This is a genomic window from Halanaerobium sp. DL-01 (assembly GCF_003338615.1).
Classification (GTDB): domain Bacteria; phylum Bacillota; class Halanaerobiia; order Halanaerobiales; family Halanaerobiaceae; genus QPJE01.
In genome coordinates this window covers 1-57,671 of the sequence record NZ_QPJN01000002.1, presented here as the reverse complement: position 1 = coordinate 57,671, position 57,671 = coordinate 1, and the positions used below count along the sequence as shown (strand labels likewise).

Below are 57,671 nucleotides of genomic sequence, written 5' to 3'. Positions count from 1 at the left end.
AGGAAAATAAGGGGTAATGAGATATCCATGATTTTCCAGGAGCCGATGACTTCTCTAAATCCGGTCTATACAATTGGTGATCAGATTTCTGAAGCTATAATTATTCATAAAGGCCTCAGTAAAAAAGAGGCAATGAAAGAGTCTGTTGAAATGCTTAAAAAAGTTGGAATTCCCCTTCCAGAACAAAGGATTAATGAATATCCACACCAGTTATCTGGTGGCATGAGGCAGAGAGTTATGATCGCCATGGCTTTATCCTGTGATCCAAAACTGTTAATTGCAGATGAGCCAACAACAGCTCTCGATGTTACAATTCAGGCTCAGATACTGGAACTTATGAACAGTCTTAAGGCTAGTTATGGGATGTCTATTATGATGATAACACACGACCTCGGTGTAATTGCAGAGATTTCTGATAGAGTAGCGGTTATGTATGCGGGTAAAATTGTTGAATATACAGATGTAAACACACTTTTTGCTGATCCAAAACATCCATATACCTGGGGATTGATGAATTCAATACCAAAACTGGACAGAGATGTAAACAGGCTTCAGGCAATCCCAGGTATTGTACCAAATCCACTTAATTTTCCAGATGGATGTAAGTTCAACACCCGCTGTCCTCTTGCTGAAGGAAAATGTTTTACAGATGAGCCGAAAATTGTAGATGCAGCTGAAGGACATAAAGTCCGCTGCTGGAGATACAAAGATCTTGAAGAGATGAAAAAGCAAAATGTGAAAATATATGAGGAGCAGAGGTGATCGGCATGGCAGAAAAATTACTTGAAGTAAACAATCTTAAAAAATATTTTCCTGTAAAAGCTGGAATTTTTAAAAAGACAGTTGCTTATGTTAAGGCGGTAGATGATGTTAGTTTTTTTGTTAATAAGGGAGAAACACTGGGTCTTGTAGGAGAGTCTGGCTGTGGTAAATCAACTACAGGTAGAACAATTCTCCGTCTGCTGGAAGCAACAGCAGGTGAAGTCATTTTTGAAGGAAAAGATGTGCTTTCACTTAATAAAGAAGATTTAAGAAATATCAGAAGAGATATGCAGATTATTTTTCAGGATCCATATGCTTCACTAAATCCGAGAATGACTGTTGCAGATATAGTTGGTGAGCCGATTGACATACACAATTTGGCCAAAAACAAAAAAGAACGCAACGAAAAAGTTAAAGATATACTGGAAAGAGTTGGACTTGGTTCTGAATATATGCGCCGCTATCCACACGAATTCAGCGGTGGGCAGCGCCAGAGAATAGGTGTTGCAAGAGCACTTGCAGTTGATCCAAAACTTATTATTGCAGATGAACCTGTTTCTGCTTTAGATGTTTCTATACAGGCACAGGTAATAAATCTTCTGCAGGATCTGCAGAAAGACTTTGGATTGACCTATCTCTTTATTGCTCATGACTTAAGTGTTGTAAAGCATATTAGTGATAGAATAGCAGTTATGTATCTGGGTAAGATAGTAGAAATGGCTGATAAAACTGAGCTGTTTGATGATCCGATGCATCCATATACACAGTCTCTATTATCTGCTATTCCAGAAGCAGACCCAACCAAAAAGAAGGAGCGTATAATTTTGGAAGGTGATGTGCCCAGTCCGGTAGATCCACCATCCGGCTGCAGGTTTCACCCCAGATGTCCTAAGGCATTTGACAAATGTTCTGTTGAAGAACCTGTTTTTAAAGATTATGGAGATAATCATTTTGCTGCATGTCACCTGCTGGAAGAATAAGTTTAATTAAATATCATAATCAAAAGCCCTGAGCTTTTTTCAGCCAGGGCTTTTAAACAGAAAGCAGAATTCTGTCATTATTAAACTTACTTCCATGTTTATTTTCAAACATTTTGAGCAGCTTTTCTATGGTGAGATTATCTTTATTTTTACCTGTGATATCATAAATTATCTGACCATCATCCATCATAATCAGTCGGTTGCCCATTTTTATAGCATCTTCCATATTATGTGTTACCATAAGTGTGGTAATATTATTTTCATTTATCAGTTCGGCAGTTAATTTTTTTATTTTAATTGCTGTAGCGGGATCTAAAGCTGCAGTATGTTCATCAAGCAGCAGCAGGCCCGGATCAGCAACTGTGGCCATCAGAAGAGTTAGTGCCTGTCTCTGTCCACCAGAAAGCAGTTTAACTTTTGTGGTCAATCTATCCTCAAGGCCTAAATCAATTTTTTTAAGGTGTTTTTTTATTATTTTTCTTTTATATGATGTCAATCCCCACTTCAGAGAAAGATTATTTGATTTAGAGATTGCAAGGGATAAATTCTGTTCTATTGTCATTTCCGGTGAAGTACCGGAAAGAGGGTCCTGAAATACGCGCCCTATATTTTTAGCACATTTATACTCAGTCTGACAGGTAATATCTTTTCCGTTTAAAAGTATTTTTCCCTTTTCTACAGGAAAAACTCCGGCAATGGAATTGAGAAGAGTAGATTTCCCGGCTCCATTACTTCCTACAATTGTAATAAAGTCCCCTTCATTTACAGTAAGATTTATATTATTTAAAGCTGTATTTTCATTTGAAGTACCTCTGTAAAAAATTTTTGTGAGATCTTTAATAACAAGCATTTTTTCACCTCAATATTTTTTTAAGTCTGGGTGTCGATAAGAATATAACAACAATAATAGCAGTTAATAGCTTAAGGTCTGAAGCAGCAAGACCTAAATTTAAAGCAATAGAAATACTAAAACGATAGAGTATAGAACCAACAATTACACCAAGTGTTGTTACAACAATAGAGTGTTCGCCAATTAAAACTTCTCCAATAATTACAGAAGCAAGTCCTGCTACAATTGTACCTATACCCATATTTACATCAGCAAAGCCCTGATACTGTCCCACCAGTGCTCCAGAAAGTGCTACAAAAGAATTGGAAATAATGAGTCCCAGCATTTTCATTGAGTTTGTGCTGATACCCATACTTCTTATCATTTGTGGATTGTCTCCGGTGGCTCGTAGTGCAAAACCAAGCTGTGTGTTCAAAAAAGCATCTAAAATTAGTTTAGCAGCAATAATTAGTGCGGCAAGTAGAATGATATTGTTCCATGGGTATGCCAATCCCCAATCTTCTGTAATAGAAAAAATGGTTTCTCGGCTGATTAGTGGAATATTTGGCCTTCCCATAACCCTCAAATTAATAGAATAAAGAGAAGTCATTGTTAAAATTCCTGAGAGAAGAGGAGCAATTTTTAATTTTGTGTTCAAAAAGCCGGTAATAGTTCCAGCCAATCCACCGGCAAATAAAGCTGCAGCAAGTGAAAAAAATGGGTTTACACCTGCTGTTATTAATCTGGCCGATACGGCAGCTCCTAGAGGGAGGCTGCCGTCTACTGTTAAGTCTGCAAAATCAAGTATTCTAAAAGTAATAAAAACTCCCAGAGCCATTAAAGCAAATGCCAGTCCCTGTTCAAGGGATGTCAGAGCAAAACTTAGATTCATAGTACACCTCTTTACAATATTATCAAGTTTTTAACCATAAATAAATAATATTTAATGTTTTTATAGTTGTATGTTGCTGTATATTTTATTATACATTTTTATTCGTAAATTACATCAGCTTTTTCTAGTATTTCTTCCGGTATTTCCAGTCCCAGATTACTGCAGGCAGTTTTATTTAAATAAAGTTTGGGATTTTCTGCCCCTTCAATCGACATATCTGCTGGTTTTTCGCCATTTAACACTCTGGCTGCCATTTTACCGGTCTGTCTACCCAGCATATAATAATCGATTCCCAGTGTTGCCACAGCACCCTGTTTAACCTGACCATTTTCGGAAGCAAAAACAGGTATTTTTTTAGGGTTTGTTATGTTTAATACAGCCGGAAGTGCAGACACAATAATATTATCTGTAGGTACATAAATTGCGTCTACTTTGTCCACCAGTGCAGATGCAGCAAGACTTACTTCACTGCTGTTGGTTACAGTACCTTCATGTAATTTAACACCCATTTCTTCTGCCTTTTCTTTTGCGATTTCTACCTGAACAACAGAGTTAACCTCTCCAGGATTATAGAGAATACCTATATCCTTTACATTAGGAATAAACTGTTTTACCAGATCAAGCTGTTTTGCAACAGGATTCATATCGGTTGTGCCTGTTACATTGCCGCCCGGTTTTTCCATCGAATCAACAAGTCCTGCCACAACAGGATCTGTTACTGCTGTTATGAGAATTGGAATATCTTTAATAACATTAACAGCTGTTTGGGCAGATTGTGTTGTAATAGCCAGAACCAAATCCGGCCGCTGCTGTTTAAATCTCTGAGCTATACTCTGGGCTGTAGCCATATCTGCTTGAGCATTTTGAAGGGTAATTTCAATATTTTTACCTTCTACAAAATCTTCCTCAGCAAGAGCATCGATAAATCCTTCTCGAGCAGAGTCCAGAGCTGGATGTTCAACAAATTGAGATATTCCAATTTCATATTCTGCAGCACCTGTAGAAATAGTGAAGATCAAAACAGTCATAATCATGAGAGAGATAATTTTAAAATTAAAATCTGTAAAAAAATTTTTTTTCATCGAACCTTCTCCTTTCTAACTGGTAGAAGGGATAAAAACAAAAACACCCCGTCAGGAGTGCTGTGAATACCAAAAATAACCATCCCAAAAAGGATACAGTTATCTCTATAACTCTCCTACCATATTACCATACTACCAGTTATTTTATTTTCTTTATTATATAATTCTTTGGGTGACCTTGTCAACAGATATATTTTATTATTTATGCACCAGTGATCTGTGGCTTAAGCCAACTGTTACTTCATTAAGGTTGAACATGCCTACACCAAAAAATACAGATACTACTAAATGCTCACCACTGCGCGCAATACCAACTTTACCTCCAACATTTAGGCCCATAGTTCTGTGCATAATTTGTGATAGGGCATCATGTGCAGCACCGGCCACTGTTCCCTGATCAACATGAGAAGCTGTAATGATTTTTTCCCTTTTTGCTGCGATTACAGCTCTTTCTATAATTTCTGGAACAGATTTATTAAATTCTCCACCAAAATCTACGGCGGCTGTCTCTATATTATCTTCAGCAAATAATTTTTTCAATTCTTTTTCTTCACTTCTGGTAGATATGGCCATTTTTATTGCTGCTTTAGCGGTTTCTAAACTGTTGTGTTCCACAATTTACCCTCCTGTTAATTTAATTTATATATTTATTATAACATAATTTAAAAAATAGGAAAAATCCTTCTTCCAATTAAATTATAAATTTGAGTATTTTTATGATAAAATAATAAATAACACACTTTAAACTACTGTACTGAGGTGATCACAATAAATATTTATTTAATTGCACTAGCGCTTGCTTTAGATGCATTTGGTGTTTCAATGGGAATTGGCTGTGGTTCAAATCCTTCTAAAGAAGATAGAATTAAAATAATTTTTTCTTTTGGATTTTTCCAATTTTTATTTGCATTTTCCGGTGCACTGCTTGGTCATTATATAAATCAAAATTTTTTTAGAATATCTGATTTTTTAAGCGGTAGTGTTATTTTAATTCTAGGAATTTTATTTTTTTATGAAGGTTTTAAAGATGATGAACAGTGCATATATAAAAATTTAACACTGATAACTATTGCTGTTTTAGGGATAAGTGTCAGTATTGATGCACTGGGAGCAGGATTTTCGCTTTTTTATGATTTAAGTTCAGCAGTTATGATTCATAAAACATTAATTATTGGAATAGTTGCTTCTACAATGACTGCGGCAGCTTTCAAATTAATAGAATATGTTAGGCATATTAAACTGGTGGAAAAATATGCTGATTTTATTGGAGGTACTATTTTAATCATAATGGGGCTGAATAGTATGATTATGAGATGAGTATAAATCAGTTTTAGATAAATAAAAATTGAGGTGATTTTATGGCAGAAAAACTTGATAATATTAAGCATGATATATTTGAATATTTGGATAAAAATAAAAATGTTTCTAAAGAATGGGTGGAAAAAAACTATCCAATTGATATTGCTGAAGCCTTATCAGAACTCGACAGAGAAAAAATAGAAAACTTCACTTCACTTTTGAACACAGAAGATCTGGCAGATATTTTTGAAGAATCGGAAAAAGAACTGCAGATCGATATATTAAAAAATAAAAGTTATGAAGAAATAATAGAAATTTTTTCTTATATGGCAGCAGATGATATTACAGATATACTGGGACTTCTCCCCATTCAGAGAAGGAAAGAGCTCCTCCGACATATGAAGCAGGAAGAGGCAGAAGTAGTAAAAAAACTGCTGGGTTATGATAAAGAGTCAGCCGGCGGAATAATGACAACAGAATATATTTTGCTGAACAAGAACCTCACCACTACTGAAGCTTTGAAGAAAATTAAAGGTATTGGACCTGATACAGAAATAATTGATACCATTTTTATATCTGATGACCAGAAAAAACTGGTAGGTGTTGTTGATCTGCGCGAAATTTTAAGTTCATCAGATGAAACAAAGCTATCTGAAATAATGGAAGACAATATTATTAAAGTAACTCCAGATGTTGATCAGGAGGTTGTTGCACGTCAGGTTTCTAAATATGATCTGACTGTTATGCCGGTTGTCAACAAAAGAGGTATTTTGATAGGTATTATTACTATAGATGATATTATTGATGTCATAAAAGCTGAAAACACAGAAGATATGTACAAAATGGTTGGTGTACATGAAGAGGAAAGTGTTGATTCACCGCTTTTTAAATCAGTACAGAGGAGGCTTCCCTGGCTGTTTATCAATCTGGGTACAGCTTTTCTGGCTGCATTTACAGTTGGAATATTTGAAGATGTAATTGCACAGGTTGTAGCTTTAGCAGTAGCGATGCCGATAGTAGCCGGTATGGGAGGTAATGCAGGCAGTCAGACACTGTCGGTTGTTATCAGGAGCATAGCTTTAGGAGATGTTGATTTTAAAGAAAGCTGGAAATTAATTTTTAAAGAAGGTATGCTGGGAACTATTAATGGTGCTGCAACAGGTATTTTGACAGGGGTCATATTATACTATATGTATGGAAATTATTATCTGGCAATAATTATATTTCTGGCAATGGTATTTAACCTCTTATTAGCCGGATTATTTGGATTCCTGATACCACTTGGTTTAAAATCGGCTGGAATTGATCCTGCTTTAGCTTCTGCAATATTTTTAACAACTGTTACTGATGTTTTTGGGTTCTTTATTTTCCTGGGACTAGCAAAAATGTTTTTGGTATATTTAATTTAAACTATTATAATGGAGGTTGATTTAATTATGGAAAAAAAAGATATTTTCGACAAACGCTGTAGTGTGAGAAAATTTACAGATGATGATGTCCCGGATAAGGATATCGAAGAAATGCTGAAGGCAGCAGTAAAAGCACCTTCCGGCAAAAATATTCAGAACTGGCATTTTGTAATTGTTAAAAATAGTGAAAAGATAAATGATATAGCTGAAATTATTTCAGTTAAAAATAATAAGTTAAGAGCTGCTATAAAAGATGAGGATTTAAAAAATAATTTTAAAAAATATTTAAAATTCAGTACTCATTTTAAAGAGGCACCGGTGCTTGTATTAATTTTTGCTTCAGATTATCCGGTGACAGGACTGGATATTATGGAAAAAGCAGGTTCATCTGAATCTGAAATAAAAGCTTTGTTTAAAGCAGATCCAGGGATTCAGAATATAGGGGCTGCTGCAGAAAATTTTATGTTAAAAGCAGCAGATATGGGTTATGGAACCTGCTGGATGACAAGTCAGAATTATGCAGCTTTGGAGATTCAATCATATCTGGGTATAGATAAAGATAAATATTATCTGGCCTTAATTACACCTCTTGGTGTTCCGGCTGAAGAAGTGAGTTCTCCCAAAAGAAAGAATCTATCTGAAGTTGTAACCTGGATTAAGTAAAATTATCAACTAATCTATATAATTTTTTACAACAAAAAAGTATTTGTGAGCATATCATATAATAATATTCAAGGAGTTTCCCTGCAGATATTCTGCCTTTAATGCGGCAGAGGGAAACTCCTTTATTATTTTTAATATACTTCAGCCTGTACTGAAGTATATTTAGATTATGCGAATACAGATTATCTTGTAAACCATATTATTTTAGATTATAGTTAAACAGGTTTTAGGTTATAGAGAATCATAATGTAAGATCCACTCAAATCAACTGCAGATTAAATGAAAACAAATTGCTGTTTTCTATTGAACAGTAATACAAAAATTGAAGGTGTATTGAAAGTATTTATTAAATCAATTTTATTTTTTGAGATAAACTATTGTTTCAAGATGTTTTGTATGTGGAAACATATCAACTGCTTTGAAAGATTTTATTTTATAGCCAGCAAAAATAAGTTCTGTTAAATCTCTGGCCAGACTTTTTGGATTACAGGATATATATAAAATTTCTGGAGTATTAAGAGATATGATCTTTCCCAGAGCTTTTGGGTTTATACCCGGTCTGGGAGGGTCAATAATAATCAGATCTCCTTTGATATTTATCTCTTCAACTTTTTCTAAAACATCTCCAGCAATATAGCGGCAGTTTTCTATATTATTTAGAGCTGCATTTTCTTCTGCCATTTTGACAGCCTCTTTATCAATTTCAATACCAAAGATATTGTCTGCTTCTGAAGCAATTACCTGTGAAATAGTTCCGGTTCCACAGTAAAGGTCAAAAACATTTTTCCCTTTTGAACTGCCCACATATTTTTGTGCTTCAGAATAGAGCTTTTCGGCACCAAGTGTGTTTGTCTGAAAAAAGGAAAGGGAGTTTATTTTAAACTTCAGTCCTAAAAGTTTGTCGTAAAAATAATTTTTTCCCCTGTACACTGTTTCTTTTTCTGAAACAACAGTGTCAGAAAAATTGTCATTAATTGTCTGAATAAATCCAACTATCTTTCCCTTATATTCTAAATTATAAAGCTCATCTGACAGTTCAGTAAAATAATGAGAGTTTTGTGAAGTGGTAATTAAATTAACAATTACTTCCCCGGTATTTATTCCTTTGCGGATAACTAAATTTCTCAAAAAACCTTTTCTGGTTTTAATATGATATTTTTTAAAATCATGCTCTCTGCAGTAATCCAATATAGTTTTTAGTATAATTCTAAAATCATTATCAACCAGAAGGCAGTTATCAACTGTTATGACATCAAAGCGTTTTCCTTTTGGATGCATTCCCAGCTGCAGAATTCCACCTTTTTTCAAATCTCCAAAGCTGAATTCCATGTTATTTCTATATTCAAATATCTCCGGACTTGGAATAATTTCTTCATAGTTTTCAGTGCCCAGATGATTGTCTTCAAATATTTCTAAAAGCATTTCTTCTTTCTGTTCAAGTTGAGTTTTATAATCAATATGCTGAATAGAGCATCCACCACATTTATCATAGTGAATGCATAAATTGTTTTTGTCTGTCTGCAATTTAATTCCTCCTGAAAAGTAAGTAAACTAAATTAGTGTTAGAATTACATCTGAAAAATAATATGGGTAATATAATTAATTTAAATACTGTTTATCAAACTGAGAGTAATTATGATAATTATAGCAGCAGGTACAATATATTTGATTAAAAATCTGTAGCTTTTTCCAATTTTAAAACTGCTATTTTTGTTCGCTTCTTCAACTGCATTTGTACTTCCCCAGTAGTAACCCACAAATATGGCAGTTAAGAGACCACCTGTAGGTAGAAAAATAACATTTGAAAACCAGTCATAAGTATCAAGTACATCCATACCCAAAAATCTAAAATTAGAAAAAGAACTGTAGCCGAGCAGTGGAGGTAATCCAACAAAGAAGATTAAAAAACCCATAAAATAGGAGGCTTTTTTTCTGTTCCAGCCGTATTCATCTACCAGAAATGCAACAACCACTTCCAGCATAGAAATAGAAGATGTAAGGGCAGCTATTGTCAGCAGTATAAAAAAGAGAAAAGAAAAAAGTGCCCCCAACGGCATTTTTGCAAAAACAGCCGGGAGAGTAATAAATGTAAGTCCCGGGCCAGCGGCAGGATCAAAGCCAAGTGCAAAAACAGCCGGGAAGATAGCAAAACCGGCTAAAAAAGCCACAGCTGTATCGAAAAACATAACATAGCCAGCACTTTCATTTATGTTGTCATTTTCACTCAAATAACTTCCATAAGTAATAATGGCTCCCATACCTAGGCTCAGTGTAAAGAAAGCCTGAGAAATCGCATCAACAAATGTCTGCAGATTAACAGCACTCAGATCAGGTTTAAGATAAAAAATCAGTCCTTTTAATGCTCCTTCTAAAGTAAGAGAGCGGAAAATAAGTAAAAATATAATTAAAAACAGCATAGGCATCAGTACTTTTACTACTTTCTGAATCCCGTTAACAATACCAGCACCAATAACAGCAACTGTTAGAAACATAAATGCAGCATGCCAGAAAATAGGGGAAAATGTACTGGAAATATGGCTGCCAAAAAGTGCTGCAAAATCAGTTCCATCTGCAAAACCACCAATAGATTTAACAGCATATGACATACCCCAGCCGGCAACAACAGAATAATAACTTAAAATAACAAAACCAGAAAGAACACCTAAAGCTCCTACAAGCCACCATGGTGTATCAGGGGCAAGTTTTTTAAAAGCACCAATAGGATTTCTGGCAGTTTTTCTGCCTATTGCCATTTCAGAGATTAGAACTGGATAACCGATTAATATTATTGCTGTAATATAAATTAATAAAAAAGCTGCTCCTCCATTTGTACCGGTAATATATGGGAACCGCCAGATATTCCCCAGACCGATAGCAGATCCAGAAGCTGCCAGTATAAATCCAAACTTTGACGTCCAATTTTCTCTCTCCACCATTATACCTCCCTTTAACTTTTTAATCTTTATTAAATTGTTATTATTTTACCATATTATTGTTAAATCATCAATTTCCTTTTATTAAATGGAGTTTCCCCAAAATTCTTCCTATTTTTATTCTACAATAATTTTTCTGAAAATTATTTTGATTTAAGATATGGTTCTCCCACAAAAAGGGTATTTGCGTCTCTAATTCATTTTTCGCAAATATCTTTTTTGTGGACATATCAAATATAATTTAAAAATATTTTTGAAGAATAATTATTATATATTTTTGCTAAGCCTGCAGAATATCTGTTATAATATTAAAAAGATTATTGAATAATAAAAAATTAAAAACAATTACTATAATAATGGAGGTAATAGCTGTGAAATACTGTGAAATAACAGAAAATGTTTCATTTTTATCTGATCGAGTTAATATTGGACTTATTAAAACTAAAAACCATACAATTTTAATTGACAGTGGCCTGGATAAATCTACTGCTAATAAGATTTTAAGAGTTTTAAGCAAAAACAATTTAACAGCAGATATTATAATAAATACACACGGACATGCAGATCACTATGGAGGTAATGCCCACCTGATAGAAAAAACAGATCTTCAGGTATGGGCTCCTCGTGGAGAGGCACATCTGCTTGAATTCCCTGAATATGAACCTGCATATTTTTTTGGGGGAGCATACCCACCACCAGAACTGTGCAGCAAATTTCTAAAAGCAGAACCATCCAGAGTTGACCGCAGAATTTCAGCAGGAGAAAGGATAAATATTGATGGCATAGAAATAGAATTTGTTTCACTGGCAGGACACAGTTTACATCAGATAGGTGTAGTCTGTCAAAATGTAATTTTTACAGCTGATTCCTATGTAGAAGAGGATATTATAAAAAAACACGGCATACCTTATTATGCAGATATAGCTTCAGCAGTAAAAACTTTAAATTATTTAGTTGAAAGTGATTTTGATTACTATCTGCCAGGTCATGGAGAACTGCTAAAGAATCCAGCTGAGGTATGCCGCTTAAACTTAGATTTTTTTAAAAAGATGGAAGATTTGATCTGCAATATTCTTAAAACAAAAAAAGAAGAGGCAGAACTTTTTGCAGATGTTGTTGAAGATCGGAAGATAAAAATAAATTCAATGCAGAAATACTTTCTTTTAAAAACGACTGTAAATGCTTTTGTTTCTAAATTGGCCGGTGAGGGGGAACTAGAATCAATTATAAAAGACAATAAACTTTATTGGATTAAATCATCAGTGTAATAAAAATTACTTTGCAAAAATATACAGTTATCAGAATTTTAACAAAAGAAAGAAATTATTTGTGATTTTTCTGGAAATTATTTACCTTATTTGGTATAATACTTACAACCTGAATTTTTTTAGCAGGAAGAAGAGAGCATAAATTCGGGTAATTTTTAGAAGAGATGTTAAGGAGGAGAGAGAAAATGGAAAAACAGAGAGATGAATGGGGTAGTAGGCTTGGTTTTATTTTAGCAACAATAGGTTCAGCTGTTGGTTTGGGTAATATCTGGCGTTTTTCTTATCAGGCTTACGAAAATGGTGGTGGAGCATTTTTATTTCCTTATATTTTTGCTCTTTTAACTGCCGGAATACCGCTTTTATTACTTGAAATGGGATTTGGATTTTTTACCAGAAATTCGGCACCAAGTTCTTTTCGCAAAGTAGGTGAGAAATTTGAATGGGTCGGCTGGTGGTCAGTACTGGTAGCATTTACCGTAGTAGTATATTATATTGTTATTATAGCATGGAGTTTATTATTTGTTTTAGAATCTTTTTCTTTAGGCTGGACTGCTGATCCAGAAGCATTTTTCTTTGGTGATTTTTTAGGTTTTTCAGGAAGTGCATTTACTTTTGGTGGTATGCAGTGGCATATTTTCTTTGCACTGCTTATAGTATGGTTGGTCAATTATTTAATCATTGCTGGTGGAATAGAAAAAGGTATAGAGAAGGCCAGCAAAATTTTTATGCCCTTATTAGCATTAATGATACTTATAATTGTTGCCAGAGGTGTTACATTACCTGGAGCGATGGAAGGAATTAAAGCTTTTATCACACCTGATTTTTCCAAAATAACGGATTTTAATATCTGGGTTGGTGCCTATGGTCAGATCTTCTTTACTTTAAGTTTAGGTTTTGGGATTATGATAGCTTATTCCAGTTATCTTCCCAAAAAATCAGATGTAGTTAAAAATGGTATTATTGCCGGTGTAGCAAACAGTATATTCAGTATTGTAGTAGGGTTTGGTGTTTTCGGTATTTTAGGATATATGGCCTATCAGCAGGGAGTTGCAATACAGGATGTTGCAACATCTGGAATAGGACTGGCATTTATAGCATTTCCAAAAGCGATTAATCTTTTACCAGGACTGCCGCAGCTGTTTGGATTTGCATTTTTCCTGTCACTGACAATTGCCGGACTTTCATCAAGTATTTCGCTTATTGAGTCTGTTGTGTCTTCTTTAATTGACAACTTCAGCCTCAGCCGCAAAAAAGCCATTACAATTGTTGCTATTATTGGATTTATCTTAGGAGTGCCGATGACTACACAGGGTGGACTGGCTATTTTAGATATAGTTGACCATTTTGTCAATATCTTTGGTCTGCTTACAGTAGGTTTTGTTGAAATGCTCGTATTAAGTTATGCATTTGATCTTAATGTAATTAAAGATAATATGAATGAAAGCACTGATATGCATGTCGGTAGGAGCTGGACAGCTATGATAAAGATTGTAGCACCACTATTTATCGGTTATGGTCTGATTCAGAATACTATTTCAGAATTCAGCAATGCTTATGGCGGCTACCCAACAAGTGAACTTGTTGTTTTTGGATGGGGAGTTGCAGCATTACTTGTTGTTGTTGCAGTATTTATTTCCGGTAAAAGTCAGAACGAAATTTAATTTTAAATAAGATTAGAACATTAAATTATTAAAAATTAATCAGTAGTTAAAGAGAAATTATAATAATAAATATATCAGGTCCTCGGTTTTTTTGGCCGGGGGCTTTTTTTAAAGTTAAAAATATATTATAATTATTTTTGAAGGAGGAATTAATTATGGATGAAATTTTTAAAAGGAGAAGTATAAGACAATATCTTGATAAAGAAGTAGAAGATGAGAAGGTCGAAAAACTTTTAAAGGCAGGAATGGCTGCACCATCAGCAGGTAATGAACAGCCCTGGCATTTTATAGTGATAAAAGATAGGAAACATTTGGACAGGCTGTCAGAGATTCATCCATATGCATCTATGCTGAAAGAAGCTCCACTGGCAGTTGCAGTTTGTGCAGATCTAAATGAACAGAAATACGAAGGCTTCTGGGTACAGGACTGTTCTGCAGCAGCAGAAAATATTCTGCTGGAAGCAGTTAATCTTGATCTTGGTGCTGTATGGCTGGGAGTATATCCTGCCGAAAAAAGAGTTAAGGATATTAAAGAATTTTTGGAACTTCCAGAAAATGTAGTGCCTTTATCAATAATATCAGTAGGGTATCCAGCTGGAGATAAACCTGAGTCAGATCGATTTAAGCCTGAGCGTGTTCATTACGAAAACTGGTAGAATTCACTAGCTGCAGAATTTTTTCTGCGGCTTTTCTGATATTGTCAGACTCAACTTCTGCAGCAAATTGATCTATTTTATTCTGCGAGTGTGCATAAAGAGGGTCATAATATTTCTGCAGCAGTTTTTTAATCAGCGGTTTAAAATCTCCACGTCTGAGATCTTCAAGCATGGAAGAATATACATTTTTTCCTGCTTTTTGTACTACATATTTTTCTATTGCTTTAAGAGATTCCTCAGCTCGGTGGATAAATTTATCTTTATTTTCTATGATATCATTTACATATTCTTCATAAATTATCTCTACTCTTTTTTCTATCGGTGCTTTAATGAGGATTTTAGGGCCAGCCTGCATTGCCTGCAGTACAATATCAGGTATTATAGAATAACCGATCCTTTTACTTTCTGCTTCAAGGAAAATATATCCTCCCTTTTTATCTTTCTTTTTGAGGTCTTCATATAATAAGGAATCGAACATTTTTTGATTATAGGGGCTGCCGAGACCGATGCTGCCGAACGCAGATCCCCGGTGATTGGCCAGAGCCTCCAGATCCAGTATACTTTCCCCCATTTTTTCGAGTTCCAGCAGAATTTTAGTTTTACCCACACCTGTATTGCCGTGCAGTGTAACAAACGTGTTTTTTATATCAAAAGAATCAAGTCTATCAAGTATATAGTTTCTGTAAGCTTTATAGCCTCCTTTTAACTTAAATACTTCTATACCGGCAAGTTCTGCAAATCTGGCCGGACTTTCACTTCTCAGACCACCGCGGGAACAGAATAGAATTAAGTTATCGTACTTTTCATTTAAATTATTTATTTTTTTAATCAGAGTCGGAATCTTAGGGGCAACTATCTCCACTCCCTTTAGTTTTGCTTTTTTGGGGCTCTCCTGTTTATACATGGTACCGATCAATTTACGTTCTTCAAAATTGAGCAGCGGAATATTGACAGCTGAAGGAATTGTTGCTTCTGTAAATTCTTCTTCTGTCCTGACATCTATATAAATTTTATTTTTTAAGTCAAGAGTATTTTCATATTTAATTACTTTCATAATAAACAGACCACTTTGTGATCATTCATCTCCTTTCATTGTTGAAATTATCATTTCTCTCTGTTAATTATAAAGGAGAGAGGATTTAATATCAAATAATAATACTGACTGGACTTTCCCCATTTTTTATATACTGCTGCAAAAAGGGGAGATGCAGGAATATTGAAATTTTTAGTCAATGAATCTTAACGAAATGAAGGAAGAAATAGGGTTGAACTGCAGGATGGAGTGAGCTAATCATGAGTCAGGAGGACTCATTGATTAGTGTGCCCTATTTCACACCCGAATTGAGTTTTAGATAAATCTAAAAATTTCGTTGATGACTAAAGCCCCCTTTTTGCAGCTTGAAAATAAATTTTGGGGAAACTTTTTTAAATAAAAAAAATTAGAACTTAAATTGCATAATTAAATGTACGATTTGAATTAGAAATGATATTTTCTTGCACCAGAAGGTTAAAAGTGATATAGTAAATATGAACAAATGACCATAATATATTATAGAGGTGATATATAGTGTATAAAGTAGAAAATAAAGAGATTAAGCTGGAACATGGTTCGATCAAAAAAGGAATTATAGCAGTAGCAAGTGGTAAAGGCGGAGTAGGGAAATCCACTGTAACAGTCAATCTTGCAACAGCACTTGCAGAACTGGGATATAATGTTGGAATTCTTGATGCCGATGTAAGGGGATTTAGTGTTCCCAGAATCCTGGGTGTTGAAAAAAAGCCAAAGGCTGTGGATGAAAAAGAAATTATTCCACCTGAAGCACATGGGATAAAAGTTATCTCCATGGGTTCTTTTGTTGATGAAAACAGTCCTGTAATCTGGAGAGCACCACTTTTAGGAGGAGCATTGGAACAGTTCTTTAAAGATGTTCGCTGGGGAGAACTGGATTATCTGCTGATGGATCTTCCTCCAGGAACAGGTGACATGTCTTTAAACATAATGCAGAAAGTTCCTCATTCTGATATAGCTGTTGTCACAACTCCACAGGTTACTGCAACAAAAGTGGCTGGAAGAATCGGAAAGATGGCTGAAAAGATGGACAGAAAAGTCCTCGGAGTAATAGAAAATATGTCCTATTATCAGTGTTCAGAATGCGGCCATAAAGAGTATATATTTGGAGAAAATGGTGGGAAAAATCTGGCTGATTATATGGAAACAGAACTGTTAGGTCAGCTGCCGCTGGTCTCAGATATAAGGAAAAGAAGTGATTCCGGTAATCCTATTATGTATGAAGAACCGGATTCAGAAATAAGCAGAGAATTTATTTCTATTGCTGAAAAAATAGACAAAATGGAAAATGGTTTTGACGAAGAACTGGAACCAGTCAAATTAAAAATGGAGGTTGATTAAATGAAAATTATTATTCCATCTTCATCAGATAAAGGCCTTGAAGCTGAAATAGACAGCAAATTTGGCAGAGCTTCATATTTTGCTGTTATAGATTCGGAAAATATGTCGATTGAATTTGTTAAAAATGATTCTGCCAGTCAGGCCAGTGGTGCTGGTGTTGGGGCAGCCCAGCTCTGTGCTGATAAAGGTGCTGATGTAATAATAGCCAATGATTTTGGTCCTAAAGCATTTTATGCACTGGATTCAGCAGGAATAGAAATGTATTCGATTTCGGCTGAAGATAGTTTAAATTCTGCCATCAAATCTCTGCAGAGTGGAAGTCTGACCAGAGTTACAGTTCCAACATCCAGAGGAAAGAGATAGGGGTGTAGAGATGAAAATTTCTATATTGAGTGGAAAGGGTGGTACAGGCAAAACTACTCTGGCAGTAAATATGGCCCTCTCACTAAAAAATGTGCAGCTTCTTGATGCAGATGTTGAGGAGCCTGATGATTACATTTTTATAAGTCCAGATATTTTTGACACAGAAGCTGAATCAGTACTGAGATTAATTCCAGAAGTAGATGATGACCTCTGTACTGCCTGCAAAAAATGTGTTGATTTCTGTGAATATAATACACTTGCCATGATGCTGGATCAGGTGCTGGTTTTTCCGGAAATCTGCCACAGCTGTGGTGGCTGCAAAATTGTCTGTCCGGAAAACGCAATTACAGAAATAGAAAGAGAACTCGGCAAAATTTACCATGCCGTCAGTGGAGAAATAGATTTCTGGCAGGGTGAATTAAACACCGGAGAAGAAAAATCAGTACCTGTAATAGAAAAACTAAAAACAAAAATAGACACAGACAAAAAGGTTATAATAGATTCTCCACCAGGAACAACATGTCCATCTGTTGAGGCTGTGGCTGATACAGATTATTCAATTGTTGTCACAGAACCGACTCCTTTTGGCCTGCATGATATGGATATGGTAATAGAAATGCTGCAGGAGATTCAGCAGCCATTTGGAGTAGTTATTAATCGTTCAGATGAAAATTCGGATCATTTGATAGAAAACTACTGCAGTGAAAATGATATAAATATTCTGCTGAAAATTCCTTTTTCCCGCGAAATTGCAGAACTCTACTCTGATGGAACTGCTTTTGTGAAAAAAATGGGAAGCTGGAAATCAAAATTTCAATTATTATATTACGATATAGTCAGGGAGGTAAATAATAATGAAAAAAATAACAGTAATTAGTGGTAAAGGAGGGACAGGAAAGACGACCTTTACTGCTAATCTGGTATCCCTGATGGATAAAGTAGTAATAGCTGACTGTGATGTAGATGCTCCCAATCTGCACCTGCTGCTTAAACCTGAAAACAGGAATGATGAAATATATAGAGGAGCAAAGCTGGCAGTTAAAGATGAGGAAAAGTGTATAGACTGCGGCATCTGCTATGATAACTGCCGCTTTAATGCGATCAGGAAAAGCGATTTTTCTGTAATTGATTTAAAATGTGAAGGCTGTGGAGTCTGTGCTGAAGTATGTCCAACAGATGCACTAAAAATGGAAGAGATTGTGACAGGTAATATTTACAGAGCTGAAAGCAAATATGGTCCTATGATACATGCCCGCCTTATTCCAGGAGCAGATACATCCGGTAAACTGGTATCTGAGGTCAAAAAAATTGCCGATGAAAAAGCAAAAGAAATTAATGCAGACTGGATTATAGTTGACGGCTCACCTGGTATAGGCTGTCCTGTTATTGCATCACTTAATGATGCAGATATGGCTCTTCTTGTTACAGAACCTACACTTACCGGTTTTTCCGATTTGAGAAGAGTTATAGAAGTTATAGATCATTTTAATATCGAGGCAGGACTTATTATCAATAAATTTGATATAAATGAAGCTATATCTGATAGGATAGAAGAATACTGCAGAAATGAAAATATTGAACTTTTTGCCAGAATTCCTTACAGCAAAAAAATAGTTGACTCTCTGCAGAAGGGAGAACTGTTTGCCGCTAATCCAGGAAATGAAGATTTAAAAGAGATGATGCTGCAGGTGGTATCAAAAATAAAGAATAATTTTAAGGGGGAATGATTGTGAGAAAAATAGCACTACCAAGCAGTGGAGAGACAGTTTCACAGCATTTTGGTCATGCACCACAGTTTGTAGTCTTTTCAGTAGAAAATAATCATATCAAGGATAAGAACATATTAAAAAATCCCGGACACAGACCCGGTTTTTTACCCAAATTTTTAAATGAACACGGAATAGATACAGTAATCTCTGGAGGTATGGGCCAGAAAGCTGTTGATATTTTTGAAGCAAATGGAATAAACGTAATATGTGGTGCTTCAGGGGATGTAGAAAAAATAGTTGTGGATTACCTTGCCGATAATCTGACGACAGACCAGAATGCATGTGATCACTAAGAATATGATCCCCCCAGAAAGAAAGGGGGGATTTTTTAAAATAATTGTTGACATATGCCCAAAATAGAGTTATAATAATAAATATAAAGAGCATATGTTCAAAAATATTTAAAAGAGGTGATATTTATGCCAAGAGGAGATAGAACCGGTCCAGAAGGAATGGGACCAATGACAGGTAGAGCAATGGGTTATTGTGCAGGAGCAGACAGTCCAGGTTTTGTATCTGGAACACCGGCATATGTCGGAAGAGGTTATGGAAGAGGATTCGGCAGAGGCGGCGGTTATGGTCGTGGACGCGGAGCCCGCTTTTATGGTACCGCACCAGCAGCTCCTGTAAGTCCTGTAAGTAAAGAAGAAATACAGAAAACTCAGCTTACAGAACTTAAGAATCTTGCCAATTCTCTGGAAAACGACCTGGAGATAGTTAAGAAAAAGATAGAAGATTTATCAGCTGAATAGTAAAATAAGATTTAAAGACCGCAATCTGATTTAAATATCAGGCTGTGGTCTTTTTTTATCTTTTTTAATTACAGCAAAAACTATTTTTGTACAGCAGGATTAAACGAATATTTAGAGAAATCATTAGTAAGAAGAATATGAAAGTTAAGTTTATAAGGAGGTGTACCTAAACTTTGCAAAGAGATAATTTTGATTTTGACGGCCTATTAACTCAAATAAAAAGAAGTTATACACCTTTTAGAAAAGTTATACAAAATTCATGGAAGAGGAGTTCTGATTATGGTATAAAAACAGACGAATTTTCGGCCAGCCAGCTGCTGGATCAAAATAGAGCAGCAGAAAAAATAGCAAAATATAGAGATGAGCTGGACAAATTTGATTTTATATTTGATGAATTAAATCAGATAATGGAAAATATAGCAGCAGCCTTTCTGATTGCAGATGAGGAAGGTTATATTTTATCTGTTAAAAATCATCTTGAAGATTTTTTAGATATTAGGACTGGAGATAACTGGAGTGAATTTCATAAAGGCACTTCAGCAGTCGGACTGACACTTTTTACTAAAAAACCTGCTCATGTTATTGGTAACGAGCATTTCAAAAACAATCTGACAGAACTTAATTCTGCTGCCTATCCAATATTTAATAAAGACAGTGAACTGCTTGGAGTAGTAGGGGCATTTTCTCCTGCAGAAATAAATATTGATCTACTTAAACTTATCATTCATATTATCGGTCTGGCTCTGACCGAAAAAACACCTATTGATACATTAATTTCAAAACAAAAAATAAAATCAAGTCCAAAAATCGGTTCCAGAGTGCGCTACGATTTTTCCAGTATAGTTACAGAATCCGAAAAAATGTATAAAGCAATAGAAGTGGCAAAAATAGCAGCAAGAAATGATTCTACAGTAATGCTTGTCGGCAGCAGTGGTACAGGTAAGGAAATGTTTGCCCAGGCAATACACAATTATAATTATCGGCGCAATAGACCTTTTGTAGCCATAAATGTTGGTGCAGTTCCTAAAGATCTTGTGGAAAGCGAATTTTTTGGTTATGAAGATGGGGCATTTACAGGTGCCATAAAAGGTGGAAAACCTGGCAAATTTGAGCTGGCCAATGGGGGCACAATTTTTCTGGATGAAATAGGAGAGATGTCTCTTTCAGCACAGCAGAACTTGCTGAGGGTGATACAGGAAAAAGAAGTAACACGTATTGGTGGAACAAGAGCTCTGCCGATAGATGTAAGAATAATAACAGCAACCAAAAAAAATCTCCTCAAAGAAGTGGAAAAGGGAAATTTTCGTGAAGACCTTTATTACCGCCTAAATGTAATTACAATACCACTACCAGAGCTGAAGGAGAGAAAAGAAGATATAAAATTATTAACGGAAAATTTTATTAAAAAACACTGCCACAAATTTGGGATTCCCAGCAAAAAGCTTCACAGTAATACATTAGAATATTTAATCAATTATGACTGGCCGGGAAATGTAAGAGAATTGGAAAATATGCTGGAAGGTGTAATTACATTTGCCATGGATGAAGAAATTATAAAACCAAAACATCTGCCAAAAGAAATTCGCAAAAAATCGACAAAAAAAACAGATGAAGCTGGACCTATGTCTCTGGAAGAAATGGAAAAAAAGGCGGTAATAAATGCACTAAAAAAATCAGGACAAAACTTAACAAAGGCAGCAGAAATTCTCGGTATAACAAGGGCTACCCTTTACAATAAAATAGACAAATATCAGATAAAAATAGGAGAGTGATTATGTGGAAGCTATCGGTGTTATAGATATTAAAGATGGTTTAGCAGTACAGGGTAAAGCAGGTGAAAGGCAAAAATATCAGCCGGTAAAAAGCCGGCTTACTGATGAATTTACAGCTTCTCCAGAAAAAATTGCAGAAGCTTTTCGGAAAAAGCTGGGTCTAAAAAAACTCTATATTGCCGACTTAGATGCAATAACAGGAAACGACAGAAACTTAAAATCAGCTTTGAAAATAAAAAAAGAATTTCCGGATTACAATATATTGTTGGACGGTGGTTTTAAAAACAGTAAAGATGTGATAGAAATTTTAAAAAAAGGTATAGATTATGCCATAATAGCGACAGAATCCCTCAGCGATCTGAGCATGTTAGAAGAATTAAAAGAATACAGAGAAAGAATATATATCAGCATAGATCTCAAAAATAGCAGATTGATCCACAAAATTAAAAAATGGGAGCAGATGGAGGCACAGCAGATAGTAAAAGAAATAAAATTATACGGCTATCAAAAGTTTATTATGCTGGATCTTGCTCATGTGGGAACCGGGATGGGACTGGCCGAATATCTGCTGGATATAAAAGCGTCATTTCCCGATCTGGAGTTTATCACAGGGGGAGGAATTAAGGATTACAGAGATGTAAAAATAGTGAAAAAAGCCGGGTTTTCTGGGCTCCTCATAGCTTCAGCCTTCCACAGTGGATCACTGGGTAGAGCAGAAATAAAGCTGATAGAAGATGACAGTTTGAAAGGGAAAATAGCCTGGTGTATAACCGGAGCCGGCCATCTATTGGAGGAAACTCTGGCAGAAATAAAATATTTAAAAACAAAATATCCTGGGTGGAAGATCGATATATATTTAAGTGATGCCGGATCTGAAGTGCTGAGAATATACAGCCTTTACGAAAAATTGAAACAGCTAAACTGTGAGATTCATAAAGACACCAGTCCCAGTGCGGCTGTAATAGGAAGATTATATAAGGGCCATTACGATTTTGTTGTATCTTCACCGACAACATCAAATACAGCTGCAAAATATTTATATGGGATTTCGGATACACTGGTTACAAATATGATGGCACATGCCGGTAAAGCAAAGGTTCCGGTTCTGGTTTTGCCGACAGACATAGAGGAAAATTTAGTATCTCCGGCACCAGACAAAATGGTAGATGTTTTTCCCCGCAAAATTGATCTTGATAATGCAGAAAAGTTAAAATCAGTAGAAAGAGTAAAGGTAATTACACATCCTAATGAGGTGGAGTTATGGCTGAAAAACTATTTATAACTGGGAAACTTGCTTTTTCTTCTCTGCAGAAAAAACTGAGACAGATAAATTTTGAAGAAAAATACAGCATACTAAAAATACCGATTACAGTTGCTGCGCTTTTAGACAGCAGTTTTATTATCAGACAGCTCAAAGAAAGTCATCTGCTGAAAAACTATACTGAAGATAAACTAATAGTATATCTGCCCGGACGCTCCAGAGCAGAAGAAGATAAAATTGAAACAGAAATTAACAAAATATTTGACTATCAGGTTGAGGTAGTACGGGGACCTGATGAAATAATTGATCTGCCGGAATTTTTTGGAGAAAAACCTGCCGCAGTTGATTTCGAAAAAAAAGAACGTAAGATAAAAATTATTGCCGAAATTAACGAAGCAGCCCTTACTTCACTTCCAGAAATTATCACTAAAGCTGAGTATTATCACCGGAGTGGGGCTGATATAGTGGATCTAGGTTGTGTCAATGGGAGAGAATTTCCCCATCTGGAAAAAACAATATATGAGCTAAAAAAGCGGGGTTTCAAGCTGAGTCTGGACAGTTTAAATGCAGAAGAAATAAAAAGAGCTGACCGAGAAAATATAGACTATGTTCTAAGTATTAACAGCAGCAACTATAGTGCTGTTGAAGGAGCAGGCTTTATTCCTGTTATAATTCCCGATCCAGAGGTTGGATTAAATTCACTTTACAAAAATATTGAGGAAGTTAAAAAAAGAGGCTGCAGAAATTATATTGCCGATCCCATACTGGATCCTATTAACTTTGGCTTTAAAAAATCACTTTCCAGATATATAGAATACTGCACAGACAGCAGCAGAAATAGTGCAGTTATGATGGGGGTTGGAAATCTGATAGAACTTACAGATGCCGACAGTACGGGGCTCAATTTTATTTCGGCCGGACTAGCAGCAGAGCTGGGAATAGACTATGTTCTGACAACAGAAGCATCTGCTAAAACCTCAGGTTCTGTAAAAGAGCTGGATCTGGCACTGAAGATCAATGAATATGCTAAAGAAGAAAATATGCTGCCCAATAAACTGTCTGAACTTCTGATAACTTTAAAAGACAGAAAAAACAAGAATTACAGCAGTAAAGAAATAGAGGAGATTAGGGCCTCTGTCAGAGATACAAATTACAGAATCCTCAGTGATGGAAAGGAAATTCATATTTTTAATGGAAAAGAATACTACCACGGACAGGATATAAAAGAGCTGTTTGACAGGTTGAATTATGTGGGCAGTTTATCTCATGCATTTTACCTGGGTAAAGAACTAAAAAAAGCAGAGACAGCACTAAAATTGAAGAAAAATTATCGACAGGAAGATGAACTCAGCTGGGGTTATTTAGATCATTTTGATTTAGAGTAATCTTTTGATATTGTCGCTAAAAGAGTATTAAATATCTAAACGAAATTTAAAGTGTTGAATACTATATAACGAGGTAAAAAATATATAACGGGGTAAACGCTATTTAACGAGATGAAAATTATTTAAAGATGTAAATGCTATTTAACGAGGAAGGAGAAGGCAGTGATTATAGAAACTGTAATGACAACTATAAATAAAAATAAAACTCCTCATTTTGCAGCTGCAGGTGTAGAACTTTTTTCAGATAAATCAGATAGAGTGGAATTTTACTTTTATAAAGATTCAATTACAGCAGAAAATTTACTCAAGACAAAAAAGGGAGTAATAAATATAACTGATAGTGCACTGCATCTTGTTAAATCTGCCCTTATAGAACCTGATTTTCAAGTAAAAAAAACCCCTGATAAAGATGGATTTTATCTAAGCCGAGCCTGCAGTTATCTGCAATTTAACGTAAACAACACCGCAGAAAAAAAAGAGAAATACAGTATTGAAGCAGAAATAGTTTCCAGAGTCATACTCAGAGAATACAGAGGGTTCAATCGGGCCAGTAATCTGCTTGTAGAGGCAGCAGTGAGAGCATCACGGATCGGCATCAGCACCAGCCGAAAAGAAGTTAAGGAGTTTCTGCAGAAAAACAAAAGAATTATAATAAAAACTGCAGGCAGCAGAGAAATCGAATGCTATCATTTTCTGAAAGATTATTTAAATTAATCTTCCACTGTGCTTTAGAACTTTTAACCTGTTAACTGAGCATTAAAAAATATATTTTCCAATGAGGCTGCTTAAAAAGCTGGACTTTCCCCATTTTTTATATACTGCTGCAAAAAGGGGAGATGCAGGAATATTGAAATTTTTAGTCAATGAATCTTAACGAAATGAAGGAAGAAATAGGGTTGAACTACAGGATGGAGTGAGCTAATCATGAGTCAGGAGGACTCATTGATTAGTGTGCCCTATTTCACACCCGAATTGAGTTTTAGATAAATCTAAAAATTTCGTTGATGACTAAAGCCCCCTTTTTGCAGCTTGAAAATAAATTTTGGGGAAACTCCTGTTAAAAAACTATTGACAATTATACGCTATACTATTAAATTATTCTGAGAGGTGATATATTGATAAAGATAAAAAGTCCGGCCAGAATACATTTCGGGCAGATCGATTTAGATGGAAGTAGAGGCAGAATTTATGGAGGAGCAGGGATAGGAGTAGAAAATCCTGCCTGTATTATGAAATTCAAAAAATCTGATAACATTTCTGTTACAGGAAAATATTCAGAAAAAACTGCAGAAATTCTGGAAAAATTTATAAAAAAGCTCCACAGTAAAAATATGCTGGGCCAGAATCAGGGTGCTGTGGTAGAGATAGAAGAAATTCTGCCATTTCATCAGGGACTTGGTTCCGGAACTCAGATTGGACTTACCATTGGGGAAGGTCTGAACAATCTCTACCAGCTGAATTTAAAACCTGAACAGGTAGCTGCATATGTAGACAGAAAGCACAGCAGATCGGGAATAGGTTTTGGAGTATTTTATACCGGTGGATTTATTGTAGATGGTGGACGTCCTGTGGCTGAAAAAGAAAATGACAGTTATCTACCACCTGTTATTTTCCAAAAAAAAGTGCCCGAAAAATGGAGGTTAGTTATTGTTTTTCCACAGGTAGATAAAACAGGCCTTTCTGGAAGAAAAGAAATTAAAACTTTCAGAAATTTAAAATCTATGTCAAGAGATACTGCTGCAGAAAATGCTCATCATATTCTCCTGGGTATGCTTCCTGCACTGGTGGAAAAAGATATTAAAAGTTTCGGCAGAGCTTTAACACAGCTGGAAATAAATGTGGGAGATTATTTTAAACAGGTACAGGGAGGGAGGTACAGTACAAAAATATCTGCAGAAATAGTAAAATTTATGCTTCAAAATGGGTCATATGGAGCAGGGCAGAGCTCCTGGGGTCCCTCGCTTTACGGAATTTGTGCAGATAAAAAAACAGCAGAAATGTTAAAAATCAGTTTGCTGAATAAATTTAAAGGTGATGTTACAGATATAATCACCACAAAAGCAGCCGCTGAGGGGGTAAAAATTGAAAAGTGCGTTTAATTTTTAAACATTGTTTAATTTTTAAGCGTATTATATCTGAAAATTCAAACTTGGAAAACATTTTATGCCATTTATCTGTACTGAAAGTGCTGACAGATAGGGAAAGATAAAATAATTCTTCAGATATAAATTAATGGAACGATATATGCATATTAATATATAATGGATATAGTAAATCTAAAAATTATCAATATAGAAAGGGGGGGGAATCTGGAGAGTTGTTAATACTGAGTAGGGATAAGCAGGTGTAGTTGTAATTGACAATAATCTCATGAAGGGGGATATTTTATGGTAGACAAAGCTAAAATTGCTAAGAAAATGATTGATGAGGCTGTTGCAGCTCAATTTGCAGATGTTGGTGTTTTTAAAGAAAAAAGAGGTAAGAAATTTAAAATTACCGATGCGAAGCCTTATGTTGATGCTGTTAAAAAAATGAAGCCAATTGAAGGACAGTCAAAAGAGGTTTTTGATCTTCACATTGAGTCTGTTAAAGCCCATTATGAAATACTGAAAGACTTAACAGATACTGTTCGTCCTGAGGATGATCCATTTGTTGAGCACTATCAGACACCTCCAATTCTTGAAATTTTATATGAAGATGATCCGGATTTCCGCAAAGCAGCAGAGAAGTTTATCGAGCAGATTAAAAAAGAAGAAGCTCTTATCGCCCGTGAAGCAATGCGCAGATATGGTGGAATGTATGGGCCTACCTGTGTTGTTGACTTTGCCTTTAGTCCTGGATCAGTAAGTAATGTAGTAAATGAAATTCTCAAAAATACTGATATTGATGGAGATTACAAAAAGACACTGCTGGCAGCCAAATCCTGGGGTATGAATACCTCTTATGGTATTGGTGGAGCCTGGACAGAAGCTGTAGAAAGTGGTAAAACTGCAGCAGAAGCTGCTGATAAAGAAGTTAAAACTATGCAGATGCTCTATGATAAGCCGATAGATGCACAGGTTAAGTTGATGGAAGATGAAGGTATGACTTCATTTGATGCAAAAGAGTATATGAAACGCTACAAAGAATGGATGAAGCCTTATGTACTTGCAGCTAAAAAAGCAGGAGTTCATCCCGCAAATATAGTTGTAGTACCTGCATACTGTGTTGGAGATATTGCCCACCACATTGCACAGTCAACCTACAATATGCTTAAAGATGATGTAACAATGGAAATTGTAGAAGTTGTTTCCAATGTAATGAAAAACACACTGGAAAAAGGTCTGGAAAAAGGCTATGACAGCCTCTATGATGTTCTAAGTGTTGCTACAGGTTCAACAGCAGCAGCAGTTTCTTCAATGCTTTGGGACGAAGGATTTACTGCTCCAATGGTTATTGATCTTTTAACAAAGAGATTCCACAACTATGTTAACTTAAATCCAGGTAGAGGTCAGGCTGTAGAGCTGCACAATGTTGACTTTATGGATATGATTCACCGTGGTGACAAGATAATAGATGATGAACCAATTGGTGCCGGGTGTAAAGTTAAAGGTATCGAAATAGACTTCAGCCCGATAGAAAACAGTGAAATACTGCAGAATACACAGCGCTATGCATATCCTGCCTGTGCAATTACAGTTAAATTCTCATCACTGATGCGTCTGGCTGACTTCCCATGTCTGCTGACAAGTGAGCCGGTTACTGCAACACTGATGACAAATATAATTGCCACAAAGCCAGAAGCAGTAGTTGCACCTGCCCGTTACTGTAAGGACTGTGCTGTATGTACTTATGTTAAAAAGCACAAACACTGCAATTGGAAGGATACAGTTTAATTCAAATTAATTTAAAAAAACGGCAGATGTAATATTAAGTATTAAGAAGACAGTGGGATTTCCCACTGTCTTCAAAAATTATACAGAGGTGATCAGCGGAAATGAAAAAACTACTTATTCAGCTTGATACAGATAAGAGGGCCAGCACTTTCGACCAGGTGGTTGCCTATGATGCAGGAGCAGATAATATAATTTCTCATGCTGATATAAAAAAAGAAGAAGTGGAAGATATAATCTATGGTGCTGTTTTTACCAGGAGTCCGAAAAAAATGAACAACACGGCTGTATTTATTGGTGGTTCTGATGTAAATAAAGGTGAAGAAATCCTTGCCGCAGTAAAAGATGTATTTTTTGCCAATTTTAGAGTTTCAGTGCTTCTTGATTCAAATGGAGCAAATACAACAGCTGCAGCAGCAGTCCTGAAAATTAAAAATTCTGTGAACTTAAAAGATAAAAAAGCTGTCGTAATAGCCGGTACAGGACCGGTAGGAGTAAGAGCAGCTATGCTGTTAGCCAGAGAAGGAGCAGAAGTAGTTATCACATCACGCAGCCGGGAAAGGGCAGAAAAGAAGGCAGAAGAAATAATGGAAAAATATGATGTTAAAAATATTTCTGGAGTTCAGGGCTCTAAAAAAGAAGAGTTTGAAAAGATAATAAGTGGTAAAGATGTAATTTTATCGGCTGGCCCACCAAAAATTAATTTTCTTACAGAAGATATGTGGAAAAAAGTAGACAGCATAAAAGTTATGGGAGATATTAATGCTGTAAGTCCGGCCGGAATAGAAGGTATAAAGCCTGGAGCAGATGGTGATATTATCGATGGAGTTAAAGTATTTGGAGCACTGGGAATAGGTGGTTTAAAAATGAAACTGCACAAAAAAGCAGTAGCTGAACTGTTTAAAAGCACTGACAGTATTTTTAATGCTGTGGAAGTATATAAACTTTACAAAGAGCTGAACTAGATGAAAGTACTTGTCAGCGGATTTTCTGGTCGAGCTCTATCGGAAACAGCAGCAAAAGCAGGTTGTGATGTTAGCTGTATTGATTTTTTTGGAGATCTGGATTTAAAAAAATTCTGCAGCAGAAGCTTCAGTATCAAAAGAAATTCAGCAGGTCAGAATTACAGTACTGAAGGACTGCTTAAGCTGATAGAAAAACATTATGATAAAGAACAGTATTTTGTTTACAGTTCTGACTGGGATAATAGGCCGGAATTATTAAATAAAGTTCTGGCAGAAAAAGAAATTAAACTGCTGGGAAATTCAGCAGAAGTTCTTAAGAAAATCAGCAGTAAAGTCAGCAGAGAAAAAGGCAGTGACATATTCAGTTATCTAAAAAAAAGAGGGTTTAACCTGCCTGAAATAATAAAGACCGGAGAAGAACTGAAGAAACAAAGCAGGATCAATCCAGATAGAAAATATCTTTTAAAACCATATTTAAGTGGTGGAGGTAAAAATATAACAGTTTATAACAATCTCAATAAAGCTCAAAAAGAAATTGATACAGAAATGTGGGGAAATTTTTATCTGCAGCAGTATATCGAAGGTAGAGTATCTTCAGCCATATTTGCAGCTGACGGCAGAAGTGCGGAAATTCTGGGAATTACAGAACAGCTTAAAGATTTAAATTTTCAGAATAGTTTTCGCTATGGAGGTAATCTATTAATCAGGAGCACTTCGGATATTATAAAGAAGCTGCAGAATATGGCAGAAAGCCTGAGCCGGGAGTATGGACTTAAAGGTATCAGTGGAATAGATTTTATACTTGCACCAGATGGAATATATTTTATAGAGTTAAATCCCCGCTTCACTGCAGCAGTTGAGCTTCTGCTGCCTATTTTTGGGAAAGAACTTTTTAATCTTTATTTCAGCAGCAGTATAGATGAAAATCTCAGAGAAAAATTTATTTTTTCCGAAATGCCGTTATATGCGAAGGTAATATATTATGCAAAATCTAATCTGACTGTAAAAAAAGAGATAACAAAACTGCTTGATTATAAAGAAATTAATATGAGCGGAAAATACGAATTTAGAGATCTGCCTCATCCAGGAGAATATATAGAAAAGACTTCTCCTGTCTGCACAGTTTTGATTCGTGCAGGAAGTAGGCAGAAATTATTTGAGCTGTGCAGAAATGCTTTTTCTTTTTTGGAAGAATTTGTTGTAGAGGAGGTGTAAATTTGGCTGATAAAAGATCATTTACTCTGATAACTGGTAGAACTATAAAACAGGGAATGGCATCTGTTTCGGGTAAAAATAATCAGAATTATGAAGACAGTACAGCTTATGTAGAATTAAATGAAAATATTTTAGAAGAATATAATTTAAGTGAAGGGAAAAAAATATTACTTTACACCGATTCCGGAGAGGTTGAGCTGAGCTGTAAAAAAGGTGATCTGCCGGAAGAAATAGTTTTTATTCCCTATGGTCCCCAGGCAAATAAATTGATCGGTACAGATACAGATGGAACTGGAATGCCCAGCTCGAAAGGAAAAAAAGTAATGATAAAAAGAAAGGAGGGGGAGGATAGTTGAATGAGGAAAGCAAAACCTATCAAAATATAATTTGTACCTTTTGTGGTGCACTATGTGATGATATTGAAATAAAGGTTAAAAATAATAAAATAGAAAATATAAAAAATGCCTGTGCTATCTCCAGAAAAAAATACGAACATGCTCAAAAAGATAGAACTGTTCCCCAGATAAAAGGTAAAGAAGTTAAATATAATAAAGCGGTTTCTGCAGCAGCAGAAATTTTAAGCAGCAGCAGGAATCCACTTATTTACGGTCTCAGCAGTACAACTGCAGAGGCACAAAAAGCTGCAGTTGAACTGGCGGAAAAATGTGGTGCCAATATAGACAGCACGTCTTCTGTCTGCCACGGCCCGGGAACACTGGCAAAACAGCTTGTAGGGATGGTATCTGCTACATTAGGTGAGGTAAAAAACAGATCAGATATGATGATTTTTTGGGGGGCAAATCCAGTGGAAGCTCATCCTAATCATGCCAAAAGATATTCGATATTATCACAGGGTATGTATCGTAAGAATAGAAAGGATAGGGAAATAATTGTTTTTGATGTCCGAAAAACTCCCACTGCCAAACTGGCAGATCATTTTTTTCAGGTAAAACCAAATTCTGATTTCGAGATTTTGATGGCTCTGCAGATGCTAGTAAGCGGCAGAACACCGACTTCAGAAGACGGCAGAATAGGTGGTATAGAGCTGGTAAAGCTGAAAGATCTGGCTGAGAAAATGAAAAAGGTAAAATATGGGTCTGTTTTTTATGGAATGGGTTTAACTATGAGTAGAGGAAAATATATGAATACCTGGGCTGCGATGAGCCTGGTCAGAAATCTTAATGATTATGGAAGATTTGTAATGATACCTATGCGGGGACATGGAAATGTTGCCGGCAGTGAAATTACAATGGCCTGGCAGACAGGTTATCCGTTTGCTGTTAATTTCAGCAGAAATTATCCCCGCTATAATCCAGGAGAATTTTCGGCAGTTGATTTGCTGGCCCGCAGAGAAGTAGATGCAGCTTTTATTATTGCTTCTGACCCTGCAGCCAGTCTGCCACATGAGGCAGCAGAATATCTAAAGAAAATACCAACCATAGTTTTGGATCCTCACTGGAATTTAACTACAGAAATAGCAGATGTAGTAATACCATCTGCTGTAAAGGGTATTGGTGCTTCCGGAACAGTTTACAGGATGGACCATGTTCCACTTCAGCTGAGAAAATTTCTCGACGACAGCTGGCCGGATGATGCTTCTGCAGTATCCAGAATAGGGGAGCTGATTGAAAATGATTAGATTAAAAAACGGAATTATCTATGATCCAAAAAATAATAAGTCTGCTGTAAAAGAAGATATATGGATTAAAAATGAAAAAATAGTTTCAAAACCTTCAGCGGAAGAGATAGAGAGTGCAAAAAATCAGGGTAGTTATCAGGAAATAGATCTTAAAGAAAAAATTGTAATGCCGGGAGGAGTAGATATTCACGCACATATTGCAGGACCTAAAATTAATACCGGTCGTGTGTTGAGGCCGGAAGATCATCGCCACGATAATGTTCCCAAAAAAGGAGGACTGCGGTCCGGTGTAGGTTCAACAGTACCAACAAGTTATGTGACAGGATACCGCTACAGCCTGATGGGATATACTACGGTTATGGAAGCAGCAGGTCCCCCCATGAAGGCCAGACATATACACGAAGAGTTCGGAGGACTTCCATTTATTGATAAGGGATTTCTTGTCCTAAGCGGCAATAATTATTTTGTACTTAAATTTATAAAAGAGAAAAACAAAAAAGCCTTAAAAGATTATCTTGCCTGGCTGATAAATGTCACAGGTGCATTTGGACTTAAAGTAGTTAATCCAGGTGGAGTGGAGGCCTGGAAAGAAGGAAAAAGGCTCAGGGGAATTGAAGAAAAAGGGACACATTTTAATCTTTCTCCAAGAGAAATACTGCTGGCACTGGCAGAAGCAAATGACGAGCTGGGACTGCCGCACCCTGTTCATATTCATACAAATGATCTAGGTTCACCTGGCAATTATAAAACTACAATTTCCACACTTGATCTGCTCAAAGATTACCGAAAACATATAACACATATCCAGTTCAGCAGTTATGGTCTTAATGAAGAAAGCAAAATTAAATTTGTCTCTGCGGCAGATCAGATAGCAGAAAAAGTAAATAATGATGATAAGTTAACTGTTGATATTGGTCAGATAGTATTTGGTGAGGTAACAACCATGACAGCTGATGGTATTTTAGAATATAATCTTCATAAGCTGACAGGCAGCAAATGGGTTAATACAGATGTAGAGATGGAAACCGGTTCAGGTATAGTGCCCATGAACTACAAAAAGAAAAATCTTATAAATGGAATACAGTGGGCAATTGGTCTGGAGCTGTTTTTAAAAATAGATGATCCCTGGAAGGTTTTTCTGACAACAGATCATCCAAATGCAGGTCCATTTACTGCCTATCCCTGGATAATAAAACTGCTGATGAGTAGAGATTATCGGCTGAAGATGATATCAGAAATGCACAATAAACTTGGAAATTATACAGATATAGCAGAACTGGAAAGAGAATACAGCCTTGATGAAATAGCTGTGATTACAAGATCTGGACCGGCCAGAGCACTAGGTCTGGCAAATAAAGGTCATATTGGTGTGGGAGCAGATGCAGATATTACAGTTTACAGCAGGCTGGAAAGCAAAGATAAAATAGCAGAAGTATTTGCTCATCCTGAAATTGTAATTAAATCAGGGAAAATAATTGTTGAAGATGGAAAGCTGGTAGAAAAATTGAGAGAAGGAAAAACACTTGTCGCCAGACCGGATTATGATAAAAATATAAGTGAAATAATCGGTGAAGATTTCAAAAATTACTACAGTATTTCGATTGAAAACTATCCGGTTTCAGACAGCTATTTTAATAATCTGGAGGTGATTCCATGCAGTTGAAAGGTGTAGAAATTGAAGATACTTTTGCAGAAGCATTTACTATGTACGGAAGCAGAGTTATTGTCACAGCAAGAAACGAAAAATGGGCTAGAACAGCTGCTAGAGAAGCAGTCGGCTTTGCAACATCTATCATAGAGTGTGGGATAGAGGCCGGGCTGGAAAAAGAACTGCTGCCTGAGGAAACATCGGATGGAAGACCCGGCTGCAGCCTGCTTTTTTTTACTATGAAAAAAGAAAGTATGTTAAATGAACTGACAAAAAGAATAGGACAGACCATCATGACTGCAGCCACCACTTCATGTTTTAACGGTCTGCATACAGACGAGAAAATCAAAGTGGGCGGTAATCTTCGCTATTTTGGTGATGGATATCAGATCTCCAAATTATACAGTGACAGAAGATTCTGGCGGATTCCAATAATGAGTGGTGAATTCTTAATAGAAGAAAGTTTTGGTATCAAAAAAGGACTTGGTGGTGGAAATTTCTTAATAATAGGGGAAGATAGTCAGGCAGCACTTGAAGCCGCCGAAAAAGCAGTGGCAGCAGTGCACAGATTAAATGATGTGATAATGCCTTTCCCTGGGGGAATAGTCAGCAGTGGCAGTAAAGTCAGTTCAAAATATAAATTTCTTAATGCATCTACCAATACACCCTACTGTCCAACCATTAAAGCACAGGTTAAAGACAGTATGCTGACCAAAAATGCAGGTTCAGTTCTGGAAATAGTTATAGATGGTTTAAGTACACAAGCTGTATCAGACGCAATGGCAGTTGGCATAAAAAATGCCTGTATACCAGGGATAATAAAAATAACTGCAGGAAACTATGGTGGAGATCTCGGCACAGAAAATATTTACCTGCACGAAATACTGAGGGGTGATCTTGATGAGTAAATTAAAGCTGATTTTAAAAAAGGATAATCCATCTTTAATTCAGCCAGAAGGTAAAACAGCAGGTAAACTGCCGGTAGAAGCAGAAAATATATCTCCTGATATAACTGCAGAAAAGACTATTTCCGAAATAGCTGAGCTGACTCTGCTGGCAGGAAGAAAAAAGTATAAGCTTAAAGATTTTTTCAAAATAGAAGGAGAGCCCTCTCAGAACATATTTATAGACGGAGAGCTGGATAATTTTAAATATATAGGAGCAGGTATGACAACCGGTGAAATTTTTATTAATGGCAGTACTGGTATGCATACAGGCTCAGAAATGAGTGGAGGTAAAATAGAGGTCAATGGAGACACCGGTGATTGGCTGGGAGCAGAAATGCAGGGTGGATATATTAAGGTAAATGGGAATACAGGTAATTATGTAGGTTCAGCCTTTAGGGGAGATAAGCTAGGCATGAACAGAGGGGTAATTTATATTAAGGGCAGTGCTGGCAGTTTTCTCGGCAGCAGAATGAGGAGAGGAGAGATAATTGTCAGCGGCAGCTGTGGAGATATGGCCGGAGCTCAAATGGTGGCAGGTTCTATCTATCTTTTTGGTAAAGCAGGTAAAAGAACAGGTGCTGCTATGAAGCGTGGAACAATTATTTCTGCCCATCAGCTGGAAATGCTGCCCACTTTTAATTATAATATCAGCTATTATCCAGAATTTTTAAAAATTGCCTTTGCCCACCTCAAAAATGAGTTTAAGATAGATATTCCCCAAAATATGTTTTCCGGTTATTATCATAGATATACAGGTGATAATACAGAAATAGGGAAGGGAGAGATCCTTATATGGAAAGAAGGTTAACTCTCAATAAAAATGCAGTTATGCTGGTTAAAAAAATGATTAAAAATAAAGAAGATCTAAATATTGATGTTCAACAGATGGAAAATGGTGTTATGATTATAGATGGAGGTGTTAAAACTAAAGGAGGTTACAGAGCGGGTAAATATTTTATAGAAATTTGTCTCGGAGGAATGGGGAAAGCAAGTTTTGGCAGCTTTGATCTACAGAGCTATCAGCTTCCGTCTGTGGAAGTACGGGTTGATCATCCACTGGAAGCATGTATGCTTTCTCAGTATGCAGGCTGGAAAGTAGAAAGTGGAGATTTTTTTGCTATGGCTTCCGGTCCAGGCAGGATACTGCTAAAAGAAGAAGAGTTATATGAAGAATTCAGTGAATATCATGAAAACGAAAGGGTACCGGCAGTTATTGTTCTGGAATCTTCCGAGCTGCCAGATTTAGAAGCAGCAGACTATATAGCAGATAAACTGTCAACTCCCTGTGATGATGTCTATATACTTACTGCACCAGCAGAATCACTGACAGGTTCAATACAGATAAGCGGCAGGATAGTAGAGACCGGACTGCATAAAATGCATGAACTCAACTTTGATCTCCGTAAAATAGAAAGCGGCTGGGGGAGCTGTCCTATTTCTCCAGTGGCAGCAGATAACCTGACAGCTATTGGAAGAACCAATGATGCAGTGCTGTATGGGGGTACAGCATATTACACAGTATTTTGTGAAGATGAGGAAATAGAAGATCTGATAGATAAAATCCCATCAAATTCATCTAAAGATTATGGAGAAAGTTTTTTAAAACTTTTTAAAAAATATAATAATTTTTATGATATCGATCCGATGCTCTTTAGTCCAGCAAGAGTTATTATAACAAACAGGAAGACAGGCAGCAGTTTTTCTGCCGGCAGTATAAATTATGAAATATTGAAAAAATCTTTTTTTGGAGGGCAGTAAATTGCAGGCAGTAATACTGGCATCTTATGACGGCTGGCATGTAAAGGAGATTTCTAGAGCACTTAAAAAGAAAAATATTGAAGCAAGGAGGATCCCTATTTCAAAACTGGGAGCAGGAATCGGGACTGATTTTGATGTAAAAAGTGAAGATTTTGTTCTGGACAGTGCCGATTATATTTTTGTTAGGGTTATACCTAATGGGAGTTTAGAACAGATTATACTCAGAATGGATATACTTAATAGGATGGCAGCTAGAGAGAAAAAGATTATTAACAATCCTTCTGTGATTGAAAAAACAGTTGATAAATATTATACACAGTTTTTACTTGCAGATGAAGGAATTCCAACCCCAGAAACATTTGTCAGTGAAGATTTTACTGAGGCAATGGAGTTTTACTACAGATGGCAGGATATCATTTTAAAACCATTATTCGGTTCTTTAGGTAAGGGGATAGTAAGAATAACAGACGAGGATACTGCCTATAGAGTATTTAGGGCCTGGGAGATGAACAATTATGTTTTTTATCTGCAGAAATATATTCCTCATAAAAAAAGTGATATCAGGGTTTTTGTCTGTAATGGACAGCTGATTGCTGCTTCCGAAAGGTGTGGCAGCAGCTGGAAAACTAATGTTGCTAGAGGTGCCAGCAGTAAAAAAATAGATCTGCCAGGTCATATTGTAGATATGGCTGTACATGCAGCCGATATATTAAAACTAAAATATGCAGGAATTGATATTGTTCTTGAAGAAGGAGATTATAAGAGGCCTTATTTAATTGAAGTAAACAGTATCCCTGGCTGGCATGGTCTGCAGCAGGTAACAGATTTTAATATAGCAGACAAAATTATTGATATGCTTGTCTAAATTTATAATAAAATTTTTTTGGAAAGGGAAATAATGGATTTAGAAAGGGAAATAATGGATTTAGAAAGGAGAATAATGGATTTAAAAGATAGCAAAATTTCTCATGCTTTTGAGATTGCCTGCCTGATAGAAGTTTCTTCACCAAAACCAGGAAATATTTATCCAGGCAGATCTTTTTCTGATCTTCACTACAGGGATTTTCTTATTAGTGCTGCTGCGGCATCTGATGCCTTTAACTGTTCTGATCTCAAAAACCCAGGTCGGGGAATTCTGAAAGCTGTAGAAAACACCCATCTTTATGTAGACAGCAATACAAATCTGGGTATAATACTTCTCTGTGTTCCAGTTGCTGCAGCATTCTGTCAGCTTGGAGAAAATAATAAACTGGATAATATAAAAAAAAATGATATTATTTTACTGTTGAAAGAAGAAATCAAATCAGTACTGAACAGTCTGACAAAAGCAGATGCAGAGGCGGCCTATCAGGCGATTAATCTTTCCAGAGCCGGCAATCTGTCTAAAGTAAAAGAAGCAGATATAAGAGAAGAAGTGAATATAACTCTGCTGGAGGCAATGAGGCTGGCCGAAAAAAGAGATAAAATAGCAGCTGAATATGCAGGCGGATTTGCATTAACTCTGGACTTTACTTATCCCCGATTAAAAAACAATTTACTCTACTTTGATGATATAGAATCTGCTGTAGTGCAGACCTATCTTGAAGTGCTCAGCAGATACAGAGATAGTTTAATATTTCGCAAGCACGGCAGCAAAACAGCAGACTTAGTTTCACAAAAAGCTCTAAAAATAATTGACCGGGGTGGACTTAAAACTAAAACTGGCCAAAAAATGACAGAAGAATTTGATGGTTTTTTAAGGAGCAGAGAAGAAAAAGTTAATCCTGGAACAACAGCTGATCTTATTACAGCTGCACTTTTTTTGAGCATTTTAATTGGAGGACCTAAATTTGTAAAAAGCTGGACCAGATAATTAGAACTGGAGTGATAATTGAGGAGGCTGATAATTATGGAAGATTTTAAACGTGATGTGCAAAAAGAAAAACCCCGTTTTGTCGTAGGACTTAACAGAGTGGGAGTAACTAATATCCAAAAAATAATTAGAATAAAAAATAAAGATAGTGATAATCTCTTTTATTCCACCTTTGATATTTATGTAGATTTGCTGCCTGAGCAGAAAGGTGCCCATATGTCGCGTTTTGATGAAACAATTACTCAAATAATAGATGAGACTATAAGAAAAAAATCGATGGTTATAGAAGATTTTGCAACTTATATGGCTGAAATGGCCAGAGAAAGACAGCATGCAAATAAGGCCGAAGTCAGAATAAAGGCAAAATATCCGGTTGATGAAACAGCACCTGTATCAGGTAAAAAAACGCAGAAAATCAATACAATTATTGGCTGGGCGGTCAGCAGTAAAGAAGGGAGCAGGCACCTTGTTGGTGTGGAAACAAATGGGATGACAGTCTGCCCCTGTGCACAGCAGATGATAAAAGAGTTTGCAGAAAAAAAATTAAAAGAAGAAGGTTTTACCAGTAAAGAACTGGAAAAAGTTTTTAAATATCTTCCCCTACCCTCACACAATCAGCGGGGACAAGGTACACTAATGATTGGTACAGACAGAAGTATTGATGCCGAAAAACTTGTCAAAATAGTAGAAAATTCGATGAGCAGCAGGGTGCTGGATCTCTTAAAAAGGGTTGATGAGCTGGAAATAGTAAAAAACGCTCACCTTAAGCCGAGATTTGTAGAAGATGTGGTCAGAGAGATGGTTTCAGGAACTATCAGCAAATTTAAATGGCTTGATGATGAAGACTATCTGCTGGCAAAACAGATAAATTATGAGGGAATACACAGCTATGAAGTTTGTGCGGAAAGAAGAGGAAAAATTGGAGAAATTAGAAATGAACTAAAACAGAGAAATGATGAATTTCGTAAAAACAATCATTATATTATCTGTCAGAATACTGCTCCAGAAGAGTGGCTTGAAGAATGTGGGGGATGTTAAATTGAAGCTTTTAATAAGTGTTAAAGATTACAGAGAAGCGCTAAAAATAAAAGACAGCAGATTTAATATACTTGATATTAAAAATCCTGCGGAAGGTTCACTCGGTGCTAATTTTCCTCAGCAAATAAATAAAATTCGCCGCCTGTACAGTGGTTTTCCGATCAGTGCAGCTGGTGGAGATATGCCGAATCTGCCTGGCCTTGCTTCTCTTGTCTCATATGGACTTGCAAACTGCAGGGTTGATTATATAAAAATAGGTTTATATGGTCCCAAAGAGACGGAAGAAGCCGTTTATCTGCTGCAGAATGTAAAGTCTGCTGTTAGAGAATCAGGATACAGCCCTAATATTATAGCTGTCAGCTATGCTGATTATGCAGAAAACAATACATTAAATCCGCTGTTCCTGCCTGAGATAGCTGCCAAAGCAGATATTGATGGGGTTATGATAGATACCCTTAATAAAAGTGGAAAAAATCTATTTGATTTTATGGAAGTGGATGAGTTAAAAAAATTTGTCAGCTCTTCTGCAGAGTCTGGTTTACTAAATGCACTGGCCGGCTCTTTAAAAGCAGAAGATATCGATTTATTGATGGAGATAGGTGCTGATATAATTGGATTTAGAGGTGCGGTGTGCAGGAAAAATAACAGGCTGAGTGAAATAAGCCCGGAAAAAATTGACAGCCTCTACAAATTGATTAATAGAAAGAGCAGAGATAATGTGCGGACTTAAAGTAATAGGCTGGGATATTGGTGGAGCAAATATTAAGGCAACCAGAATTGTTTATACATCAGAATCTAAGTTAGGCTGTGTAAGAGAAATTAAATCACTATCTCGATATTTTCCCATGTGGAATAAAAGTTTATCTCCTGTCAAAATGATCAGAGAAATAGCAGATCAGCTGGGTGATGCTGACTATTTTGCTGTGGTAATGACTGCAGAGCTGGCGGACAGATTTTTTAGCAAAAGAGAGGGAATAGAATATGTAATATCACTTTTTGTGGATAATTTTCCGCAGAAAAAGTTATATTTTTTTAATCATTCTGCTGAATTAAAAAAAGCAGGTGAAATTACAGATATAAGCAAACTTGCAGCCGCCAACTGGGCTGTGTCGGCAAAGTTTTTGAGTTATTTTGTAGAAAATTTTGTTCTTTTTGATCTGGGGAGTACTACTACTGATCTTGTGCCTGTCATGAGGAGGAGGCTGGCCCTGGAAGCCAGAACAGATACAGAAAGATTATATATGGGAGAATTAATATATCTGGGACTTTTACGCACCAGTCTGGCTGATATTGTAGATAAGATTCCCTATAGAGGGAAATTTATTCCTGTAATGAGGGAATATTTTGCTTCTACAGCCGATGTTCATCTTCTGACAGATATTATCAGCAGTGAGGAATATCTTATTCCATCTGCAGATGGAAGACCCGGAGACAAAAAATCGGCCAGGAACAGAATTGCAAAATTGATCGGAAGTGATATGGATATTTCTGCTGCTGAAGAGATAGATCTGGCAGCAGAATATATTTTAAATAGAGAACTTTATCTTATTAAAGAAAATATTTATCAGATATATTCTCAGATTGATCCAAAATTCAATATACCCTTGCTTTTAAATAGAGGCGCAGAAAAATTATATCCCTATCTAAATGATCTCAAAGCTGACAGTAAAAAGATTTGCAAAGAAGTTCCATTTATAAAAAACAATATTTTGACCACATCAGCAGCAGCTTTTATACTGGCAGATAATATTATTAGCGGCTAGTAGATAATTCTAGAATTTTAATAATAATTTAAAACAGTACTTTAAAAAGCAGGTGAAACAGTGAAAAAAACAAACAATATTAAAGTAATAAAAATAGGGGGCAGCTTTTTTTCATCTGATATCTTTAACAGTCTAAAAAAAATTTTAAAAGATATTTCAGCACTTGATATAAAAGGATTAGTATTTACTGCAGGTGGTGGAAAATCTGCTGATTTGATAAGAGAATTTGACAGAAAATATGATTTAAATGACAGTAGTGCTCATTTTGCTGCCATATCAGCTGTGGAAATAAATGCATATATGTTGAGCAGTTTTTTAAATGATTATACATTTTTAAATGCTGCTGATGGCGATTTTAATAAAACAGGAGACGGAGAATTTAATAAAAGCAAAATAGAGAAAAATAAAATAAGTATATTTTTGCCGTCAGCTTACTATAGAAAATATGATCCACTTCCACACAGCTGGGACGTAAGTTCAGACAGTATTGCTCTTGAGCTGGCAGACAGAGCATGTGCAGAAGAACTGATATTATTAAAAGCAAGAGATCCACTTTTTCTTAAAGAAGCCGGGATTAGAGGAAATGACAGCAAAACTAAAAAAATATATTATCAGGCTGCAGAATCACTCAGAGAAGAGGGATTAATAGATAATTATTTTCCTACTTTATTTTATAAAACTAACATAAAAACCACTATTATCAATGGAAGTTACAGTGAACGGACAGTCGAATATTTAAAGGGTGAAAATCCAATTTTAACAAGAATTACTTGAATTCATTAAAACAATCTCTAAATTTAATTCAACTCCTGTACTGGACAGGAATTTAATTTGTTAGATATGCTGTGCTGAAGAAATACTTAATCTGTTCAATATACTGGATGAGTGAATGTTAAATATGCTGAGGAGGGCTGTTTTTGGATATATATGAGAGGATTTATTCTTCACTAATGGGTACGGCTGTTGGTGATGCGCTGGGAATGCCTTTTGAAATGATGTCCGGAAAAGAAATTAAGTTAATTCATAAGCAGATTAATGATTTTTATGATATTCCTGAAAAAAATTTTCTGAAAAGAGATTTATCCAGAGCTCAGGTTACAGATGATACTTTTTTGACTTTTCATCTGGCCGATTACCTGCTTAAAAATAATGGGAAAATGGATAAAGATGATTATATTTTAGATTTTGCCAGATACATAAAGACCAACAAACTTATAGAAAGATCACTTATAGGACCCAGTACTAGTAATATAGTTAAAAAGCTTTTAAAGGGAGAAAAACTTTTGCTGTCTGACAGAACAGGTACAACATCCGGACTTGTAATGAAAATTTCACCTGTAGGTCTGATTTTTCCGCCTGCTAAAAAGAGTCTTATGCTGCAGATAATAGAACAGACAGCCTACTATTCTCATTATACAGATACAGCCATTACTGCAGCATGTGGAGCAGCAGCTGCAGTATCAGAAGCGGCAGCAGGCAGCTGTCTGGATAAAATTATATCAGAATCTATTGATATGATGGAAAAAGGAGAAAAATTGGGAATAAAAACATACCAGCCTTCTGTTTCTGCACGCACAAAACATATTTTAAAATTCAGCAGGTCTGCTTTTTCTAGAGAAGAAGTGCTCATTTTTATTTCTGAAGTTATTGGTACAGGAATCAGTGCTGCTGATGTTTTTCCTGCCGCTCTGGTAATATTCAAATTATATGCTGATGATGGTTATCAGGCTTTAAAAAAAGCAGCTTCTATTGGTGGAGATACAGATACAATTGCTTCAATAACCGGTTCAATTTTGGGAGCTTATAAGGGATATTTGTCTTTTCCCAAAAAATGGGAAAAAGATATTTTGCAGATAAATAATTTGGAAATACAAAAAACTGCAGAAAAAATTACAGTTTTAAGGAGTGATTTTAGTGGATAATAAAAAAATAATCAAAACAAATAGAGGAGAGCTTGATTACAGCAGAAAAACACTTATTATGGGTATTTTAAATATAACTCCTGATTCTTTTTCTGATGGTGGAAAATATAATGAAATTGATAGAGCAGTTCAGCGGGCAGTCGAAATGGAAAAACAGGGTGCAGATATTATTGACATGGGGGCAGAGTCTACAAGACCTGGATCAGACAGGGTTTCTCTAGAGGAAGAAAAAAAGCGGCTGCTGCCAGTTTTGAAAGAAGTACTGGCAGCAGTATCTGTACCAATTTCTATAGATACTTATAAGAGTGGAACAGCAGCAGCGGCACTTGAGATGGGAGCTTCGATAATAAACGATATAAGTGGGATGAGATTTGACAGGAAAATGCCAGAAACCGCAGCATATTATGATGCTCCGGTTGTCTTAATGCATATTCAGGGTAAACCGAAAACGATGCAGGAAAATCCTGAATATAGAAACCTTATTTTTGAAATAAAGAAATATCTCTGGACCAGCATAGAAGCTGTCAGAAAAGCAGGTGTCAGGGATGAAAAAATAATTATTGACCCAGGAATTGGATTTGGGAAAAAACAGCAGCACAATCTTCAGATTTTAAACAGGCTTAAAAGCTTTGAGGAGCTGAATTACCCAATTTTGATAGGTACATCCCGCAAATCTTTAATTAAATATGTGACTAAAGACGAAAAATTTGGCAGGATTTTTGGTACGGCTGCTTCTGTGACCACTGCTGTGCTCAATGGGGCCAGCATTGTCCGGGTTCATGATGTAGAAGAAATAAAACGGGCTACAGCTATGGCAGATGCGGTAAAATGGGAGGGAAATAATGAACAGTAAAGATGAAATATCATTAAATGAGATGATTTTTTATGGATATCATGGAGCACTTAAAGAAGAGGAAAAAATGGGCCAGCGTTTTACAGTCAATTTTACAGGTTATCTGAATCTTGAAGCTGCAGCTAGAGAAGATAATCTTGAAAAATCAGTTCATTATGGTGATATCTTTAGAATGATTAAAGAAGTAGTAGAAAATGAGCGTTTTGATCTTATAGAAGCACTTGGATTGAGGATTATAGAAAAACTATTTTCGGAATTTAATAGACTGGATTCAGTTAAGATAGAAATAAAAAAACCATCAGCACCTATTGAAGGTATACTTAAAGATGCCTCTATAGTATTAAAAAGACAGAGATCAAATTTTGAAAAATAATAATTTTTAATATATTAATAAGATATGGTAAAAACGCTAATGACTGGAATATTAACAATAAAATTGATGATGATAAAATAATCAGCTATAAAATTATTAATGATGGACGTTAAAGTTGATCGGCAGGATAATAGGAAGAGTAATATGTTTTGGAGTAGAAAAAGGAAGTGATAATTTGAAAACAATATATTTGGGTTTGGGATCAAATATTGATCCGCGCAAATCCTATTTAAAAAAAGCTGTTTTAGAGATAAACAGGCTGCCGCAAACAAAAGTAACTAAAAAATCTTCTATTTATGAAACAAAAGCAGTTGGTTATAAAGACCAGGACGACTTTTTAAATGCAGTAATTAAATTAGAAAGCAGGCTTTCTCCAGAAAATTTGCTCAAAAAGCTGCTGAAAATAGAAAAAAAGCTGGGAAGAATAAGGACAAAAAAATGGGGTCCGAGAACAATAGATATAGATATTCTTCTCTATGGGGATAAAAAATATAAAAGTGAAAATCTTAAAATACCTCATTCACGAATGACAGAAAGAGCATTTGTGCTTATACCTCTGGCTGAAATTGCAGATCCTAAAAATTTAATAATTGATAAATTGTCTTTAGAATATTATATAAAAAATCTTGATTATGATAGTGGAGATATTTCAAAATACTGCAAATTTACAGATTAATTTACTATATCCTGCAGCAATTTGGAACACCAGCACATCCTGTGTGTCGAAATCATGAGGCAGGAGGATTCTTTGATTAAGGAATTCTATTTCCTACCATAGTTGGAGTTTTAGATGAATCTAAAAATTTAATTTATGACGAAATCTATTTTTTTATAATTTTAAAAATTAAATTGCGTAATTTTCGTAAATATTTTGACAATTATTATCTATCAAGATATAATGTGAATAAATAAACAAATTAATCAATAGATTATTTGTTTAAAAGTTCACATTTTAGGAGATACTTTAACAGAGAAGGAGGAATAATTTTTATGTCTAGGAATAATTTATTCACACCGATTAGTATTGGAAATGTAAAAATTAAAAACCGGACAGCTATGGCACCTATGGGGGCATTTGGTCTTGTTGATTCTGAAGGATGTTTTACTCAAAGAGGAATTGATTATTATGTCGAAAGGGCTAAGGGCGATGTTGGGTTAATAATAACAAGTCTTACTAAAGTAGAAAATGAACTTGATAAAATTAAAACCGGACTTATCCCATGTATTTCACAAAACCCTGCAAAATTTGGGATGACTTCGGCAGAATTAGTTGAAAGATGTAATTCATACGGGACAAAAGTATTTTTGCAATTATCACTGGGATTTGGAAGAAGTGGGGCTCCTGCAATTTTAGATGCACCACCTGTTTCAGCTTCAGCTATTCCTAACTATTGGGATCCTGAAACAACCTGTAGAGAATTGACTACAGAAGAAGTTGAAACATTAGTTGAAAAAACAGGTGAAGCTGCTGCCATTGCTAAACATGCAGGTTATGATGGAGTAGAAATTCATGCTATGCATGAAGGGTATTTGCTTGATCAATTTACTCTGTCGATTTTTAATAGAAGAACAGATAAATACGGTGGAGATTTAAGAGGAAGATTAAGACTGCCGATTGAAATAGTTCAGGAAATCAAGAAAAAAGCTGGTCAGGATTTTCCGGTAGTATTACGATATAGTATAAAAAGCTGTATTAAAGACTGGAGGCAGGGTGGTCTTCCAGGTGAAGATTACCAGGAAAAAGGACGTACTGTTGAAGAAGGGTTGAAAGCTGCTAAAATATTACAGGAAGCAGGATATGATGCTTTTGATGCTGATGCAGGGACATATGATGCTTGGTATTGGGCCCATCCACCACTATATCAAAGTGACGGATGTTACCTAGAATTTAGTGAACAATTAAAAGAAGTAGTAAATGTACCTGTTATTGTTGCTGGTAAAATGGGTAATCCTGAAGTAGCTGGAAAAGCTCTTGATAATGATCAGGCAGATATTATAGGTCTTGGAAGACCATTATTGACTGATCCTGAATGGCCGAAAAAAGTAATGAATAATGATGAAGAAAGTATACGTCCCTGTATTGGATGTCATGTAGGGTGTTTGGGAAGAGGATTTGACGGCAAACCCCTTTGCTGTGCGGTAAATCCAGCTGTTGGCAGAGAAAGATATTATAAGATAGAACCTACTACTTCACCTAAGAAAATAATGATTATTGGTGGTGGAGTAGCAGGAATGGAGGCAGCCAGAATAGCTCATTTGCGCGGACACAATGTAACTCTTTATGAAAAAAGTGAAGAACTAGGAGGAAATATTATACCAGGAGCCATTCCTGATTTTAAATATGAAGACAAAAGGCTGTTAGAATGGTATAAACATGAAATAAACAAACTTGATATTGATGTTGTATTAAACAGTGAAGTTACTGAAGAGTTAATAAATGAGGAAGATCCAGAAGCTATAATTGTTGCCACAGGTTCTGAAGTAGCAAAACTAGATGTACCTGGTATAGAAAAAGAACATGTGTTAACTGCTGTAGAATTATTAAATGATGTGGAAAAAGCAGGTCAGAATGTTGTTATGATTGGTGGTGGACTGGTAGGCTGTGAAACTGCTCTATATCTTGCTCGAAAAGGAAAAAATGTAACTGTAGTAGAAATGATGGATGATATTCTAAGCAAGGGAAAACCTGTGCCGCATATGAATAGAGAAATGTTAATTGATTTAATGAATTATTATAATATAGAAGTCATGACCAATAATTGTTTATTAGAAGTTACTGATGAAGGAGCTGTACTAATAAACAATCACTATAATAAAACATCTATCAAAGCTGATACAATTGGAATTGCAAGTGGATTTAATTCTGAGCAGGATTTATATGAAAAACTATATGCTGCCAGATCAGATGTTTATATGGTTGGAGATGCCCAGGAGCCATCAAATATTATGGATGCTATTTGGAGTGCAAATGAAGTGGCATTAAATATATAAAAATATTAACAAGAAAATAATTTATATTCCTTTTTATTAATTAAGGAGAAAGGAAATAGCTATTCCCCAACTTTTTGCAACGAACACAGCATAAGTTCTGTATAGGCTGCTGGTTATTCTCCAGCAGCCTTTTTTTGTGTTTTCCTGACATAAATATTTTCAAATCACTGAAAATCCGATTTGGGGAGTTAATAATGCCAACCGCTCGCTGAAGAAATAACATCAATTTTTATATAAGCATATTATGAAATTCGCTTATATAAAAAGTTAGGAGTTTTCCCAAAATTTATTTTCAAGCTGCAAAAAGGGGGCTTTAGTCATCAACGAAATTTTTAGATTTATCTAAAACTCAATTCGGGTGTGAAATAGGGCACACTAATCAATGAGTCTTCCTGACTCATGATTAGCTCACTCCATCCTGCAGTTCAACCCTATTTCTTCCTTCATTTCGTTAAGATTCATTGACTAAAAATTTCAATATTCCTGCATCTCCCTTTTTTGCAGCAGTATATAAAAAATGGGGAAAGTCCAGATAAAAAGTATATTGACCTTTAGAAGATATGTCGGCAGGAAGTCTGTTCATCAGGACAGAATTTATTATTGATCTGCCCAGTGGAATTTTTTGATTTAAGCCTATAATTGAACTGGTGATTCTTGGATTAATTTCAAGCAGATAATATTTTCCCTCACTATAGATAAAATCGATGCCAAAATAGCCCGTAAGAGAGGGGAAAGCTTTTTTAACCTCTGCTGTCATTTTTTTTAGCTGTTCCTGGTAGGGAAAGGGATAATCTATAATACCTCCCAGATATTTATAATTTTTCTGATCAATAATCTGCTTATTTATGCTTAAAATTTCAAACTTATTTTCAGCTGTTAAAACAGAAATACTGCCCGGAATTCCAGTTATTACCTGCTGCAGCAGGTAATTTTTCTGTCTATCGAGATTGTCCAGATCTTGCTTCTTATTTATAAATTCCAGTTCAGAACCTGCACTGTGGACAGCTTTGGCCAGAGCAGGAAAAGTCAGATTGTTAATCTTAAAACCGTTTTTTGTTTTTAAGCTATTTATCAAAAAAGTGGGAGGCTGCCTGACTGCTCTGTTTTTAAGAGAATTATAAACTGTCCATTTATTTCCTGCCGTAGAAACAGTATCAGAGCTGGATCCGAGATTAATTATACCTTTATTTTCCAGCAGTCTGCTGAGTTTGTACAGTATATTATCGGATTCTGGAGCAGTAAGCAGAAAAAAATCGTATTCATCAGAAATATTCTTGTCTAAATACGAAAAATAATCCACGTCCTTTTTTATATCAGCTTTTTTAAATCTTATATTTTCATCTTTATATCTTTCCGGAAAAAAGTGAAAAAAATCGCTGTTTATATAAGTTGTTATTTCTGCACCTTCAATATCTGCAAAAGAGTGGAGGAGGGTATTCAGCATTTTTATTCCCTCACTGTAAAAAGATATTTTTTGGTTTAAAAGTCCGCCTCTGCTGATGAAGTATTCCAAAATTAATATTTTCATCAATTTACCTCCAAATTTTTATATTTATTCTATAAAACAGTTTTTTTCAAGAAAGTTGAAGCAATTTAGCTCACTTTTACCCAGGCACACAATTTTGCGTCAATAATATCTACAATTTTAAATAAAGCCAGTCCGAGCAGGCTGAGGGCCAGAATACCGCTGAACATAGCAGTATAATTGACAGTAGACCAGCTGTTCATAATAAAATATCCTATTCCATATGTAGTGGCAAAATTTTCGGCAAAAAAGAGGACAGCAATACTGGTACCGACGCTGATTCTCAGTGAGGTCAGTATTTCCGGAAGTACAGCAGGGATAATAAGGTGTCTATATATCTGCTTTTTATTCATTCCCAGTGACCGGACAGAATAAAAAAGTTCTTTTCCCAGACCTTTAACTGCATCTCTGGTTGTAACAATAATTTGAAAGATGATAATCAACGTAATAAGAACTACTTTCGGCAAATCTCCAAGCCCCATCAGTATCATCAGCACAGGTAGAAAGGCAACTTTTGGAATGGGATATAAAATATAAATTACCGGACTTAATACTTCATCCACTTTTTTGTTCATGCCCAGGGCCAGACCAATTGAAACACCGAGCAGAAGAGAGATAGATACAGCTGTTGTGATGCGGATTAGACTTCTTATTAAATGGATAAATATTACTTCAGGGAACAGTTCGATAAAGTTGAGCAGAACTCGGTGTGGTGCTGGAATAACAGGTGAATCAATAAGATAATAAAAGCCATACCAGAAAAGAAAAATCATAAAAGTTCCGTAAGCAGTATTCAGATTTTCTATCAATCTGTAAATTGAATTTTTATCATTATTTTTATTCTTACTATATAATATTTTTTTCTCTTTTTTTTCTTCTTTATTATTCATGAAATTCATTCCTTTTCCAGACTTTTTCTTACTTCCAGACATATTTTATAAAAATCCATCTTATAGCGCAGAGATTCATCTCCAAAATAGGGATTATCCAGAATATCTTTTATCCCAGAATCTTTCATAACTACAATTTTCTGTCCTAAAAATACAGCTTCAGCAATATTGTGGGTAACAATGACCAGTGTAAGTTGATTTTCCTTGTACAGCTTTAATATCAGGTTCTGCAGTTTTTCTTTACTAATTTCGTCAAGTGAAGAAGAAGGCTCATCCATCAAAAGCAGATCAGAACTTAAGGCTAGTGACCTCCCGATAGCAACCCGCTGTTTCTGTCCACCGCTCAACTGTGCGGGATATTTTTGTTCAAGTCCTTCTATATCAAGTTTGTTTAATATTTTATTTACTTTTGTTTCAATAACTTTTGGATCTTCACCTCTAACTTTAAGACCAAGGGCAATATTTTCCTGAACTATTTTCCAGGGCAGAAGACCGTAATTTTGAAGAATAAGTCCGGTCTGTTTGCGAATGCCATTCTGCTTTTCACCAAATATCTCAATACTGCCGCTCTCTTTTTCAAGCAGACCTGCCAGAGCATAAATAAGGGTGGTTTTTCCACAGCCAGAAGGACCTATCACAGCACAGGTGCTGTTTTTTTCTATGGTGAGATTAATATTTTGCAGAGCAAAAAGTTTTTTCTCTTTATCAGTGTAGCTGACTGAGAGATTATTAATCTTAATCACTATTTATTAAACTTCCTTTCAACCATATCTTCATATTTTACATCAATAATTTCATTTTGAACCTTCTCCACCCAGTCAATAATTTCTGACATATATTCCTGGCTCGGCACACGAGAATAATGGTATTCAGGCATCTCTATCATACCTTCTATTTTTGGATTAAGCTCAAGCCTTGCAATCAATACTTTTCTTGCCCAAGCATCATCTTTTTTAATATCTTCTACCGCTTTATTGTAAGCTCTGTGGAACAGTTCAATTTCTTTTTCTTTGTTTTTTAAAGCTGTTTCTGTAAAAATCATTGCTTCAGGCATAAATTCATCTTTATTTTCGTAAAACCTTTTTTTGAGGCCCCTCAGTTCTCCCATTGAAGCCATCGGTTCCGGAATAATTGCCATATCCAGCTGACCTGCAGCGATCATTTCCAGTCTGGCTGGAATAGCTGGAATATATATTTTTTTCAGCTCATACTTATCAGCCAAAAATTTTTCAGAAAGAAAATTGGATACACTTACCTTCATCATACCTATTTCAATTTTATCTTTTTCTTTAAAATCTTTTTTTACAAGAAAGGGAAAACTTCCATCAGTACTGGTAGTTATCTTTATACCAAAACCATTGTTAACATTATTAATAAAGGCGATTAGATCTGTTATAGCACCATCCAGAGCACCACTCTGCAGGGCGGTCTGACGGTTATTTGCATTTCTGTAGATCTGCATATCAACATCTAAACCCAGCTCTGCAAAATACCCCTTTTCTTCAGCTAAAAAAATCGGGGCAGAATCAACAGCAGGCATAAGTCCTATCTTTAGAGAAAGGTCTTCAGCCTCAGCATAGTTTATAGTTGAGCAGCCGATAGTTAAAACTGCAGTTGTTAGTATAAGTAGAGTAATTGTTTTTTTCATTTTATCATCCTTCCATAATATTTAAAATGTGATAAATTTAACTTTGTAATATATTATATAACTTTTAAGCACATTTTACAATTTACAAAATTAATAGGAGTTTCCCCAAAATTTATTTTCAAGCTGCAAAAAGGGGGCTTTAGTCATCAACGAAATTTTATCTGACAACAGCTAAACTATTTATTATTGGCAGTTTTTTGTTTTGAATGGATAAAAAATATTGCTGGCTGCCCTTAAAATATGTAACTTTCGGCTTTTTCTTTTTTATGATAAAATAATTAGTAGTTATAGAAGTTAGACACTAGAAAACCTGACGTACTTGCCCAGTGGAGTGTCAATGTATATCATGATTGCAGTGCGAAAAAAGTCGATTTTTAATATCATGCCAATTTGAGAAGCTTGTTAAGATAGGGATTATATAAGTCAAAAATTATCATTTAATACTTTTTACAGTGAAAGCATATCAGATAAGATAATTAAGTAAATAGAGGTAAAAGATAGATATACAAGGGGGACTCTATGCAGAAATTAGCAGAAAAATATATTTTTGACAGACTCAGCAGGAAAAAGTGCAGTACGGGAGAGAATAGTATAGAAAAACATAGTAGAGAAGAGGACAGCAGGTGGAAGCTTCAAATAATTAAATTAATTTTTATTACAGCAGCAGTGCTGATTATATCTTTCAGCCTGTCAGCTTCTGCTGTTCTTGACACTTCTGTAAAAAATTATCTCTTAAAAGCACCTTCTTTTAGTAAAGGACTGCTGGAAGGAGAAAGCATTAACTACCGGGATAAAATACTATCCTTTTATGAAGATAATGAATATCAATTGATCTGGTTTAGTAATAATATGATAGATAATAATGCATATGACCTTATTGCAGAGGTAAAAAGGAGCCGGGAAGAAGGACTGAACCCAGCTGATTATCATGCTGATTCGCTGACAGCTCTGCTGAAAAAATATAATAGTAAAGAGCCTGAGAAATTTGATGATCTTTATCTGCTGGATATACTGCTTACTGATGCATATTTTACTCTTGCCGGTGACTATCTTTTGGGAAAGATAGATCCGGAAACATTGGAATTTGAAACTCAATTTTATATAGAAAAAAACAATATGGATTTTATGAGCTATTTAAATATGGCTTTAAAAAATAAAAATATAGAGGGCTCTCTCCAGACTCTGCTGCCGGGATTTGAGCAGTACAGTGATTTAAGAGAAAAGCTTAAGGAATTTTGCAGAAAAAAAAGTGTTTCCGAGTGGTCTTATATACCACCTGGAGAACTGCTTGCAGTTGGAGCTTCAGGCAGGAGGGTTGAACTGCTGCGCCAGAATCTGCTTGCACACGGCTACAGTATAGGTGGAGATGCTTCTGACGATTATTTTGATAAAAATTTAGAAAAAGCTCTTATGGAGTTTCAGTCTGATTATGGATTGACCACAGATGGGATTTTGGGCAATAATACTGTTAGAGAGCTTAATATAAACCTTGACGACAGAATAAATCAGATTACAGTAAATTTGGAGAGACTGCGCTGGCTGCCTGACAGCCTTGGTAAAAATTATATTTATGTCAATATTGCTGATTTCAGCCTTGATGTTGTGGAAAACAGCAAAAAGGTTATGGAGATGAAGGTTATAGTCGGGAATGATCAGAGGAGCACACCTGTTTTCAGTGACAGGATTAGATATGTTGTGCTGAATCCTTACTGGACTGTTCCCAAAACAATAGCTGTCGAGGACAAACTTCCTCTGATAAAAAAAGATATATCATATCTAGCGGAAAATAACTACCGACTTTTTAAATACAGAGAAGGCTCACTGGTAGAGGTTGATCCGGCAGATATTGAATGGAAAAATATAGATAAAGATAATTTTAATTTTATTATAAGACAGGATCCCGGTGATAACAATGCACTGGGGAGGGTAAAATTTCTTTTTCCCAACAAATTTAGTGTTTATCTTCATGACACACCCAACAGAGGGCTGTTTGATCACAGTGAGAGGAGCTTCAGTTCAGGCTGTATTCGTATCGAGAAGCCGCTGGAGCTGGCCCAATATTTGCTGAGAGATAATCCGGAGTGGACTAAAGAAAAGATAGACAAAGAGCTGCAGAAAAATAAAGAAAAATATATAACTTTAAGCAGTCCCTTTACCATTCACCTTCAGTATTCTACAGCCTGGGTTGGAGAAGAAGGGAAAATAAATTTTAGAAAAGATATCTATGGAAGAGATGCAAAATTAAAGGAATCATTTTTTAAAAAAGAGCGATTAAACTAAGACATAAGGAGACCACTTTGATGAAAATAAGAAAAACAGCAGTATTAATATTAATAACATCAGCATTTTTAATCACTACAGCAGCTCCACTGCAGGCTTTTTCTCTTCAAAAAGCAGATTTTGCAGTAAATTATAAAAATCATAGAATACCTTTTAAAGAATTCAGCCTTTTTGTTATACCTGGAGAAACTATAGAACTTACAGCAGCAGAAGAATTCCAAAATAGCAGTTATGAGCTGCTCTATGATTCAGGTCAGCTGATCAAAAAAGGAAAATACAGCTTCAGGTGGAAGGCACCAGAAGAGGTAGGACTCTATGAACTGGAGCTGAGAAGAAGCAGTGCTTCTAACAACTGTAAGATAAACTTTAAAGTTTTTGTCCTTTATCCCTATCAGAATGAAAAGGGAAGTTTTATTAATAATTATCGGATAGGTAATTATCCATCGATTCCACAAAAAATGAGGCAGTATTATCAAACGCCAAGCGGTTTTGTCGAGATCATGCCATCTATACTGGATGTAAAAGTAAGCCCACATTTTAAATTGGGACAGTTTATCTGCAGTCAGAAAGGTGATTACCCTAAATATCTTGTTTTAAAAGAAGATATACTGATTAAGCTGGAATATTTTTTAATAGAAATAAATCAGAAAGGTATCAAAGCAGATACCTTTAACATAATGAGTGGATACAGGACACCCTTTTACAACAGCTCACTGGGTAACTCTGAGCACAGCCGTCATATTTTTGGAGATGCAGTCGATATTTTTATAGATCAAAATCAGAATGGAGTTATGGATGATTTAAATGGTGATGGAAGAATTGATATTAGAGATGCAGATGTTCTGTACAGTATTTTTATTTCCCTAGAAAATAAAGAATTTTACAGACCACTTATTGGAGGAATTGCAAAATACAGGGCAAACGGAATCCGCGGCCCATTTATTCATTTAGACAGTAGAGGCTTTAAAGCAAGGTGGTAATTACATCTGACGTTTTCCTAATATTGTTTGATTAAAATTAAATTACAGAGCAGCTGAGTAGAGCGGAGAAAATCAATTTGTTTTATTTAATTTAAAGGAGGCAAAAAAGTGTTAGTAGGAGATGTTTTAAATAAAGTTGCAGCAGAAAAAGGTGATAAGACAGCGGCTTTTTTTGCTAATGATACGATAAGTTATAAAGAACTAAATATCAGATCAAACAAACTGGCCCATGGGCTGATAGATCTGGGTATAGAGCCAGAAAATATGGTTAGTATAATGCTGCCCAACAGTCTGGAATTTTTGACAGCCTATTTTGGTGTTATAAAATCTGGAGCCACAATGGTTCCAATAAATATAATGTTTAAAGTTCCTGCAGTCGAATATATTCTTAATAATTCTGAAGCTAAAGCAGTAATAACAAGCAGAGGCTTTTTGCCCCTGCTGAAAAAATGTGAGCTTGATTATCTGGAGAATATTATACTGGTTGATGAAAAGGAAGAGGAAACAATCCATATTGATGAATTTGCTGATAAATCAGATAAGCTGCCGGAATTGCAAAATGTAGATGAACAGTCAGTGGCAGCCTGTCTTTATACTTCTGGAACTACTGGTGATCCTAAAGGTGCAATGCTGACACACCATAATTTAATTTATGATACAGAGGCTACGATAGAACATCTGCATGTAGATGATACCGGCAGATATATATGTGTTTTGCCTATGTTCCACGCTTTTGCAGAAACTGTGTGTATGCTGATGCCTATATTTTTAGGGGCAGATATAGTTATTGCCGAAAAGTTTCTCCCCGAAAAGGTGCTGCGTACAATTCAGGAGAAAAATGTAACATTTTTTACTGGTGTCCCCACCATGTATACAGCTTTATTAAATGTAAAAAACAGAGATCAGTATAATCTCTCACATCTAAAGTTATGTCTTTCTGGTGGAGCAGCCATGCCTCAGCAGATTATGAAAGAGTTTGAAGAGACATTTAATGTAACAATAATTGAAGGTAATGGACCAACAGAAACTTCACCTGTTGCCTACGCCAATCCACCAAAAGGTATCAGAAAACCCACTTCTGTTGGACTGCCTATTCCTGGAACAGCAGTAAAGATAGTAGATAAAGATGATAATGAACTGCCCAGAGGAGAAATTGGAGAAATAGCTGTTAAGGGTGATAATGTTATGAAGGGATATTTTAAAAATCCTGAAGCAACTAAAAAAGCATTGAGAGGTGGCTGGTTCCACACTGGAGATCTCGGGAAAATGGATGAAGACGGCTATATCTATATAGTTGACAGGAAAAAAGATATGATTAATGTTGGGGGTATGAACGTGTATCCGCGTGAAATAGAAGAACAGCTCTACAAACATCCTAAAATACTGGAAGCAGCAGTTGTAGCAGCAAAGGATGAGCTCAGAGGTGAAATACCAAAAGCTGTGATTGTGCTGAAAGAAGGAGAAACTGCTACTGAAAGAGAAATAAGAACATACTGTATGGAGTATTTTGCAAATTATAAAATACCCAAATTGGTGGACTTTGTGGATGAACTGCCCAAAGGAACTACTGGAAAGATTGACAAAAAAGTGCTTAGAGATTTATAACTAGCTGACTGCAGACCGGGCAGTATTTTATTAGTGCTGCCTTAAAAAACTGGAGGGATTACTTGTGACAGCTGATTACAAAAAAATGAGAGAAGAAATGGTAAAAAAACAGCTTGTTCCAAGGGGAATTAATGATAAAAATGTACTTGATGCGATGAGAACTGTACCCCGCGAAAAATTTGTGCTGGGAAAATACAAAAATAGGGCTTATGCAGATAGTGCACTTCCGATTGATTTCGGGCAGACAATTAGCCAGCCCTATATTGCTGCAGCCATGATTCAGTTAATTAAACCCAAAAAGGAAGATAAAATACTGGAAATCGGTACAGGTTCCGGATATGCAGCTGCAGTTCTGGCCCAGATAGCTGCTGAAGTCTATACTGTAGAAAGAATAGCTGAACTTGCTAAAAAAGCAGAAAAAAGATTTAAAGATCTCGAATACAGCAATATTATGGTTAAAACTGCTGATGGGACTCTGGGCTGGGAAAAATACAGTCCTTTTGACAAAATTTTAGTTTCTGCGGCAGCTCCATCAGTACCGGAAAAGTTGAAAAAACAGCTTGCTGATGGAGGTTTAATGGTTGTTCCTGTTGGCGAAAAAGGTGGTATACAGCAGCTGATGTTGATAGAAAGAAAGTCGGCAGAGAAGTTCAGCTGCAGGGAACTTGATTATGTAAGATTTGTGCCTTTGATTGGAGAAAATGGATACTAATGAATTATTATATATTGAAGCAGCAGTTCTGCCAGATTTAAATCTCTGATTGAAAAAATGTATACAGCTGCAGAAACTTTATTTAGCAATAATTTTTTGGTATAGTATATATAATTACTATAATTAATTTAAGAAGATAGGAGTGGAGGAATATTGTCAGCAACTTATACATCATTTTCTGTTTATCTGATTTTTTTAATGGGAATTGGAGTTTATTTTTATAATAAAACAGCCAGTCTTGAGGATTATCTTATTGGAGGAAGAGCTATGGGAAGCTGGGTAACAGCCCTTTCAGCTCAGGCAAGTGATATGAGTGGATGGCTTCTTATGGGGCTCCCCGGTGCAGTATATTTAGGTGGATTAAGCCAGTCCTGGATAGCAATTGGTCTTTTTATCGGCACATTTTTGAACTGGAAATATGTTGCCAGCCGCCTGCGTGTATATACAGAAGTGACAGATTCTATGACACTCCCATCTTTTTTCGAGGACCGCTTTCGTGATAGAAGTTATAGTCTGCTAGCAAACCTCGTGGGCTTGCCCCGAGAAAATAGCAGACGGTTTTGAATTTCAATTATTATGTTTAGCTAATAATAATTTTGCAAAAAGGAGAACGTTTGTTTGCATAAGCTTCCTATTTAGGGTATAATATTAATAGGGAGATGAAAGCATGGTTAGTAAGAAAATTTTAAGAAAAAAAGGATATAAATTCAGATTATATCCTAATAAAGAACAGAAAATATTAATAAACAAATCAGTTGGTTGTGCAAGGTATATATATAATCATTTTCTTGCAAAAGCTAAAGAAAATGATTATAAAACATATACTGAATATTCTAAGCAACTAACGCAATTAAAAAAAGAATTGCAGTGGTTAAAAGAACCAGACAAGTTTGCTTTACAAAATGCTCTTAAAGATTTAGATAAAGCTTTTAATAATTTTTTTAGTGGCAAATATGATTTTCCCCAGTTTAAATCTAAAAAGGATACTCAAAATTCTTATCGTAGTAATAAGTTTATTAGAAAAAATGGGACTACTAATATTGAAATTA

Annotated in this window: 55 protein-coding genes and 1 pseudogene (1 of these 56 running past the window's edge); 45 read left to right on the top strand and 11 right to left on the bottom strand. The window is 35.6% G+C overall.

The features are described from left to right. Together DER71_RS01375 and DER71_RS01370 are read left to right on the top strand one after the other, a co-directional pair. Positions 1 to 762, top strand: partial view of an ABC transporter ATP-binding protein gene (locus DER71_RS01375; RefSeq protein ID WP_114457745.1) — the 3' portion only. 270 nt of this gene lie to the left of the window's left edge; the window shows 762 of its 1,032 coding nt (coding positions 271-1,032); its start codon lies beyond the left edge, outside the window; the stop codon is at positions 760 to 762. A 5-nt stretch (positions 763 to 767) separates the two neighbouring features. Continuing rightward, on the top strand, positions 768 to 1,742 hold the full coding sequence (locus DER71_RS01370) for an ABC transporter ATP-binding protein (protein WP_114457788.1): 975 nt from the start codon (positions 768 to 770) through the stop codon (positions 1,740 to 1,742). 52 nt (positions 1,743 to 1,794) lie between these two features. On the opposite strand, the gene DER71_RS01365 is transcribed toward DER71_RS01370, so the two are convergent. From DER71_RS01365 to DER71_RS01350, 4 genes are all read right to left on the bottom strand, one after another. Next, positions 1,795 to 2,592: an ABC transporter ATP-binding protein gene (locus DER71_RS01365; RefSeq protein ID WP_114457744.1), complete on the bottom strand. Its 798-nt coding sequence runs from the start codon at positions 2,590 to 2,592 to the stop codon at positions 1,795 to 1,797. Between the two features lie 4 nt (positions 2,593 to 2,596). Beyond that, positions 2,597 to 3,463, bottom strand: a complete 867-nt coding sequence (locus tag DER71_RS01360; RefSeq protein WP_114457743.1) for an ABC transporter permease — start codon at positions 3,461 to 3,463, stop codon at positions 2,597 to 2,599. 98 nt (positions 3,464 to 3,561) lie between these two features. Next, entirely contained in the window at positions 3,562 to 4,545 is a 984-nt protein-coding gene (locus DER71_RS01355; RefSeq protein WP_114457742.1) for an ABC transporter substrate-binding protein, read from the bottom strand. A gap of 198 nt (positions 4,546 to 4,743) precedes the next feature. Then, on the bottom strand, positions 4,744 to 5,160 hold the full coding sequence (locus DER71_RS01350) for a HutP family protein (RefSeq protein WP_199505552.1): 417 nt from the start codon (positions 5,158 to 5,160) through the stop codon (positions 4,744 to 4,746). Positions 5,161 to 5,304: 144 nt separating this feature from the next. On the opposite strand from DER71_RS01350, the gene DER71_RS01345 reads away from it, so the two are divergent. Genes DER71_RS01345 through DER71_RS01335 form a run of 3 tightly spaced genes read left to right on the top strand, consistent with a single transcriptional unit; the run spans position 5,305 to position 7,916 of the window. After that, complete coding sequence (locus DER71_RS01345; RefSeq protein ID WP_233486987.1) at positions 5,305 to 5,862, top strand: manganese efflux pump; 558 nt, start codon at positions 5,305 to 5,307, stop codon at positions 5,860 to 5,862. 41 nt (positions 5,863 to 5,903) lie between these two features. After that, complete coding sequence (gene mgtE / locus DER71_RS01340; protein ID WP_114457739.1) at positions 5,904 to 7,253, top strand: magnesium transporter; 1,350 nt, start codon at positions 5,904 to 5,906, stop codon at positions 7,251 to 7,253. A gap of 27 nt (positions 7,254 to 7,280) precedes the next feature. Beyond that, a complete protein-coding gene (locus tag DER71_RS01335; protein ID WP_114457738.1) occupies positions 7,281 to 7,916 on the top strand; it encodes a nitroreductase family protein in 636 nt (211 codons plus the stop codon). Positions 7,917 to 8,273: 357 nt separating this feature from the next. On the opposite strand, the gene rlmD is transcribed toward DER71_RS01335, so the two are convergent. Then, positions 8,274 to 9,440, bottom strand: a complete 1,167-nt coding sequence (rlmD, locus tag DER71_RS01330) for a 23S rRNA (uracil(1939)-C(5))-methyltransferase RlmD (RefSeq protein ID WP_114457737.1) — start codon at positions 9,438 to 9,440, stop codon at positions 8,274 to 8,276. An 80-nt stretch (positions 9,441 to 9,520) separates the two neighbouring features. Continuing rightward, the gene (locus DER71_RS01325) at positions 9,521 to 10,849 is read right to left on the bottom strand and encodes a sodium-dependent transporter (RefSeq protein ID WP_114474209.1); all 1,329 of its coding nucleotides are present in this window, start codon (positions 10,847 to 10,849) and stop codon (positions 9,521 to 9,523) included. A 371-nt stretch (positions 10,850 to 11,220) separates the two neighbouring features. Here DER71_RS01325 and DER71_RS01320 point away from each other — a divergent pair, with 371 nt between their 5' ends. From DER71_RS01320 to DER71_RS01310, 3 genes are all read left to right on the top strand, one after another. Next, positions 11,221 to 12,117 carry an MBL fold metallo-hydrolase gene (locus DER71_RS01320; RefSeq protein WP_158531777.1) on the top strand — a complete coding sequence of 299 codons (897 nt, stop codon included), beginning with the start codon at positions 11,221 to 11,223 and terminating at the stop codon, positions 12,115 to 12,117. 185 nt (positions 12,118 to 12,302) lie between these two features. Beyond that, entirely contained in the window at positions 12,303 to 13,778 is a 1,476-nt protein-coding gene (locus DER71_RS01315; RefSeq protein WP_114457734.1) for a sodium-dependent transporter, read from the top strand. Between the two features lie 155 nt (positions 13,779 to 13,933). Further along, positions 13,934 to 14,434, top strand: coding sequence for a nitroreductase family protein (locus DER71_RS01310; protein ID WP_114457733.1), 501 nt, complete (start codon positions 13,934 to 13,936; stop codon positions 14,432 to 14,434). Here the strand turns inward: DER71_RS01310 and mnmH are convergent. Beyond that, positions 14,400 to 15,488 carry a tRNA 2-selenouridine(34) synthase MnmH gene (mnmH, locus tag DER71_RS01305; RefSeq protein ID WP_233487357.1) on the bottom strand — a complete coding sequence of 363 codons (1,089 nt, stop codon included), beginning with the start codon at positions 15,486 to 15,488 and terminating at the stop codon, positions 14,400 to 14,402. The two genes, DER71_RS01310 and mnmH, sit on opposite strands and share 35 nt — an antisense overlap. 513 nt (positions 15,489 to 16,001) lie before the next feature. Here mnmH and DER71_RS01300 point away from each other — a divergent pair. The 31 genes from DER71_RS01300 (at position 16,002) to DER71_RS01150 (ending at position 46,982) form a co-directional block, all read left to right on the top strand. Continuing rightward, positions 16,002 to 16,844: an Mrp/NBP35 family ATP-binding protein gene (locus tag DER71_RS01300; RefSeq protein WP_114457731.1), complete on the top strand. Its 843-nt coding sequence runs from the start codon at positions 16,002 to 16,004 to the stop codon at positions 16,842 to 16,844. Further along, positions 16,845 to 17,207 carry a NifB/NifX family molybdenum-iron cluster-binding protein gene (locus DER71_RS01295; protein ID WP_114457730.1) on the top strand — a complete coding sequence of 121 codons (363 nt, stop codon included), beginning with the start codon at positions 16,845 to 16,847 and terminating at the stop codon, positions 17,205 to 17,207. Positions 17,208 to 17,217: 10 nt separating this feature from the next. Further along, entirely contained in the window at positions 17,218 to 18,084 is an 867-nt protein-coding gene (locus DER71_RS01290) for an ATP-binding protein (RefSeq protein WP_114457729.1), read from the top strand. After that, the gene (locus DER71_RS01285; RefSeq protein ID WP_114457728.1) at positions 18,062 to 18,934 is read left to right on the top strand and encodes an ATP-binding protein; all 873 of its coding nucleotides are present in this window, start codon (positions 18,062 to 18,064) and stop codon (positions 18,932 to 18,934) included. Before DER71_RS01290 ends, DER71_RS01285 begins: the two co-directional genes overlap by 23 nt. A gap of 2 nt (positions 18,935 to 18,936) precedes the next feature. Continuing rightward, positions 18,937 to 19,269, top strand: coding sequence for a NifB/NifX family molybdenum-iron cluster-binding protein (locus tag DER71_RS01280; protein WP_114474206.1), 333 nt, complete (start codon positions 18,937 to 18,939; stop codon positions 19,267 to 19,269). Between the two features lie 126 nt (positions 19,270 to 19,395). Beyond that, on the top strand, positions 19,396 to 19,728 hold the full coding sequence (locus DER71_RS01275) for a DUF5320 domain-containing protein (protein WP_114457726.1): 333 nt from the start codon (positions 19,396 to 19,398) through the stop codon (positions 19,726 to 19,728). A 173-nt stretch (positions 19,729 to 19,901) separates the two neighbouring features. Next, positions 19,902 to 21,500, top strand: coding sequence for a sigma-54-dependent Fis family transcriptional regulator (locus tag DER71_RS01270; RefSeq protein WP_114474205.1), 1,599 nt, complete (start codon positions 19,902 to 19,904; stop codon positions 21,498 to 21,500). A gap of 4 nt (positions 21,501 to 21,504) precedes the next feature. After that, entirely contained in the window at positions 21,505 to 22,782 is a 1,278-nt protein-coding gene (locus DER71_RS01265; RefSeq protein WP_114457724.1) for a HisA/HisF-related TIM barrel protein, read from the top strand. Beyond that, positions 22,761 to 24,146: a DUF6513 domain-containing protein gene (locus tag DER71_RS01260; RefSeq protein ID WP_114457723.1), complete on the top strand. Its 1,386-nt coding sequence runs from the start codon at positions 22,761 to 22,763 to the stop codon at positions 24,144 to 24,146. Before DER71_RS01265 ends, DER71_RS01260 begins: the two co-directional genes overlap by 22 nt. A gap of 162 nt (positions 24,147 to 24,308) precedes the next feature. Continuing rightward, on the top strand, positions 24,309 to 24,860 hold the full coding sequence (locus DER71_RS01255; protein WP_114474204.1) for a DUF447 domain-containing protein: 552 nt from the start codon (positions 24,309 to 24,311) through the stop codon (positions 24,858 to 24,860). 401 nt (positions 24,861 to 25,261) lie between these two features. After that, complete coding sequence (locus DER71_RS01250) at positions 25,262 to 26,245, top strand: beta-ribofuranosylaminobenzene 5'-phosphate synthase family protein (protein WP_158531712.1); 984 nt, start codon at positions 25,262 to 25,264, stop codon at positions 26,243 to 26,245. Positions 26,246 to 26,533: 288 nt separating this feature from the next. Further along, positions 26,534 to 28,021: a DUF2193 domain-containing protein gene (locus tag DER71_RS01245; protein ID WP_114457720.1), complete on the top strand. Its 1,488-nt coding sequence runs from the start codon at positions 26,534 to 26,536 to the stop codon at positions 28,019 to 28,021. 101 nt (positions 28,022 to 28,122) lie between these two features. Continuing rightward, positions 28,123 to 28,983: an NAD(P)-dependent methylenetetrahydromethanopterin dehydrogenase gene (locus DER71_RS01240; RefSeq protein ID WP_114457719.1), complete on the top strand. Its 861-nt coding sequence runs from the start codon at positions 28,123 to 28,125 to the stop codon at positions 28,981 to 28,983. Continuing rightward, a complete protein-coding gene (locus DER71_RS01235) occupies positions 28,984 to 30,198 on the top strand; it encodes an ATP-grasp domain-containing protein (protein WP_114457718.1) in 1,215 nt (404 codons plus the stop codon). Between the two features lie 2 nt (positions 30,199 to 30,200). Then, positions 30,201 to 30,554: a molybdopterin dinucleotide binding domain-containing protein gene (locus DER71_RS01230; protein ID WP_114457717.1), complete on the top strand. Its 354-nt coding sequence runs from the start codon at positions 30,201 to 30,203 to the stop codon at positions 30,552 to 30,554. Continuing rightward, on the top strand, positions 30,551 to 31,837 hold the full coding sequence (locus DER71_RS01225; RefSeq protein WP_114457716.1) for a formylmethanofuran dehydrogenase subunit B: 1,287 nt from the start codon (positions 30,551 to 30,553) through the stop codon (positions 31,835 to 31,837). Before DER71_RS01230 ends, DER71_RS01225 begins: the two co-directional genes overlap by 4 nt. After that, entirely contained in the window at positions 31,830 to 33,500 is a 1,671-nt protein-coding gene (locus DER71_RS01220) for a formylmethanofuran dehydrogenase subunit A (RefSeq protein WP_114457787.1), read from the top strand. Before DER71_RS01225 ends, DER71_RS01220 begins: the two co-directional genes overlap by 8 nt. Next, the gene (fhcD, locus tag DER71_RS01215; protein WP_114457715.1) at positions 33,491 to 34,393 is read left to right on the top strand and encodes a formylmethanofuran--tetrahydromethanopterin N-formyltransferase; all 903 of its coding nucleotides are present in this window, start codon (positions 33,491 to 33,493) and stop codon (positions 34,391 to 34,393) included. The genes DER71_RS01220 and fhcD overlap by 10 nt, the downstream gene beginning before the upstream one ends. Next, complete coding sequence (locus DER71_RS01210) at positions 34,386 to 35,240, top strand: formylmethanofuran dehydrogenase subunit C (RefSeq protein WP_114457714.1); 855 nt, start codon at positions 34,386 to 34,388, stop codon at positions 35,238 to 35,240. Before fhcD ends, DER71_RS01210 begins: the two co-directional genes overlap by 8 nt. Next, a complete protein-coding gene (gene mch, locus DER71_RS01205) occupies positions 35,225 to 36,190 on the top strand; it encodes a methenyltetrahydromethanopterin cyclohydrolase (protein ID WP_114457713.1) in 966 nt (321 codons plus the stop codon). The genes DER71_RS01210 and mch overlap by 16 nt, the downstream gene beginning before the upstream one ends. A gap of 1 nt (position 36,191) precedes the next feature. Beyond that, entirely contained in the window at positions 36,192 to 37,055 is an 864-nt protein-coding gene (locus DER71_RS01200) for a RimK family alpha-L-glutamate ligase (RefSeq protein ID WP_114457712.1), read from the top strand. Between the two features lie 33 nt (positions 37,056 to 37,088). Continuing rightward, the gene (locus DER71_RS01195) at positions 37,089 to 38,042 is read left to right on the top strand and encodes a triphosphoribosyl-dephospho-CoA synthase (RefSeq protein WP_114474203.1); all 954 of its coding nucleotides are present in this window, start codon (positions 37,089 to 37,091) and stop codon (positions 38,040 to 38,042) included. A gap of 36 nt (positions 38,043 to 38,078) precedes the next feature. After that, positions 38,079 to 39,080, top strand: a complete 1,002-nt coding sequence (mptA, locus tag DER71_RS01190) for a GTP cyclohydrolase MptA (protein ID WP_114457710.1) — start codon at positions 38,079 to 38,081, stop codon at positions 39,078 to 39,080. Position 39,081: 1 nt separating this feature from the next. Continuing rightward, entirely contained in the window at positions 39,082 to 39,810 is a 729-nt protein-coding gene (locus DER71_RS01185) for a (5-formylfuran-3-yl)methyl phosphate synthase (RefSeq protein ID WP_114457709.1), read from the top strand. Further along, entirely contained in the window at positions 39,797 to 40,843 is a 1,047-nt protein-coding gene (locus DER71_RS01180) for a hydantoinase/oxoprolinase family protein (RefSeq protein WP_114457708.1), read from the top strand. Before DER71_RS01185 ends, DER71_RS01180 begins: the two co-directional genes overlap by 14 nt. A 60-nt stretch (positions 40,844 to 40,903) precedes the next feature. Beyond that, positions 40,904 to 41,617 (top strand): hypothetical protein, encoded by a 714-nt coding sequence (locus tag DER71_RS01175; RefSeq protein WP_114474202.1) that lies wholly within the window; start codon positions 40,904 to 40,906, stop codon positions 41,615 to 41,617. Positions 41,618 to 41,760: 143 nt separating this feature from the next. After that, the gene (locus DER71_RS01170) at positions 41,761 to 42,765 is read left to right on the top strand and encodes an ADP-ribosylglycohydrolase family protein (protein WP_114457706.1); all 1,005 of its coding nucleotides are present in this window, start codon (positions 41,761 to 41,763) and stop codon (positions 42,763 to 42,765) included. Beyond that, a complete protein-coding gene (folP, locus tag DER71_RS01165; protein WP_233487355.1) occupies positions 42,758 to 43,618 on the top strand; it encodes a dihydropteroate synthase in 861 nt (286 codons plus the stop codon). The genes DER71_RS01170 and folP overlap by 8 nt, the downstream gene beginning before the upstream one ends. After that, entirely contained in the window at positions 43,608 to 43,991 is a 384-nt protein-coding gene (gene folB / locus DER71_RS01160; RefSeq protein WP_114457705.1) for a dihydroneopterin aldolase, read from the top strand. The genes folP and folB overlap by 11 nt, the downstream gene beginning before the upstream one ends. Positions 43,992 to 44,106: 115 nt before the next feature. After that, on the top strand, positions 44,107 to 44,667 hold the full coding sequence (gene folK, locus DER71_RS01155) for a 2-amino-4-hydroxy-6-hydroxymethyldihydropteridine diphosphokinase (protein WP_233487354.1): 561 nt from the start codon (positions 44,107 to 44,109) through the stop codon (positions 44,665 to 44,667). Positions 44,668 to 44,981: 314 nt separating this feature from the next. Continuing rightward, positions 44,982 to 46,982, top strand: a complete 2,001-nt coding sequence (locus tag DER71_RS01150) for an FAD-dependent oxidoreductase (protein ID WP_114457704.1) — start codon at positions 44,982 to 44,984, stop codon at positions 46,980 to 46,982. 451 nt (positions 46,983 to 47,433) lie between these two features. On the opposite strand, the gene DER71_RS01145 is transcribed toward DER71_RS01150, so the two are convergent. From DER71_RS01145 to DER71_RS01130, 4 genes are all read right to left on the bottom strand, one after another. Continuing rightward, the gene (locus tag DER71_RS01145) at positions 47,434 to 48,510 is read right to left on the bottom strand and encodes an ATP-grasp domain-containing protein (protein WP_114457703.1); all 1,077 of its coding nucleotides are present in this window, start codon (positions 48,508 to 48,510) and stop codon (positions 47,434 to 47,436) included. A gap of 65 nt (positions 48,511 to 48,575) precedes the next feature. Next, positions 48,576 to 49,397 (bottom strand): ABC transporter permease, encoded by an 822-nt coding sequence (locus DER71_RS01140; protein ID WP_233486982.1) that lies wholly within the window; start codon positions 49,395 to 49,397, stop codon positions 48,576 to 48,578. A gap of 5 nt (positions 49,398 to 49,402) precedes the next feature. Next, the gene (locus DER71_RS01135; RefSeq protein WP_114457702.1) at positions 49,403 to 50,140 is read right to left on the bottom strand and encodes an ABC transporter ATP-binding protein; all 738 of its coding nucleotides are present in this window, start codon (positions 50,138 to 50,140) and stop codon (positions 49,403 to 49,405) included. Further along, the gene (locus DER71_RS01130) at positions 50,140 to 51,045 is read right to left on the bottom strand and encodes an ABC transporter substrate-binding protein (RefSeq protein WP_114474201.1); all 906 of its coding nucleotides are present in this window, start codon (positions 51,043 to 51,045) and stop codon (positions 50,140 to 50,142) included. Before DER71_RS01130 ends, DER71_RS01135 begins: the two co-directional genes overlap by 1 nt. Before the next feature lie 519 nt (positions 51,046 to 51,564). On the opposite strand from DER71_RS01130, the gene DER71_RS01125 reads away from it, so the two are divergent. From DER71_RS01125 to DER71_RS01100, 6 genes and pseudogenes are all read left to right on the top strand, one after another. Beyond that, entirely contained in the window at positions 51,565 to 53,325 is a 1,761-nt protein-coding gene (locus tag DER71_RS01125; protein ID WP_114457700.1) for a murein L,D-transpeptidase, read from the top strand. Between the two features lie 20 nt (positions 53,326 to 53,345). Further along, complete coding sequence (locus tag DER71_RS01120) at positions 53,346 to 54,305, top strand: D-Ala-D-Ala carboxypeptidase family metallohydrolase (RefSeq protein ID WP_114457699.1); 960 nt, start codon at positions 53,346 to 53,348, stop codon at positions 54,303 to 54,305. Between the two features lie 108 nt (positions 54,306 to 54,413). Beyond that, positions 54,414 to 55,910 carry a long-chain fatty acid--CoA ligase gene (locus DER71_RS01115; protein ID WP_114457698.1) on the top strand — a complete coding sequence of 499 codons (1,497 nt, stop codon included), beginning with the start codon at positions 54,414 to 54,416 and terminating at the stop codon, positions 55,908 to 55,910. Between the two features lie 64 nt (positions 55,911 to 55,974). After that, the gene (locus DER71_RS01110) at positions 55,975 to 56,622 is read left to right on the top strand and encodes a protein-L-isoaspartate(D-aspartate) O-methyltransferase (RefSeq protein WP_199505551.1); all 648 of its coding nucleotides are present in this window, start codon (positions 55,975 to 55,977) and stop codon (positions 56,620 to 56,622) included. A gap of 198 nt (positions 56,623 to 56,820) precedes the next feature. Beyond that, a pseudogene (locus tag DER71_RS01105) lies at positions 56,821 to 57,150 on the top strand (sodium:proline symporter); the annotation flags it as partial. Between the two features lie 139 nt (positions 57,151 to 57,289). Further along, positions 57,290 to 57,671: helix-turn-helix domain-containing protein (locus tag DER71_RS01100; RefSeq protein WP_147267746.1), on the top strand; the 382-nt coding region annotated here is incomplete at its 3' end.

Excerpts from the sequence above, each read along its gene's own strand:
- DER71_RS01360 (WP_114457743.1), bottom strand. The coding sequence starts at position 3,463 with ATGAATCTAAGTTTTGCTCTGACATCCCTTGAACAGGGACTGGCATTT.
- DER71_RS01145 (WP_114457703.1), bottom strand. The coding sequence starts at position 48,510 with ATGAAAATATTAATTTTGGAATACTTCATCAGCAGAGGCGGACTTTTA.
- DER71_RS01285 (WP_114457728.1), top strand. The coding sequence starts at position 18,062 with ATGAAAAAAATAACAGTAATTAGTGGTAAAGGAGGGACAGGAAAGACG.
- mgtE (WP_114457739.1), top strand. The coding sequence starts at position 5,904 with ATGGCAGAAAAACTTGATAATATTAAGCATGATATATTTGAATATTTG.
- DER71_RS01260 (WP_114457723.1), top strand. The coding sequence starts at position 22,761 with ATGGCTGAAAAACTATTTATAACTGGGAAACTTGCTTTTTCTTCTCTG.
- mch (WP_114457713.1), top strand. The coding sequence starts at position 35,225 with ATGGAAAGAAGGTTAACTCTCAATAAAAATGCAGTTATGCTGGTTAAA.
- DER71_RS01295 (WP_114457730.1), top strand. The coding sequence starts at position 16,845 with ATGAAAATTATTATTCCATCTTCATCAGATAAAGGCCTTGAAGCTGAA.
- mptA (WP_114457710.1), top strand. The coding sequence starts at position 38,079 with ATGGAAGATTTTAAACGTGATGTGCAAAAAGAAAAACCCCGTTTTGTC.
- DER71_RS01275 (WP_114457726.1), top strand. The coding sequence starts at position 19,396 with ATGCCAAGAGGAGATAGAACCGGTCCAGAAGGAATGGGACCAATGACA.
- DER71_RS01365 (WP_114457744.1), bottom strand. The coding sequence starts at position 2,592 with ATGCTTGTTATTAAAGATCTCACAAAAATTTTTTACAGAGGTACTTCA.
- fhcD (WP_114457715.1), top strand. The coding sequence starts at position 33,491 with ATGCAGTTGAAAGGTGTAGAAATTGAAGATACTTTTGCAGAAGCATTT.
- DER71_RS01220 (WP_114457787.1), top strand. The coding sequence starts at position 31,830 with ATGATTAGATTAAAAAACGGAATTATCTATGATCCAAAAAATAATAAG.
- DER71_RS01125 (WP_114457700.1), top strand. The coding sequence starts at position 51,565 with ATGCAGAAATTAGCAGAAAAATATATTTTTGACAGACTCAGCAGGAAA.
- DER71_RS01195 (WP_114474203.1), top strand. The coding sequence starts at position 37,089 with ATGGATTTAGAAAGGGAAATAATGGATTTAGAAAGGAGAATAATGGAT.
- DER71_RS01210 (WP_114457714.1), top strand. The coding sequence starts at position 34,386 with ATGAGTAAATTAAAGCTGATTTTAAAAAAGGATAATCCATCTTTAATT.
- DER71_RS01355 (WP_114457742.1), bottom strand. The coding sequence starts at position 4,545 with ATGAAAAAAAATTTTTTTACAGATTTTAATTTTAAAATTATCTCTCTC.
- DER71_RS01310 (WP_114457733.1), top strand. The coding sequence starts at position 13,934 with ATGGATGAAATTTTTAAAAGGAGAAGTATAAGACAATATCTTGATAAA.
- folB (WP_114457705.1), top strand. The coding sequence starts at position 43,608 with ATGAACAGTAAAGATGAAATATCATTAAATGAGATGATTTTTTATGGA.
- mnmH (WP_233487357.1), bottom strand. The coding sequence starts at position 15,488 with ATGAAAGTAATTAAATATGAAAATACTCTTGACTTAAAAAATAAAATT.
- DER71_RS01290 (WP_114457729.1), top strand. The coding sequence starts at position 17,218 with ATGAAAATTTCTATATTGAGTGGAAAGGGTGGTACAGGCAAAACTACT.
- DER71_RS01315 (WP_114457734.1), top strand. The coding sequence starts at position 12,303 with ATGGAAAAACAGAGAGATGAATGGGGTAGTAGGCTTGGTTTTATTTTA.
- DER71_RS01120 (WP_114457699.1), top strand. The coding sequence starts at position 53,346 with ATGAAAATAAGAAAAACAGCAGTATTAATATTAATAACATCAGCATTT.
- DER71_RS01130 (WP_114474201.1), bottom strand. The coding sequence starts at position 51,045 with ATGAAAAAAACAATTACTCTACTTATACTAACAACTGCAGTTTTAACT.
- DER71_RS01235 (WP_114457718.1), top strand. The coding sequence starts at position 28,984 with ATGAAAGTACTTGTCAGCGGATTTTCTGGTCGAGCTCTATCGGAAACA.
- DER71_RS01370 (WP_114457788.1), top strand. The coding sequence starts at position 768 with ATGGCAGAAAAATTACTTGAAGTAAACAATCTTAAAAAATATTTTCCT.
- DER71_RS01140 (WP_233486982.1), bottom strand. The coding sequence starts at position 49,397 with ATGAATAATAAAGAAGAAAAAAAAGAGAAAAAAATATTATATAGTAAG.
- DER71_RS01245 (WP_114457720.1), top strand. The coding sequence starts at position 26,534 with ATGGTAGACAAAGCTAAAATTGCTAAGAAAATGATTGATGAGGCTGTT.
- DER71_RS01335 (WP_114457738.1), top strand. The coding sequence starts at position 7,281 with ATGGAAAAAAAAGATATTTTCGACAAACGCTGTAGTGTGAGAAAATTT.
- DER71_RS01240 (WP_114457719.1), top strand. The coding sequence starts at position 28,123 with ATGAAAAAACTACTTATTCAGCTTGATACAGATAAGAGGGCCAGCACT.
- DER71_RS01150 (WP_114457704.1), top strand. The coding sequence starts at position 44,982 with ATGTCTAGGAATAATTTATTCACACCGATTAGTATTGGAAATGTAAAA.
- DER71_RS01180 (WP_114457708.1), top strand. The coding sequence starts at position 39,797 with ATGTGCGGACTTAAAGTAATAGGCTGGGATATTGGTGGAGCAAATATT.